Source organism: Ensifer sp. CCNWLY38 (assembly GCF_037120565.1).
In the GTDB taxonomy this organism is placed as follows: domain Bacteria; phylum Pseudomonadota; class Alphaproteobacteria; order Rhizobiales; family Rhizobiaceae; genus Ensifer; species Ensifer adhaerens_H.
Genome location: NZ_JBBBBO010000020.1, coordinates 1 through 57,671, shown reverse-complemented (window position 1 = coordinate 57,671; position 57,671 = coordinate 1). Strand labels below are relative to the sequence as shown.

Here is a 57,671-nt window from a genome sequence, read left to right as displayed (position 1 = left end):
AGCGTCTTGTCGAAGAGGCGCTTGAGACCGGTGCGGACTCCGTCGTCGTCGCAATGCAGACGGTCGGCTTCACGCCTTTCCAGAAGGCGACGGCCTACGCCCAGAACTCCAAGCTCGGTAATGGCGGCGCCAAGCATCGGCTCGGCGCCACGAGCCACTGGGCCGATCACGGCCACCATGCGCTGATGCGAATCTCCGCCTTTCAGGCAATCGGCGGCTATGACGAAATCTTCAGCCACAACGAAGATGCGGAGTTCGACTACCGCTTCCGTCAAGCGGGCTATCGCATCTGGATGACCGACCGGACGAGCATGGTCTACTATCCGCGCGCCAAGGTCGGCCCGCTCTTTCGCCAATACTTCGCCTATGGACGGGGGCGCGCACGCAATGTCCTGAAGCACCGCGCCTGGCCGAACCTGCGGCAGCTTCTGCCGCTCGCCGTGGCACCTGTCGCCATTGGCGCTCTGCTCGCCGTCATCAACTGGCTCGCGGTCGTGCCGGTGGCGCTCTGGGCCGCCGCCTGCATCGGCTACGGCATGTGGATGGCACTTGGACAGAGGAACCCCTACGGCCCGCTTGCAGCCCTTTCGGCCATGGTGATGCATTTCGCCTGGTCGGCCGGCTTCTGGCGCGAGCTTCTTACCGCGCGAAACCGAAAGGTGGCGCCATGACCGATCTCGCCAGAAAACGGATCGATATTGCGGTCTGCACCTTCCGCCGTCCGGAACTTGCAGAAACGCTGCATTCGCTGGCGCTCATCACGGTGCCCGCCGATGTCGACATTCGCGTCATCGTCGCAGACAACGACACGGCGCCGAGTGCCGAGGCGCTGGTCAACCAGATGCGCCCGACCATGCCCTTCGAGATCCTCTACGTGCATTGCCCGGCGTCGAACATCTCGATCGCCCGCAATGCCTGTCTCGACAACAGCGCCGGTCACTATCTCGCTTTCGTCGATGACGACGAGACCGTATCGAGGACGTGGCTCCTGCAATTGCTCGACACGGCCGCTACGACCGGGGCCGATGTCGTGCTCGGCCCGGTTCGCGCCGAATACGCGTTGTCCGCGCCGAACTGGATGCGCCGCGGCGACTTTCATTCGACCCGCCCCGTATGGGTCGATGGCGAAATCCGCACGGGCTACACCTGCAACGTGCTGCTCGATCTGACGCGGCCGGTCCTTTTCGACAGACGGTTCAACTTGGCCCTCGGGCGGACCGGTGGTGAGGACACGGAGTTTTTCCGCCATATGCATGCGGCCGGCGGACGTCTCGCCTATGCCCCGGATGCATTGGTCTTCGAACCGGTTCCGGAAAAGCGCGCGCGCCTTGCCTGGCTCGCCAAGCGCCGCTTCCGCTCCGGCCAGACCCACGGGCGCCTGTTAAGCGAACCGGGCCAACCCGGCAGGCAGGTGGTGGAAATCGCCCGAGCGATGGCCAAATCCGGCTATTGCGCTGCAGCGAGCCTGCTTCTTCTCGGATCGCCGGTCGCCCGTTCGCGCTACGCCCTGCGCGCCATCATGCATGCGGGTGTCGTCAGTGGGCTTCTCGGCGTACGTGAACTCCAGCAGTATGGGGCCGCGACCGCCGGATGACGCTCCCAGCACCAGACGTCAGTTTTGTCGTCGCGGCCTATAATGCCGCCGACACGATCCGCCGCGCCATTGAGAGCGCGCTCGCACAGGAAGAGGTCGATCTGGAAGTGATCATCGTCGACGATTGCTCCACCGACGACACCTGTGCCGTGGTCGAAGAGATCGCTGATCCCCGCGTGCGGCTCTTGCGGCTTGCGAAAAACCGTGGGCCTGGCGGAGCGCGCAATGCCGGGCTTGAAGCGGCACGCGGCAACTGGATCGCCATTCTCGATGCGGACGACACGATCAGCCCCCGGCGGCTCTCCCGCATGATCGCGCTGGCGTCGACGGCGAGCGCCCAGATTGCCGTCGACAACATCGACGTCGCGAACCTCGACGGGCGCGTCGAGCGCATGTTTCCCGAAGCCTTGCTCGAACACCACCGGATGTTGACGCTTGCAGCCTTCATTCAATCCAATGTGCTTTTCCGCTCGACCTATAATTTTGGCTATATGAAGCCGATTTTCGAGCGCCGCTTCCTGAACGAGCATGGCCTTCGCTTCAATGAGTCCATCCGGATCGGTGAAGACTACATCCTGCTCGCATCTGCGCTCGCCCATGGCGGACGCTGCATCGTCGATCCCTCGGCCGGCTATTGCTACCACATTCGCGAGGGCTCGATCTCCCGGGTGCTTGAACTTCGCCATATCGACGCGATGATCGCAGCCGACAAGGATTTCCTCGCAAACCACTCGATCGATGCCGAAGCGATGACAATGCAGCGTCGCCGCGACAGGAGCCTGCGCGAGGCGCATGCCTTCCTGCGCCTCGTCGATCATCTGAAATCCAGATCGTTGGTTGGGGCCGCCCAGGTGGCCTTGTCCGACCCCCGAGCGCTTCGGCACCTCAGAATGCCGATCGCCGTGCGGCTGCGCCGTTTGCTTGCGCCGCTCGCACGATTGAAGTCCGCCACACCGACGGTGGCGGCTGAACGATCCACCTCGGGCAATAGCCCTCACGTACGTAAAGGATAAAGCCATGGACCGTATCAGGACCGTCAGGAAAGCTGTGATCCCGGTCGCCGGCAATGGAACGCGGTTCCTCCCCGCGACAAAGGCGATACCCAAGGAGATGCTGACGATCGTCGACCGTCCGGTCGTGCAATATGCGGTCGATGAAGCCCGCCAGGCGGGCATCGAGCACATCGTTTTCGTTACCAGCCGCAACAAGCAGGCAATCGAGGACCACTTCGACGACACGCCGGAGCTCATCTCGTCGCTGACCCGTTCCGGCAAGAACGCCCAGGTTTCGGAACTGGAAGAGATGCTGCCGCGTGCCGGCTCGGTCAGCTTTACGCGGCAGCAGGCGCCGCTCGGCCTTGGCCATGCCGTCTGGTGCGCGCGCGACGTGATCGGCGACGAGCCTTTCGCGCTGCTCCTGCCGGATATGCTGTGTCACGGGGCGCGCGGCTGCATGGCCGGCCTTGTCGATCTCTATCGCCAGACCGGCGGCAACGTCGTCGGGGTCGAGCAATGCGCCCCGGAAGATGCGTCGAAATATGGCATCGTCGGCAAGGGTGACACCGTTCCCCACGGTTTCGAAGTCACGAAAATGGTCGAAAAGCCGCGTGCCGGCGAAGCACCGTCGAATTTTTACCTGAACGGCCGCTACATCCTTCAGCCCGAGATCTTCGACATTCTCGCGCACCAACAACGGGGTGCCGGCAACGAAATCCAGCTGACCGACGGGATGCTGAAACTCTCGCAAAATCAAGCGTTTCACGCCCATCCCTATGAGGGGCGCACCTTCGACTGCGGTTCCAAGGAAGGCTTCATCGCCGCCAATGTCGCCTTCGCGCTCGCGCGCTCTGACCTCGGCGACATGGTCTATGCCGCGGTCAAGGACATGGTTCTGTCTCATGAAGGCCGCATCCGCGCGGCATAAGGCCGGTTTGGCGCCTCTTATCGAGGCGCCAGCCTTCGGACCAAAAGGGAAACGGACAGAGCGACCCAATGAACCAAAGAAGTCTCCCCTTCAATAGCGTTGTGCCGAGGGAAATGGAGGAACCCGATAGGTTCATCGACCTTGACCGGCTCTTCTCGGTCATCGTTCGCCGCGCCAGGCTGGTCGGCGCGTTCGTCGTGCTGTTCATGGCACTTGGCGCGGTCTATCTCGTTTTCTCGACGTCGTTCTATACGTCGATGACGCAGATCCTGCTCGACGAGAACCTCTCGAAATACGCCGAGGAGCAGGCGACGCCACAGAACAGCCAGCTGCTCGACACCCAGATGGCAAGCGCCGTCGAGATCCTGAAGTCTGGCGAGCTCGCCTTGCGGGTCGTCGACAAGATGAAACTCGACGACAACGACACGGTCCTCAATCCGCCACGCTCGCCCTTCGGCGCCGTCAAGGACTGGCTGAGATCCGTGACCGGCGTCTTTTCGTTTGGATCCGATATTTCCGAAGAGGCGGCCCGCAATGGCCGACGTCAGAAGGCGGCCGCGCTCATCCAGCAGGGGCTGGCCGTCGAGCGCGTAAACCGAAGCTCCGTTATTGCGCTTGCTTACCGTTCCAGCGATCCGCAGCTCGCCGCCGCTATCGTGCGCGGCTATGCGGATGCTTATCTCAACGATCAATTAAACGCCAATTTCGATGCGACGGAGCGCGCCTCCGTCTGGCTGCAGGAACGTCTTGCCGACCTCAGGCAACGCTCGCAGGTGGCCTCGCTCGAGGTCGAGAAATTCCGCAGCGAGAACGGCCTGACGCTTGCTCGCGGCGAACTGATGTCCGAACAGCAACTGTCAGATCTCAACAGCCAGCTCATCATCGCTCAAGCCGACACGGCAAGCGCGTCCGCACGGTTCAAGCAGTTCCAGGCGATCGTCGACCAAGGGCCTGAAACTGCGGTCAAGAACGCGACGATTTCCGCCAAGGAGGGCGACAATTCCGTCATCCGCGAGCTGCGTACCCGTTACCTGGCCGTCAGCAAACGCGAACAGGAAGTGACGCAAAGCTTCAGCGCCGACCATCCCCAGGCAGTATCGCTGCGCAAGGAAAAGTCCGATGTCGGCCGGCAGATATTCCAGGAACTGGAGCAACTCACCGCAAGTTACCGCAACGAATATGAGGTCGCCCGCTCGCGCGAGGCTTCGCTCAGGGAAAACATCGAAGGCACAACGGGCCGCAACTCGGATGCGAACCTTTCGCTCGTGCATCTGCGCGAACTCGAGCAGAAGTCGGCAGCGTTGAAGACCCTCTACGAGACCTACCTGAACCGCTATGAGCAGGCCTCGCAGCAGCGCTCCTTCCCGATCGCCAAGGCCCGAGTGATTTCCACGGCTGGTGTTCCAACCTCGCCTTCAAGTCCGAAGAAGACCTTGGTTCTGGCACTTTCGGCGGTGCTCGGCATGATGGCAGGCGGTGCGTTCGCAGCTTTCCAGGAGTTCCGCGAGCGGACCTTCCGGCTCGAAAGCGACGTGCGTTCAATCCTCGGGCACAGGTCTTTCGGCTATGTTCCGCTGATCGGCCCGCGTCAACTGACCACGACCGACCGGGTTCGCGCGCGGTTGATGAAGGGCAAGACGCCCCAGCCGACGACACAGGCCGCAGAGCCGATGCCGTTTGAACGGGTCAGTCGCATCGTGCTCGACGCGCCGCGATCGTCTTTCGCCGAGACCTTCCGCAACGCCAAGCTCGCCTGTGACCGGATGTTGCACGGCAACGGTTCGCGGGTGATCGGCATCGTTTCTGCCGTTCCGGACGAGGGCAAGTCGATCATCGCGGCGAACTTTGCCGCCCTGCTTGCGGCGAGCGGCAAGAAAACGTTGTTGATCGACGCCGACATCCGCAAGCCGGGGCTGAGCAAGATGATCAATCCGCCGCCAAAGACCGGCCTCGTCGAGGCGCTGATCGGCGAATCTTCCTGGCCCGCCGGCATCAAGATCGACCAGAAGACAAAACTGGCAATCTTCCCGGTTGGCGGGGAAGCCGGGGCAAAGAGCGAGCCCTATGACAGCCACGAGCTGCTCGCCTCCAAGGCGATGGCCGACCTTATCGACAATGCCCGCAAATCGTTCGACTACGTGATTGTCGATCTTGCAGCACTCGCCCCGGTGGTCGATGGCAAGGCGTTTTCGCCGCTCGCCGATGGCTTCATCTACGTTGCAGAGTGGGGCCGTACGCCGTCGCGTCTGGTGCGTGATCTGCTCAATTCCGAACCGCAGATCAACGGCAAGATCCTTGGCGTGATCCTCAACAAGACGGACATGAACGAACTGGCGAAGTACAGCGACTTCGGGGGCGCTGAGCACTATCGCCATCGTTTCGAGAAGTACTACGTCGAGAACGCCGGGACCTACCGCAAGACTGAGGCTGCCTGATCGGGTTCCCTTAGCGTCGAGACACGAAGCCTCGGATCGGAAACGGTCCGAGGCTTCTCACTGTGGGTGGTCGCAGGCTAACAGGGTTGAGAATGCCATCCACTGTCGAGCGAAAGCCCAGAAAAGATGATTGCAGCGCCAGCGGAAGGCTATTCGGCCGACGGGTGTGGTAGCGAGGGCGATCCCAGCAACCTCAACCGTGCAAGATGGGCGAAGACGTGGATGCAAGCAATCTAGGATCACGCACACGTTTCACGAAAGCGATTACGCCTACGCTCAGTTGAATAACGTTTGAGGCGAATTATGATTCCAGACGAAATTACCGCGGCGGCGTGGACCATTTCAGCCAGACATCTCGCACGCGGACAACGCGACCCTACGATGATGGTTGCCGAGGCGATTGCGTTGGAGCGGCAACGCTGTTTGGCCATTGCCACCGAATGCTGCGGAGAAAACAGCGGCGTGGCCAGAGAAATACGAAACGCCGGTAGTTAGGTGACGTGTTTCAACCTACTCCGTTGTAGGTGGCCGGCGCCAACTGATGGTGCTTGCCGTACTCACGCGTTGATGATGCCTGCGGCGATCGCGAGAAGTGCGCTATCAACGGCTGGTACCATCCGCGGAGCTCAATCCCTCCAGAAGAGCGGGGTCAGGATGACCAGCACCGTCAGGATTTCGAGACGGCCAAACAGCATCATCACCGACAGAAGGTATAGGGCTGGCTCCGACAAGGTCGAGAAGTTACCAGCCGGTCCGATGATCGGCCCGAGCCCGGCGCCGACATTGGAGAGCGCTGTGGCAACGGCGGAGGCAGCAGTGACGAGATCATAGCCCATCGCGCCCATCGCCAGGCTGCCGAACGCCCAGATGAACATATAGGCGGTAAAGAACATGAAGACCGTGCGCTGGACATCGATATCGACGAGGCCCTTGCCGTAGCGCACCGTGTGGACCGCATTCGGATAGATCAGCTTGAAGAGGCCCGCCCGAATGGAATTGAAAATGATGATGAAACGGTAGGCCTTCATGCCACCGGCCGTCGAGCCGGAGCAACCGCCCATGAAGGTGGCGGCGAAGGCGAGCGCCACGATGAACTCTCCCCACAGCATGTAATCGTCGCTGGCAAAGCCGGTCGTCGACAGGATTGACGAGACCGTGAAGAACCCATGCGCAAGCGCATCGCTCGCTGTGACGCCATTGGCAAGGCGCTGATAAAGACTTGCGGCAAGCGCAAGTATGGTCAGATAGGACAGGAAGACGATGATCTGCGGATCCTTCAGCGTATCGAGCCGACCACGAACGATGAAGAGAATGAGCACCGAAAAAGGCAGGCTGCTCAAGGTCATGAAGAACGTGGCGACCCAGAGGATCGGCAGGCTCTTGAAGTAGCCGAGCGAGGCGTCGTGGGTGGCGAAGCCTCCGGTCGCGATCGTCGACATCGCATGGTTCAGCGCGTCGAAGCGGTTCATGCCGAGATAGGAATAGATAATCGCGCAGGTGACCGTCAGCACCACGTAGATGAGGATGAAGGCACGGGTAAAGGTGACGATCCTGGCGAAGGGCTTCTCGGTCGTATCCGAGGATTCCATCTTGAAGAAGGACATGCCGCCGACACGCAAGTAAGGCATGACGAAGAGCCCGAGCGCAACGATCCCGATGCCACCCAGCCAATGCAGCAGCGAACGCCAGAGCAGAATGCCCGGGGGAGCGAAATCGAGACCGATAATGACCGTCGACCCAGTCGTGGTGATGCCTGAGACGGATTCGAACAGGGCCTTGGCGAAATCGAGTTTAAGCGATGAGAACCAGAAAGGCACCGCACCGACGAGCGAGATGACGAGCCAGAGCAAGTTGACGACGAGGAAGCCCATCTTGCGGCTGAAGGGCGGAGGGCCGCCCTGCGTCGCGACCATCGTCAGGAGTGAGATGCCCCCGGTGATGAAGGCCGACACGGCAAAGATCTGCCAATCCGGATGCCCATAGAACAGGTCCACCGCCGCCGGAAGAAGCATCGTGAGCGACAGGTAGAAGGCTGCCTTCGCGGCGATGTTGATCGCGGACTGGTAGAGAGATGCATGCAATGGTCGACGGCCCCAGCGCAGTTGTCCGAAAGCCCGAATCGGCTGTTGGGATCGACCGCCATTCAATCTGAAAGTCACGCGATTCGCACCCGCCGCTGCCGGCAAGTCCATCGGACGCAGGCCGAGAGCCCGCTTCCTATCTCACATTCGGCGCGTTTCATCACTGACGGCGGGACGAGCAGCCGCGGCAAACGCCGATAGGCTGCGGTTTCCACAGCCGTTCTGCGGCATTTTGCCCATTCAACTCTAACTCACGAAAAGATCAGGCCTTTCGGGCGCGACAAGTCATCACCTTGACTTATTTCAGCGTGTAAAGCCTGCTGCATCCATTCCACATGCAACCTTGAGCACAACCGATGACACCCGCCCGTTTCACCCAATGCCTTCTCGTTCTTCGTTGGACGCCGATCAATCTGGCGAGCGCCCTGCATTGCAACCTTGCGTGGATCGAGGCGATGGAGACCGGCGAAGAAAAGGTTCCTGACGAGCTCGCGACCTGGCTGGAGACGCTGGCACGCACCCACGAGGAACTCGGCATCCCCGTCACCTATCGCGGCAAGGGCTTGGAGCCCGCATCGAGCCGCGCTGCGCGCCGTTGACTGACGCAGCCGGGCGCTGATCCAAGCGGAACTTCTCGCCGGGTGGGTCAATTGTCACCCGGGGCGATTGCCAAGGCACCGGCAGGGCTGAGCGTACCACAGCGCCAGAGCCGGTAAGATTGCTGCGTATCCCAGTCATAGTAGTAGGCCGCATCCAGTCGCTTCGCCTTCGCGAAGTCGGAAAAGACAGCGCGCATGGCGGCCATCGCGCCCTCGCGCTGGCTGTCGTCGATAGGACACGTGCGGGCCGTGTTGGCGATCCCCCACTCCGTCACCCAGCACGGCCGGCCGCTCTCCGATGGCTCGCAAAAATCGAGCAGCTTGGAGACGACGGATTTGATCGCTTTCGGATCCTTGCGGGCGGGGTAGATGTGGATACCGTAGGCATCGACCAACTGGTCCATTCCCCGGTCTCGGAGAAGTTCTATCACCTCAGCCGGATCGAGCCGCTCCATGCCTTGCCGGTCCGCTTCCTTGGCACCCATGTCGGAGAGCCCGGCAGAGACAATGGCGGCACCGCTGCTCTTGGCGCTTTTGCGCACCTCGTCCCGGGTTATCTTTAACACCTCGATGTAGCGGTTGAGGCCCGCTTCGAAAGCTGCGCGATCCTTGAGATCGGAGAGGGTTCGCGGCGTCTGCTGACCGGGTTTCGGATAGACGGCAAGGTCGCCGTTGTAGCCGGCAAGGTTGATCTCGTTTCCAGGCTCCACCGCGTCGAGGCGAACACCGAGAGCGTCCAGGCGCGTGAGCGCTTCGCGAAGGCCAAGGCGATATCGATCGAGGTCCAGCTCGGACAGGCGGTTGATGTCCCAGATGCGCCCCTGGCCACTGCGGGGCCGCACCGCATCCGCATAGTAGCTTTTATTCGCAAGCTGAATTTCGAGCAGGATACGCAATCCGAGCCGGCTGGCCATGCCGACCGCGTCGATGCTCTTTTCGACCGGCCGAGACAGGGAGAGCCGCACATGTGTAGCGCCGCTATCGGCGATCTCCTTGAGCACGCGCTCCTGCTCGGCGCGGTCGAGCCAGGCGAGATTGAGCCGATTGACCCCGTAGCGCGCAAAAGCGGCGTCCTCGGCCAACGCCGGCGGAGCGCCAACGATCGCCGCCAGGGAAAGCTGGGCTGCAAGGAGCAGCGCCGATGGCGCTGCTCTCGTCAAGAGGCGATTAGATCCCAACCTGTTTGAGCGCACTTTGGAAGTTCGCCTCGCAAGCCGAATACCGCTCGGTGACGGCCTGTGCATCGATCTTGGACAGGAAGTTGGCGAGATGGGCGCGCTTGTCGCTTTCGCGGTTCCACACGCCCGCCTCGATATAGGGGAAGCCGATGAATTCGAGCATCTCCCGCATGCGGTCGTCGACGGCGATCATGAGCGACGGCGTACCCGCCTGCATGCCGATGACGCAGCCATGGAACCGCCGGCCGATGCAGAGATCTCTCGACGACGACCAGGCGCGCCACTGGTTGGTGTCGAAAAACACCATGAGCTCGTTCTCTCTCTGCCACTTCTCCTGATGCTTGTACTCGGTCTTGCCGGTGATGCGTCCGCTCGACCGGTCGTAGACCGGGGCGTTGTCGTCGACCGGAAGCGTAAGGTTATAGGCAACCACCTCGTCCTGGATGACGTAGCTTGCGACGCTATCGGGCTTCAGCAGCGCATGGGCATCGACGATCGTGTCGGCGACGCTGCCGAGATAACCACCGAGCGCGAGCTTCTGGGCCGATGCCAGGTCCGCATTGGCAAGAGACGTCAGCGAACGTCGCATCTCGTTCGGCGCGAAGAAGAGCGAAGGGCAGCCGGTCGGCTTGACGAACTTCATGCCCTCGGCCCTGAGGAACTCCGCGGTGAAATAGCCCCGGGTCAGGAAGAAGCTCTCCTTCTGCTTCAGCACCTCGAGGAACCGTAATGTGCCGGCCGGCAGGTTCTCCTTCAGCCCCTCCCGCTTCTGGATGCCGATGCCCATCACCAGCACGGGCATCTTCAGTTTCTCGAAGACATCGGCTTCGAGATCGGCTGAATATCCCGGACGCAACAGGTTCGCCGAGGCGAACACGCACATGTCGAATTCCTTGTTCAGGGCATCATAGACATCGTTGGCGCCGCGGCTGTTGACCAGATGCCAGAAGGGCACGTAGGTCACGTCGTGTCCGCGCAAGGCGTACGCTGCGCCCTCGCCGATCAGGTAGTTACCGGTGTTGGCGATCTTTTTGACCTGATCGATCAGTTCCTTCTTGCTTCGGATATCGTCGAAGTAAGGCTTGTGAAGGACCGTCGCACCGGAAACACGCGAGACGGTACGCTGGAGATATGAGGGGATTCCGGTGAGCAGGATACGCATCGATACACCTGAGTTATGGGCTGACCCACAGTTGACGTGGAGCGGGATGAGGAAACGTGTGCGCAGTCTTCCTCATCCCGCCCGAACATTATGAAATCGATCGCATTCGTGCCTCGGGCAGAACGCACCCGAGGCGTCAGCGATTTATTGGCCGATGCCGATTTCGCGCAGCGCCGTGCGGAAATTGCGTTCGCGATCGGAGTAGCGGTCGACGAGTTCGGATACGTTCAGCCCGGCCAGATGGCTGGCGACGAATTCCGCGCGGTTTTCGGCTTTTTCGAGTTCCTGCACCTCGACCGACGGCAGGCCGGTAAAGCCCAGCATTTCGCGCATCCGGTCGTCAACTGCCACCATCAGGCTCGGCACACCCGCCTGCATGGCGATGATCGAGCCGTGGAACCGCCGGCCGAAGTTGAAGTCCATATGCGAGGCCCAGGCGCGCCACTGATTGGTATCGAAGAAGGTGCGCAAGTCGAACGGCACCTTCAGACGATCCGTACCCGGATAGGCGATATCGCCGAGCATCTTTCCGGAGCAGGAGTCAAAAACTCTGCCATCGGCATCCGGCTCGACCTTCATGTCGAAGTGCAGGAACTCATCCTGGATAACATATTGCGGCTTGGCTCCCTCGGGGTTCAGCGCGATGGCATCGACGATGCAATCGTGATTGGCGCCGAGATAACCCGAAAAGATCGTCTTTGCCTGGCCGATCTTGACGCTTGGCAGCTTCTTCATCGATGCGCGCATGTTGTTCGGCGCGAAGTAGACCGAGGGGCAGCCGGTCGGTCGAACGTATTTGAAGCCCTGGTCCTTCAGATAGCCAGCCGTCTCATAGCCGCGGGTCAGGAAATAGTGTTCGCGGTCCTTGAGCACGTCGAGCAGCCGCTTCGTTCCTTCCGGCAGGCCGGTTTCCAGATCCTTGCGGTTCTGATGGCCGATGCCGAGCATGACGATCGGCATCTTGAGCTTGCTCAGCACATCGGCTTCGGCATCCGCCGACAGTCCCTTGCGCAGGAGATTTGCGCAGGTGAAGACGCAGATGTCGAAGTTGTTGTTGAACTCGTCGAAGCCGCTGCCGTTCTTGTGGGCGTTGTAAAGATGCCAGAACGGGATTTGCTTGGCATGCGGCGCAATGGCGCGCAGAGCTCCCTCACCGATCAGATAGTTGCCGGTGTTGCTGATGTTGCGAAGCTCCTGAAGAAACTCGTCCTTCGATTCGGGCTGTTTCTGCCGTTCCGAATAGGAAACCGACAGGCCATTCGCGCCATTGGCGAGGCGCGTGTAATGGCCAGGAATGCCCGTCAGGAGGATTCTTGGACGCATGCGTAAGTCCCTTCTAGTTAAAAAGTCGCCCGGCGCGCTCAAACTGCTGCTGCAACGCCGGTATTGGATGTCTCACGCGCACGGATAACCTTGGCGCGCGAAAGAGATGAATTGTTCACGGAACCGTCACACCAGCCAAGGAACTCCGCGAAAGAGTTTGGCCAGGCACGGCGCGCCGCCGTTCTGAGGCAGCCTTCCATGATGGGCGCGAGCAGGTTGCGGTCATGAGCAACCTCGGTGATCGCCTTCACCATGTCTCGCACCACTTGCGGATCGGAGGGAGCGTCGATCAGGATGCCGTCCTCACGATCAACGATCAGCTCGTCCACTGCGCCGACGGCAGTCGCGATCGGGACGCAGCCAAGCTGCTGCGCTTCAGCGATCATCAAGGGCGCACCTTCCCAGCGCGACGGCATGACCAGCACGTCGGCCCAGCCGAGCGCCTTGATCAGATCCCGGCTGGCAAAGACGGGCGGGCGCACATCGACGCCAAGCTCCTTGAGGCGGTCCGTCCAGGAGAAGCTGGCGTCGGCCAGGATCTCGCCGCCGATCGCCCGAGCGTCGAACGGCACATGTGCCGCGCGCAGCTCCGAAATCGTCGCGGCGAGCCGGTCGATGCCCTTCTGCTGGTCGAGGCGGCCCATGTAGAGAAGCCTCAACCGATCGTCCTTGCGTTCGATCCGCCGTACCTGCAGCACCTCCGCAAGCACCTTGGGCGGGACTGAGAAGCTCGCACCGTTCGGAACCGCGAAGATCTTCTCAAGCGGTACGCCGAAGCTGTGCAGATAGAATTTGAGCTGTTCCGAGCAGGTCAGGAAGGCGTCGTAGCAATGCTCGTGCGCGATCGCTGCGAAAGGCTGGCCGGCCGGGCGCTTGAACGGCGTGTTGTCGACGACATGCAGATAGCAGGCCGTGCGCGTGCCTTCGGAACGCAATCGGGCGATCAGCGGGTGCACCGCCATGACGTGGTTGTTGATGACGAGATCGAAGCCCGAAAGCTGGCCCTTCAACGCGCCCCAGTCGACCTCATGATGTTCGGCGATGAAGTCGTGTCCCAGGAACGAGCCGGAGCCGCCCCAGGCCGGAATGCCCTGATCCCAGAAATGAACGTAATCGAAGCTTGCATCGAATTCGTCGATCACGTCCATTCGGCTGGTGCCAAGCACGAACAGGTGCGTCTCATAGCCGGCGGCGCGCAATTCGCGGGACGCAGCGTAGATCACCTTCTCGGCGCCACCGAAGGAGGCGTTCGGCACGAGCAGCGCGGCCGTTTTCTTTCCGGCCTCGCTGTGTCCGAGCGGCAGCACCGGCGAACCGCCGATTTCCGTGCGCAAGGCTTTATGCAGATCGGAATAGGGCATGAGCCTCGGCGGGCGCCAGGTCCAGCGGCGTCCGGCGGTGCGGCGCAGCGGGCTCGTGGCGATCGCGTTGACGCAGTTGATCATCACCTGTTGCGGTGTGATGAGCGTCCGGCGGGGCAGAGCTCTCGGGAACGGGAACCGCACATTGAGGACCGCCGATGTCGGCCAGACCTGCTGGCTGCCGATCGAGGCGAACCAGTCGAGCGCGTTGTTGCGGATGACATCGCGCAAAAGCGCCGTCGAAATAAAGATGAGATCCGGCTGGCCGAGGTGCTCGGATCCGGCATCGAGGAACGTCGGCTCGATCTTGCGCTGCGTGGCGTCGTTGCCGAGGTGGACGAACACGACATTCGCCTTCTCGCTCAGCCGCTCCAGGTGGCAAAGCACGTTCGGCAACATGCGCGAGCGCAAGAGGAGATCGATCGTCGCCCCGCTGCCGGCCATCACGAATGGCGGAAAGTGCACGTTGTCCGGCTCGCCGGTATTTGCCCAGAAGGCCGGGATGATATCGTCGAGACGCAGCCGCTTCGGCTGCTTGGTCGGGTCGGTGAAGAACGAGATCGCCGCGTCTTCGGTGCGTGCGAAGAGATAGCGGGGGCACTCCTCGTGTTCAAAGTCGACCAGCATCGGCCGCTGGAACAGGGCTCTGTGGCGCTTCCTGAGGAAGCTTACGGACGTCGCACGGTCGCGGTTGGCTTCCTTGAACCGGCTTTCCGCCCGCAGGCGGTATTCGAAGGTCGTCTCGTGGCAAGGCGTGCCGACGAAACCGTGTTCCACGCAGGAAAGCCAGAATTCCCAATCCTCGAAACCGTTCTGACGGTCGTCGTTGAAACGAACGCCCTCCCGGAAGACATCGATGGAGATCATCGAGCCCGTGTCGCAGATGTTGTCGGTGATGCAGTGAACGAGCCTGGAATAGTGGTTGCCGTAGTGCGCCCGCCAGCTCACCGAGAAGGTGTCGATGTTGGTGTAGACCCAGCCCGCGCCGCTCTCACGCAGTTGGCGGTAAAGGGTTTCGATCGTGCCCGGCAGAACGCGATTGTCGGCGTCGAGAAAATAGACGGCCTTCGCTTCAGACAGGTTTTCGAGCACATAGTCGATGGCGCGGTTGCGCGCGCCGCCCGGCCCCGCATTGCGGCCGAAGACCACGTGGATGTCGGGATAAGCAGCAGAGAACAGCAGCAATTGATCGAAGGTTTCGTGCCGTGGGTCACCATCGACCGAGACGACAATGGCGATCCGGCAATCTGAAAGCGCCGAAGCCAATGCGGACTCGATTGCCTCGAGTGCTAGCGCCGCGTGCCCGTAGAGCGGCATGGCAATCGCGATCAGGTCGCGTGGATCGCTATTGCTTGACATGAGACGCACCACCCGACTGCTTTACCATCCGGAAGCCCGACACCTTGAGCCAGGAAAAGTCGACGGAGTCGGTGACCGCACGGCTGAGGATCATCAGATCCATGGGATGGCGCACCGGCTCGTCCAATTGGAAATTGATATTGATCGGCTGCTGGTTCGTGACCTCGCGCCAGCCACTGAAAAAGGCCGAAGGCTTGACCGAGCCCTTGCGGGCGAGTTCGGCAACTTCCGAACGCGCGTTCGAAGTCGCTGGCGCGAGCAGGAAGCTGACGGCAGCGGGCGCCCCCTTCGGATGATCGACGATGGCGCTTGCGGAGAATGAAATGGTTCCGGGCTCGACCGCCCGACCGATGGCGCCGGCCGACACGCCGCTCGGCAGCGGGTGGCAGACCACTGCGTGTTCGTGCTCGAGGTAGCGCACGGTCTGGAACTCCGGAACCACCGGCGTGACCGACACGTCGACGATCTGACTCAAGAGATCCACCGACAGCCGGTAATCCTCGATGAAGTGACCGTCGAGCAGCGCCGTTGGCGCGATCATGTTGGGCATGCGTGTCGGCTTGACGCCGGGAAGGCCCGTATAGATGCGGAACGCGAGCGGACGCAGATCGAGGTCGGCGTGACGCGTTTCGGAGCGTGCGGTGTAATGCTCGCTGGCAATGGGGTAACCGAGCGAAAGACCGATGGTTTCCGAGCCCGTCGTTGACACCCTCAACCGCAACGTTCTTGCGCCGCCTCCGCATGTGCGCGGCAAGGCGAAGAAGTTCCACGTAGGCACCAGCTGTGAAAACGGCACGGACCATTCGGCCACGCCTTCGCCGCTTTCGACATAACTCAGGACGACGACCAGTTCGCCACCGTCTCTCGGAACGGAATTGAAATGAAGCGCGATGCCTGCAACGCCGTGGCTTGAAACCGGCAGGAGTTGCTCGACGAAAGCATTGGCAATTAGATGGCCGATGCCTTCGTCCTTGGGATCGACATAGGGATCGTGCGCAAAGACCTCGGTGACCGGCTCCCAATTGCGCGCCTGGAAGGCGTCTTCGAGCGCACGATAATTTTCGAGCAGCGTTTCGCGCTCCCGGCGCAACAGCGCGAGCTCCGAAGTGATCGCACTCGAAAACCGCGCAAGACGCCCGACACCACCATCGACCAGCGCCTGAATGATTACGGCACTTTCTGCCGCCGTGTGCGCACTCAGCCGCTTGACCGGGAATTCCGGTACGGTGCCAAGCGCACGCAAGGACACGAGCCGTTCCGCAAGGTCCTCCTCCCCCTCTTTTGAGAAGGCAAGCCCGATCAGCGGGAATACGTTTTCGAGAGTGGTTTGGGCCCGATCGCCCTTGGGAAGGAAATGAACCAGGTGCTCGATGCCGCTACCTTCGACACTCGCCCTGTCATGATCAGATGCCACCACCAGCTTTCGCTTCGCTTGCGAATACCTCACGCCAGAAGACATCAACTCTTGCACGCGCCACCTTCAAATATGAACAAGTTCCCTCTGAAGTTGAATTCGCCGAAACGAAATACATCGGCGAATTCAAGCTCATACGAAAAGCATATCAAGGTTATTTGCACTGCACAATAAGTGATATTTGTGTTTTTCGTGAAATAATACTTCAGATTTTGAAGTATTATTTGGATGAAACCAGTGCGATATTAGAGGTAGAAGCACTGTTTGTTGCCTTGTCCAGCAACATCATCTGCCGCGCGATGCAATCACCCAGCCGGAACCGCTGCTCGATCGTCCGGCGCGCGGCCGCACGCATGTCCGTATACTTTTCCGGATGACGCAACGCTTCGGAGAGAGCGCCCGCGAGCGCGTCCGTATCAAAGAATGGCACAAGCACGCCGTTGCGACCGGAACTCACGACTTCCTGCATCGGGGCGGTATCCGACCCGATGACGAGTGCGCCGCAGGCCATGGCCTCCAGCACCGACCAGGAAAGCACGAAGGGATAGGTCAGGTAGATATGCGCCGCCGAGATCTGGAAGAGCTGTCGCAACACGGCATGCGGCACGACGCCCGGAAACAGGAACCTGTCCGCCGGCACATCCAGGGACTGAAGCAGGTGATCCCTCCAGGAGCCTCCGCCTGGCGGCGGAGCGCCGTAGCTGACGCCATCACCCCCGACGAACACGAAGAGCGCATTGGGATGTTCCCGCGCGACTTTCGCCGCCGCCGCAAGCGCCTGTGGAAAGCCGCGATAGGGCTCAAGATCGCGGGCGACGAAAGTGACGATCGGCGGATCGCCGGCCTTCAGCACCCGCCCATCGGGAAGCTTGAGTGAGGCCGACGCATCCGGACGGAAGACGCGCGTATCGACGCCCTCATGGCAAACGGCGATGCGTCCGCGGTGCTCCGTCGGATAGAGGCTCCTTTGCCAATGGGTCGGACTGATGCCGCCATCGATTGCCTCCAGCGACAGAAGCTGCGCCATGTTGCGCAGACGCAGCCGCTTTCGCGTGTCCGAATCGGGTTGGTCGTCAGGGGCAAAACCGATGTCCGCCCCTTCTGCGCGATAGAAGAATTCGCAATAGCCGAGCGCTGGAACGTTCGGCAGCACGTCCTTGACGAACATCATGCTGCCCCAGCCCGTGTGCCCGACAATGACATCGGGCACCTGGCCCTGCTTCGCCATCGCCTCGAAGGTCTCTGCGACCCGGTGACCTATGCGGACGTGATGGTCTGGGACGCCCAAATGCCTTGCCATTTGCGCATTGGCCTGCGGTCCCGGCTCCGTCCTGTGGCGGACGACCCGCGTGGACGGAATCCGTTGATCGACGGCTTCCGTCACGAGGGTTACTTCATTTCCCGTCTGCGCCAAATGGGCCGCGAGAGCGGCGAATTGGCAGAAGCCGCGCCGGTGTACAAATGCTACGTGCATGTTCCTAGCCTTTTACCGATGAAAGGACAGCGTTCGCGCCGCGGCTCAGATGCCGTAGCGCGTCGCATTCCCCCAAACCAGCTCAAGCCGGTGTAGCGTTTGAAATGCGGTTTCGAGATTGCGCCGGTCCTGCTCGCCGTGGCTGAGCACCCGTTCATAGGCACCGGCAGCTTTCCTGAGCGAATCGCAGAGCAGCCTGCCCTTTTCCGAAAGCCGAATGCGAGCCGAGCGCCGGTCGCGCTGCGATGCAGCCCGGTCGATATATTCCCCATCGCCCAGTTGCTTCAGATAGTAGGACACATTGGAACCGACATAATGGCCGCGATCCAAAAGCTCGGCCACGGACACCTCGGCATCGCCGATCGCGAGCAGGACCATGGCTTGCGCCGGGCCAATGTCGTCGACGCCAAGCTTTGTCAATTCGGCGCGCAACAGGCCGGTAAACCGCCTGCTGGCTCGCTCCATCATCCGCGCCAGCTCGAAATACGAGACCACGGAGGCTTCGCTCTCCTGGCCAATATCTTCGTGTTCAGCGGCACCACCAACTGCGTCATCCCCGGGGCGGATGGCAACAGCGCCGCCGAAATCTGCGAACGGATAGAGAATCTTTTGATTCATCCCTCTCTCCAACTAAGCATTACTACGATATTCAAAAATTACTTCAAATTTTGAAGCAATTTTTCGCCCCCTTTACTCCCCCCGAATATGATTATCTTGAGCATTCCACCATTATTGTGTCACACTTATCACGGCAACACTGTGATTTAAGTGATAACAAACAAAATAGCTTCCTCAAGACCCCAACGAACTTATCCAGAAATTCGCCACGCGTGACAGCAAACGAGGCAATATGATTAGCAAGAACCAAATTGGGCCAAAGACGGCGCAAAATGGAGCAAACGATCCACGGCTGCTTATTTTGAAGGCACGCCGCGTGTTCGTTTTGGCACTTATTTATGCAGCGCTGCTGAGCGCTTGCATCGGCATCTTGCAGCTCTCCACGCCGCTTTACATGATGCAGGTCCACGACCGCGTCCTGAACAGCCAGAGCATGGACACGCTTACCATGCTGACGATTCTGGTGATCGGCGCGCTCATTGTCTATGGCGTGCTCGAATACATCCGGGCGCTGACGTTCCAGGCGATGGGAAGCTCGGTCGTGCGCTGGCTGAACCTGCCAGTGCTGACCGCGGCAGTGCAGGCGGCGGCCGATCAAGGGCTGACTCGCGCGACCCAGTCGCTACGAGACCTGGCTGAGTTGCGCAGCTTTCTCACGACCTCCGCCGTCAGTGCACCGCTCGATGCCGCTTGGTCACCAATCTTCCTCGGCGTGCTCTTCGCGCTGCACCCGATGTTCGGCCTTCTTGGCGCCATTTCCATTGCCCTGCTCGTGTGTTGTGGATTGCTGACTGATTTGCTGACTCGCCGGCTGATGAAAGAGGCCAATCAAGCCAATATCGAGGCCGTCTCGAAAATTGGTGCGAGCTTGCGCCATGCCGAGGCCATCGAGGCGATGGGAATGCTCCCCGCACTCGCCCGCCGCTGGCGTGCGGCGCAGATGCATGCGTTGGATGCGCTTGAAGTCAGCGGCAGCCGAAGCAAGGCGATGGCCTCCATCACTCGCACGATACGCTTCATGATCCAGTCGGCGGCGCTTGCTACCGGCGCGATCCTCGTGATGAAGCAGGAGATCTCTCCCGGCGCGATGATGGCGACAACGATTCTGGTTGGCCGCCTTCTCGCCCCATTTGATTCGATGATCGAGAACTGGCGCCAATGGGTGCTGGCCATCGCCAGTTGGCGACGGATCGAGGCGGCACTCAAGGAAGATCTCGCCGTGCGCCAGACGATGCCGCAGCCGCGCACGCAAGGCGATCTCGTCGTCGACAAGCTGGTCTATGCCGCTCCCGGTCTCGATGTGCCGATCATCAAGGGCATCGGATTTTCGCTTTCGCCGGGCGAGGTGCTCGGCATCGTCGGGCCGTCGGCTGCGGGAAAGTCGACGCTTGCCCGCCTTCTTGTCGGCATTTTGAAGCCGACCACCGGCGGCGTCTTCCTCGACGGCAACAACGTTTATCTCTGGGAGCGCGCTTCGTTCGGGCAGATGACCGGCTACCTGCCGCAATCGGTCTCGCTGCTCGAGGGTACCATCCGCGATAACATTTCGCGCATGGAGGAAGGTGAGCCTCAAAAGGTGCTCGACGCCGCCCGCCTTGCCGACGTGCACGACATGATCGGCCGGTTGCCACTCGGCTACGACACGCCCGTCGGTGATGGCCATTTGACGCTTTCCGGTGGCCAGCGGCAACGCATCGCGCTTGCCCGCTGCCTCTATGACCGCCCCCGCCTGATCGTCCTCGACGAGCCAAACGCCAACCTCGACGCGATCGGCGAGCGGGCACTGATCCGTGCGATCGAGCGCGCCCGCAACGACGGCGCGATCGTCATCATGATCGCCCACCGGCCAACCATCATGCAGGCGGCAGACAAGTTGCTCGTCCTCGAAAACGGCCGAATCACCCAGTTCGGACCGCGCACCGACGTGGTCGCATCCATGACCCCGGGCGAACCGAGACGGGAAGGCGTTTCCGCATGACAAGAAAACCCAATCTACCGATCGCGCGGGATGCAAAGAACGCGGTGACAACGCGTGGCGGGGAGAACCTGCCTGCCATCGTCGACCGGCCTCATCCGCTGCATGGGCTGGACTCCGATGCCGAAGGCAGCGCCTCCGCCCCGCTGCGCGGCGTGGTCCTTGCCGGTCTCACGACCATCCTCGTCGCCTTTGGCGGCTTTTTCGGCTGGGCCTTCTCGACGGAGCTCAGCAGCGCCTCGGTCGCAAGCGGCACGATCGTGGTCGATTCGAAACGCAAGACCGTCAGCCACTTCGAGGGGGGCATTCTCAAGCGCCTGCTCGTCCAGGAGGGGGATCGTGTTGCGGCCGGGCAACCACTCGTCAAGCTCGAGGATACCCGCGCCCGCTCCGACCTGCAGGCGCTGCAAAGCCGTCGCCTCGGTCTGATTGCGAAGCTTGCCCGCCTGAGGGCGGAACAGTCGGATTCACAAGAAATCACGTTCCCCGATGATCTGAAGGGCGCGCCGGATCCGGCAGCCGATGATGCGGTGAAAGCCGAAACGAACTTTTTCGAGCGCCGGCGCGAAGCAAAAGCCGGTCGCCTTGATGTTCAGGGCAAGACCATCGAAGAATTTTCGGAGAAAGCCAAATCGCTCACCGAGCAGATCCGCGCGACCGATCGGCAGGTCGAGCTGATTACAGAACAGCGGACTGCGATCGCCACTCTCGTCGCGAAGGAGTTCGCGCAGCGCTCCAAACTTATCGAGATCGACGCCAAGCTCAGCGAGCTTGCAGCGACCCGCGGGGAGCTCGCCGGTAACAAGGCGCAGGCAGAAAAGGCCGAGGCCGGTGCGGAATTGGGCCTGACGGGTATCGAGAATGAGTTTCAATCGGAGATCGCCGGTGAAATCACCACGGCCCGCCTTGAGCTTTCCGATGTCGAAGAACGATTGGTGTCCGCCAAGGATGTCCTAAACCGACTGGATATCCGCTCACCACAGGCCGGCACCGTCACCAACATTCAGTTGCGCACAGCAGGCAGCGCCGTCTCGGCGGGGCAACCGCTTCTCGATATCGTGCCCGAGGACGAGCCACTGCTCGTAGAAATGCATGTCGGCACCCGTGACATCGACAGCATCGAAATCGGCTCAAAGACGCAGATCAGGCTGACGGCCTACAACCAACGCACGCACCTGCCACTTGACGGCGAGATCAACTATGTGGCGGCGGACCAGTCGGTCGATGAGAAATCGAATGTCTCCTACTACGTGGCGCGTGCCCGCATTGCGGCTTCGTCGCTCAGTGCCAACCCCGACATTCGCCTCTATCCCGGCATGCCTGCCGAGGTCCTGATCGTCCACAAGCCACGCTCGGCGATTGACTACATGGTCTCACCGATTGCGGACAGCCTTAACCGCGCCTTCCGCGAAGACTGAATTAGAACTTAACCACCATACGGAGCCGGCGAAATTCAATTTCGCCGGCAATTTATTTCTAAATTTGAATTGAATTCCAAGTAATAACAAAGATACTTACCCCTTATATCCTAGGGATAATCATCAAAACGACACACAATATACATCTGAGGTAGCAGATAACAGCACAGTACATCTGTATTTATTTTGTTTTTGCTGTTGCCATATGTTTTTTTGCAGTGCAATGTCCCGGCGCTCATCCAAGGTTTGAGGCCAGAGATGGGCGTAAGCAACAACTAAGAGGAGTAGCATATGGCCACGTTGGAAGGCGGCGCGTATGATGACGCCCTTTTTGGCTCACGCTTCGACGACTTCATCCACGCTCGCGCTGGAGATGACTTCGTGAACGGAGGCAATGGCGACGACACCATCTTCGGTGACGAAGGTGATGATCTGCTGTTCGGCGGCAACGGAAACGATGCCCTGTTTGGCGGCTGGGGCGACGACCTCATCCATGGCGACAACGGGAACGACGTCCTGTTTGGCGGCCAGGGTGATGACTTGCTTTACGGCGACAAGGGGAATGATATCCTCATTGGCGGCGGCGGCAGCGACCTGCTCATGGGCGGCAAGGGTAGCGACATCCTGTTCGGTGGCGCAGACAATGACGTCATCAACGGTGGTGCCGGCGACGATGTCATGAGCGGTGGCGCTGGCAGCGATGTCTTCGTCTTCGACGGCGGTGGCGGCAACGACGTCATCCTCGACTTCACGCCCGGCGAAGACCTGCTGCAGATTTCGAAGGACATCAACGGCCTCGACATCTCTTCTCCGGAAGATCTGGCATCGCGCGTCACCCAGGTTGGCGGCAACGTCGTGATCGACTTCGGCCATGGCGACACGCTGACGCTTGTCAATGCCGATGCCGACGACATCCAGGCAAACCCGAACCACTACTTCACGATCCATTGAGATTGACCGGCGCGCCCCACTTCCTCCCGGTGGGGCGCCCTCCCTTTTCGTCCTTCAGGAGTAGCGCGTGACGGCAGACGACCGTATCAGAAGCCTCAGCCACGAGTTCGCAAGTGCTGTGGCATTCAGGCTCAGCCTTGATGTTGCTGTGCTGATCTGGGACGCACCCGCAGACCTGCCGACGAAAACCAAATACGCGCTTTCTGCATCGCGATCCCTCGTTCCTCTTGTCAGCATGACTCTCCCGCGCGCCGACGGCGGGCAACGCGTCTTCTGGGCAATGCGGCCCGGAAACGAGCGCGAGCTTGCTGAAATCGCCGTCGATCACGATGTCCTTCAGACCGTCGTCCTCGAACCGGCTGGACGGCTTCCGTTCCTCGATATGGCGGCGCAGTTCGCCAGCCTCATGCCGGAGGGGCGCTTCAAGTTTCTCAACACCCTGCTCACCGTCTGGCGGAGCGCATTCCGGCTTTCCCGCGACGAGTTTTTTACCGGTCTGGTCGACGACGCAATCCATGCCCTGAACCTTGGCCAGCGCCCCGTGACGATCGCGTGCCGGCTTGCCCATGGCCGATACCTTGCGGAAACGACCGTCAGCGCCGAGTTTGGCGAGATCAGTGCGATCTATGCGCTGAGCGCCGACGCGGTCCTGCCGTTGCCGCAGCAGTTTGCCATCACCGGTCGGGCGGAGCGCGGCTGGCGCCGTTGCCACTTCGTGCTCGAAACGCCACGCGCGCCGCAGGCGCTCTCTCTCATGATCATGGGCAAGCGTGGCGTTGCCATCCGCGAGGTCACCCATCGCGGCTCGCGCTACCCGAGCATCCAGGAATGGTGGCCCGAACACGGCGCCGCTCCGAGCCTCAGGGAATTCGTCGTCCGTTGCCTCTCTGCGATCCCTGAAAGCGGGACGGCGCTCGCAACCGACCTGCAGCTTCGTTCGCCCTTGCCGGCACGCCAGGCCGGAAAATCCCCACTCCACCCCGGTGCAGAGATCGATCTGGCGCTCGCGCTCCCCGATGGGCTACTGGTCGGCGGCTGGACCCGTGACCCGTCCGGCGTGCTTGCGGGCATTGACTATCTTCAGGAAGACGGCACCGCCCTGCCGCTTGACGGCAACTGGTACGAATTTCCCGGCTGGGCCCGTGGCGCGGAAGAAGGCTCGAAGACTGATGTGACAGGCTTCGTCAGCTGGTTGCCGATGCGCGAACCGCTCGGCGCTCTTCTGCAGCCCCGTTTCCAGATGCGGCTTGCCTCCGGCGCCGTCAAACCGCTCGTGCCGAAGCCGCAGCCCTTCGATCCCGCGACACAACGCAACCGCATTTTGCGGGCCGTTCCGCCACAGCACGCCATCGATGCGGCGTTCCGCACGATCCTCGCGCCCGCGCTTAAGGACGTGGAGCAAAGACTGGGAAAGACGATCAGGGTCGATCAGACGAAGGACTTCGGTCCTATGCTGGAGGCGCCTCTGGTCTCTATCGTCGTACCGCTCTACCGCGTTCTCGACTTCCTGCGCTTCCAGCTCTCGGGCCTCGCCACCGACCCCTTTGTCGCCGCCAACGCCGAGATCATCTATGTGCTGGATTCTCCTGAAATCCACGACGAGACTGAGCACCTGCTCGGCGGCTTTCACCTGCTGCACGGGCTTTCGATGAAGCTCGTGGTGATGAACCGCAACGGTGGCTATGCCCGTGCATGCAATGCAGGCGCGCGCTATGCCCGCGGTTCCGTCGTCGTCATGCTCAACTCGGATGTCGTGCCCTGCGGGCCGGGGTGGCTGGAGACGCTTGCACTCCCCGTGCTCAGAGAGAAGTCGGTCGGCGCGATCGGCCCGAAGCTTCTCTTCGAGGACGGTTCACTGCAACATGCGGGTCTCTACTTCGCCCGCAACAAGCAGGACATCTGGCTGAACCATCATTTCTACAAGGGCATGCCCGGCGCCTACGCGCCCGCGCAAAAAGCGCGCGTCGTGCCTGGCGTCACCGGTGCCTGCCAGGTGATGCGCCGGGAAGTATGGGAACTCGTCGGCGGCTATGCCGAGGACTTCGTGATCGGCGACTACGAAGACAGCGATCTCTGCCTCAAGATCAGGCAGGCCGGCTTCGACATCGTCTATGAGCCAGCTGCCTGCCTTTACCATCTGGAGCGGCGGTCGATCAGCCGCAGCCAGGATTACACGCGCGGTGTTGCGAGCCAGTACAATGCATGGCTGCACACCGAACGCTGGAACGACGACATCAGCGCGCTGATGCCAGCCTATCTCGGCGCCGAAGAGGCGGCAGCGCCGAGCGGTCACAAGACTGCCGCCAGGAGCGCCGCATGAACCAACCCGCACTTCGCCACGCAGATAGCCTGCAAACGGCCTGGCAGCCGAACGAGGACCGCATCGACGGGATGCTTCAAACGGTTCTCAACAATCGTTTCCTGCCACAGCCCGACAGCAACAGCGTGTTCGTCGGAGACGGCAACTACCGGGCGGTTGGCGCCGAGTTTCTCGGCCATTTCATCCGCATGGGCGGATTGCAGCCGGAAAGCAGCGTGCTCGACATCGGTAGCGGCATCGGCCGGATGGCAGTTCCGCTCACACAGTATCTCGACGCCGATCGCGCCCGCTACGTCGGCGTCGATCCGGTCGAAGGCGGTGTCGCCTGGTGCCGCAAGTCCGTGACGCCCGCCTACCCAAACTTCACTTTCGAGCATGTGGACATTGCCCATGAGCTCTACAATCCCATGGGCAAGATCAACGGCAAGGCGCTGAAGCTCCCCTATCCGGATCAAACGTTCGATTTCGCGATCATGACGTCGATCGTCACGCATCTCCCGCCAGATGAAGTGCTTGTCTATTTCAGCGAGATCAGCCGGATGCTGAAGCCCGGTGGCCGGCTTTTCGTGACGGCGTTCGTGGTCGATCGCGTGGCGGCGAAGAATGAAAACGGCAGGCGGGATCCGCGCCTTGGCTTCAATCGCAGCGGCGATGGTCCCTGCTGGTTCGTGCCGGGCCTACCGCCCCTTGCCGCTGTCGGTTTCGATGACGGCTTTCTCGATCGGGCGCTCGAACGGGCGGGCTTTTCAACCATCCTGAAATCACTCGGCCATTGGCGCGGGCAGGATGCCGGTCACTACCAGGATGTCTTCGTTGCCGAACGCCGGGGTGCAAACGGATGAAGAAGCGAATTCTGGTTGCGGCGCACAATCATCCGGCGCTCCATCCGGGCGGTACAGAGATTTTCGCGCACGACCTCTTCCGCGCCTATCAGCGCGCCGGCCATGAGGTACTCTTCCTTGGCGCTACCAACCAGACCCATCGGCAGGTGCGCCCAGGCACGAGCTTTCAGGCGATTGGCTCTGAGGGCGACGAGGTGCTGTTGTGGTCCGGTCATTTCGACCGTTTCTTCATGAGCCAGATCGACCTCTATGGCGTCGTTCCTGATCTGACTGAGCTCTTGCGCGATTTTCAGCCGGACGTGGTCCACATTCATCACCTGCTGCTGCTCGGCGCCGAGTTTCCGCACATCGTACGCCGAACCTTGCCCGAGTGTCGCATCGTCATGACGCTGCACGACTACTATCCGCTTTGCCACCATGACGGGCTGATGGTGCGAACCAGCGGCAAGGAGCTTTGCCACAAGTCGACGCCCGACCGCTGTCACGCCTGTTTCAAGGATATTCCGCTCGACCGCTTCGTGCTTCGCGAGCAGCATCTTAAAGCCCTGCTGCGCACGGTGGATCGCTTCGTATCGCCGAGCCAATTCCTGAGACAACGATACATCGACTGGGGCCTCGACGGGGAACAGATCGATGTCATCGCCAATGGCTTGCCACGACGAGACGTTCCGGCGCGGAAGGACCGACAGGAAAACGACCGGCCGATCTTTGGTTATTTCGGCAACCTCAATCCCTGGAAGGGCACCACCGTCCTGCTCGAGGCCGCGCGACAACTGATCGACGAGGGCCTGCGCTTCGAGCTCAGGGTACATGGCGGCGCGCCGTTCCAAAGCGATAGTTTCAAGGATGAGATCGCCCGCCTGTTCAAGAAGACCGCCCCCACCGTCCAGCAGCGCGGAGCCTACCGCCGCGACGACATTGCCGAACTCATAGCTGCGGTCGATTGCACCATCGTGCCGTCGATCTGGTGGGAGAATGCGCCGCTCGTCATTGGCGAGGCGCAATCCCAGCGCAAGCCCGTGATCGCGAGCAATATCGGCGGCATGGCCGAAATGGTTCAGGACGGCGTGAGCGGCCTGACCGTTACGCCCAACGACCCGCGGGCGCTTGCCGCCGCCATGCGCAGCATCGCTGAAAACCCGGATCTCAGGCGTCGCCTTTCGGCGAACGCCCGCAAACCTGATGATATCGACGCCACTGCCCGCCGCTATCTCACGCTCATCGACACGATAGAGCCGGCACGAACCGCCGCGGCCTAGAGGAAACACCATGTCTGTAGCAGCCGATAAGCCGGATGTCGCACCGGAACAAAACAATGCAAAACCCCTCAAGGGTCGGGTGGACGCGATCGACCAGGGCCGCGTTTTCGGCTGGGCATTCGACCCAGAGACGCCGGAGAAACGGCTCGCCATTCGCGTGCTCCTGGATGGCAAGGTGATCGCCGAGGCACTCGCCGACCGCAACCGATCCGATCTCAAGCGAAACGGGATCGGCGACGGCAACCACGCATTCGAAATCGCATTGCCTGACATGGCCAGTGCCCGTACCGGCGAACTGGTTGTCATGGCCTCGACGGAAAAAGGTGGAGACCTGCCGCTTCGCGTTCCGAAGCCCGACGAACAGGCTGCCGAGGCCCTGATCGCCGCTCCGCTGGCAAAAGTGCTCGACAAGCTTGATGTGCTGATGGCGGCACAGCGTCAACTCCAGGTCTCGCAACGCTCGGCCATCCGGCAAAAAGTCGATGACGGCGAGGAAGGCGAAGCGGCCGGACTTGCAGCAGTCAGTGACGACGTCGCGAGCCTGCGCACAGAAATCACCCAACGATTGACCGATCTCGATGTGCACCTGATGCGTCTCGATGGGGTTGTGGCGGGCATGGAAAAGAGCCTCAATGCCTTGAAGCAACGCTCGAACGGAGACTTGAAGCCGGCATTTCTGCTTCTTTTTGTACTTGCGGGCTTTACCGCAGGTGCGATCCTGACGCTTCTCCTGCGGACCTGAGGGGCGCCTCATGCCCAATCAGGAGCTTTCCCTTTCGCCGAGCCCGGCACCGCTTGCCCGGGTCATGCGCAGCGGACGGGTCGTGGTGTGCCCAATCGACGAGGCGCTGCTGCTGGTGATCGGCGCTGGCGGCCCGTTGGCCGATCAGCTGCCGGTAGAGATCGACGAAGACCCCGAGTCCCAGGCGATCGCCTCCATTATCGGCTGGCGGCTTTCCGCGCCACAGGCATCCGCCACCCATGGTTTCGCCGCGCTTATCCCTGTCGACCGCACCCGTGGCATGCCGGCAACGCTGCGCTTCGGAAAAGAAGGCGGCAAGCGCTACATCGTTGCGCCCCGCACCGTGTCGACAGGTGAGGTCGCCGCGATGCTGAAGGAGCTCGCCGGCGCGCAGGTCGTACACGTGCTTGGCCGCCTGGTGGACGTGTTGATGAAGCCGCCGCTCGATCCGCGGAAGCTGACGGCAATCACGGCCTTGCTCAAGGCGGGAACGGCGAAGGACGGCTACATCGAGCTGCTCGGTGAAAGCCACGATGATGCGATCGCACTCAAGGGCTGGGCGCATGATATTGCGGCCGGCGTTAGCCGGATCATCATCCGGGGCGAAAACACATCGGACGCCGAGTGCAGCATCGCGGTTTTCCCACGCAACGACGCACCGGAAGATGCGGTCGGCTTTCTAGGCCTCCTGTCGGCAGATGATCTGCCGCGGGCGCGTGACATCCAGGGCATTTTCTATCGCGGGCGTGGCGCCTGGCGCTATGCGGCGGTCCACGAGCGCAAGTTCGTTGCAGGCCCCCTTGAAACGCCGGCTCATATTCGCGCGATGCTGCTCCAAAGCCAGAGCTCGCCGCAGGTGCTGTTGCGCCTGCGCGAGGCGGCCAACGGCTTTGACGGTACAGAAACGATCTCAAGTCTCCCCGTTCCGGTCCGGCTCGGTGTCGACGCACTCTATCAGGGCGATGAAGGTGCCTTCCTGATCTCGGGCTGGATGCTTGATCCGGACGCTCATGTGCAAAGCGTTCGGCTGCGTCGGGGGCGCACCGAAGCGCGTCTTGATGGCGCCTGGACCCGCACCGAGCGGCTGGACGTGGAAGATGCCTTCGTGGACCGGCCGGAATTCAAGGGCGCGATATCCGGACATCGCCGGTCGCACGGTTTCATCGCTTTCGCGGATGGCCTCGTCGGCGATCCGGCAGCACCCCTTCACCTCGAAATCACCCTTCGCGATTCTCGCCGCGCCTATATGCCGCTTCACCCGACACGGCTGTCGGCAAGGCATTCGGCGCTGCGGCTGCTCAACGCGATCGATCCGACCAGTTGGGCCTTGCCCGATATCGTCGATCGACAGATCGTTCCGTTCATCACTGCGGCTCGCACTGATGCTCCGACCATCGAGACCGTCATAGACATTGGCCGCTTCGGTGAGGCTGTGGGGGCAGCAATCCTTGTCGCCGTGGGAGAGGCCGAGGAGGATTTTGCCGCCCTGTTGGGGCTTCTGGCGCTCGATCCGCATACGCGGCAGGCCCCGATCGTGCTCGTCCTGCAATCGGAGCAGTTTCGCCGGAGCGCCACCCGTATCCGGCGACTTGCGGAATTCTATCGCTTGCCGCTGCGCCTTTTGTCCGTCGAAGGTTCAGGCGATGCCAGCGACCTGGCCCGGACTGCGGCGCAGGCCATCGACAATGAAACCGTCATCCTGCTGTCTGCGTCTCTGACGCCCGCCAATCCCGGTTGGTACCAGACGCTTGTTGCGAACTATGAGACCAGGAGCGGAAGCATCATTTCGCCGACCCTTGCCTATGAGGATCATTCGATCCGTTGGGCCGGCAGTTCGTCACTCGATCGCGCGGATCATCTGCAGTCGAGCCGGTATGCCGGTTATCCGGTCGGCGCTGTGAACCGCCTGAAGCTGACGCGGGTTGCGACCGCGTCGCTCGAATGCTGCATCATGCCCCGCAACGCGCTTCTCGACGATACCGGCCCTTCGCCGGCCTATCTCGGTGCGTCTCTCAATGGGCTGGATCTTGCCTTGAGGCTGAGCCGCAGGGGCTACGAATCCTATTGGCTGCCCGCCTTACAGATGCTCGGGTCGGATGAGGCGTCCGGCGCCGTATCGGCAGCGACGGCCAGATACGTGGAGCGTGTCGATCAGACGCTGTTTCGTGGCCGCTGGATGCAGACCGTCGAGCCAGACACCACGACCCACAATGAGGTTTCGGCATGAGTGACAAACTCCGCGTGCTGGTCGTCTCGCACGGCCACCCGACCCATTCATTGGGCGGCGCCGAGATCGCCTCCCATGGCTTGCACAAGGCATTGAACGGCCTGCCGGGGATTGAATCGATCTACCTCGCCCGCGTCGGCAATCCCGTGCCGCGCCACGGCGCGTCGGCGCTGATGAGCCTTCGCCTGGCGATGGACGAGGTGCTCTACCATGCCGAGGACTTTGATCATTTCTTCCTGTCCAACGGCGATACCGACGCGATCCGTCGCGACCTCTTGCGCTTTGTGGGAGACATCAAGCCGGACATCGTCCACTTCCACCATATCATCGGCTTCGGACTGGAAGCGCTCTATGCGGTGCGCGACGCTCTGCCGAAAGCGCGCATCGTCGTGACCTTCCACGAGTACCTGCCGATCTGTCACAACCACGGACAAATGGTGAAGCGGCCCTCGGGCCAGCTTTGCAATGGCGCATCGCCGATCAGTTGCCACACGTGTTTCCCCGAAATTCCGGTATCACGCTTCGTACGGCGTGAGCAGTTCGTGCGGGGCATGCTGAACCTTGCCGACGCCTTCATCGCCCCAAGTGCTTTTCTCGCCAATCGCTATGTCGAGTGGGGCATCGCTGCCGAGAAGATATTCGTGATCGAAAACGGCATCGTCCTGGGTGAAAAGACGCCGGCGCGTGAATTGCCGGCGCCGACGGCACGTCGCAATCGTTTTGCCTATTTCGGGCAGATGACCCCGTTCAAGGGCGTTCACGTGCTGATCGACGCTGTATCGCGCGTGCCCGACGAGATCTGGGGTGACGATTCCACCTTGATGATCTTCGGCGGAAACCTCGAGCGTCAGCCGACCGAGTATCAGGACCGCGTGGCGAAACTGATCGAAGATGCCGGCCGGCGCGTCCGCTTTTACGGCTCCTACCAAAACCAGGACATGCCAAGGCTGATGCGCTCGGTCGACTGGGTGGTGATGCCTTCGGTCTGGTGGGAGAATTCTCCGATCGTCATCCAGGAAGCCCTGCACCATGGCAGGCCGATCATATGCTCCGACATCGGCGGCATGGCCGAGAAGGTTCGCGACCGCCTCGACGGCTATCATTTCCGTGCCGGCAGCGCGCAAGACCTTGCGGATCGGCTTATCGACGTGCTGAGCACGCCACGGTCATGGGACAACCTCAGGGCAACCCTCAGGCGCCCGATGAGCCATGTCGACTGCGGCCGCGAACATGTCGCGCTCTATCGGAAATTGCTCAAGGAGGAGCAGCCGGTTCACCCGAGCGCCGCTGTGGCCTGAATCGAAAAGCGCGCAGCCCCCGTCGTTCATCCTGCGATTGCAAGCGACGAACTTCCCGCCTCGAAGGTCATTCCATTGCTTATTGCGCAATGGAATGACCTGGTTCGTGAAGGTGAACTTGAACGGTGGAACCGGCACAAGGCTCGGGAATCGGATTAGTTGCCTCTCGGACTCCACCACTGATGGAAGTGATGAACCGGTCCCCGCCCCTGCCCGATTTTGAGCGCTGCTGCGGCAACAAGCGCCTCATGCAGATAGGTCTTGGCAGCGATAACCGCGTCTTCAAGTGTCTGCCGGTGGGCAATACCGGCAGCGATTGCGGCAGACAGCGTGCAGCCGGTGCCATGATCGTTCCTCGTTTCAACCCGCGGGCGCGACAGGCGCAAGGCGGTGTCCCCGTTGAAGAGGATGTCAACCGCTTCGTCGCCCTTGGCATGCCCGCCTTTCATCAGCACGGCGCGCGCACCAAACTTCAGGAGCATCTCCGCCTGGCGGGCCATTTCTGTCTCATTCTCGGCAACGCTGCGCCCCGTCATCAGTGCCGCTTCGGGCAGGTTCGGCGTCAGGATGAGCGCAAACGGCAGCAGTTCCTCCTTGAGCGTCGAGATCGCATCCGGACGCAACAATACGTCCCCCGAAGTGGCGACCATCACCGGATCGATGACTGCCAAATGCCCGTATCGCTTCAGGCCGGACGCGATCGCCGCAATGATCTCCTGGCGGGACACCATTCCGACCTTCGCAGCGCCAACGGCGAGATCCGAAAACACGGCGTCGATCTGAGCTAGAACGACGCCCGGAGAGATATCCTCAACGGCCGTAACACCTCTGGTGTTTTGCGCGGTGATGGCGGTAATCACGCTGGCACCATAGACGCCGAGCGCCGAAAATGTCTTCAGATCCGCCTGGATGCCGGCCCCCCCACCGGAATCCGAACCAGCAATAGTAACGGCGATGGAGGTCATGCCTGGCTCCGCTGAAATGTGGAAGCGGGTCCAAATATAGCAAACGCGCTCTCAAGCCACCGGCTCAAGCACGCGCAAACTGAGGTGGGTCTTCCATGCAACCTCGAAGAATCCGACCGATTGAGCCGATGGGTCGGTCGTCCCGCCCCCCGGGGTTCTTCGTCGCTACATTCTAAACGGCGTATTGGCACCAACGATCTCCCGAAAATCAAAATCACGGAGATCCAGATGAACGGCGAAGACGCGGGGGTGCCAGAGAGGCCCTTGCCGTTCCTACGCCGGTATGATCCGGATCAGGTTCAAGGGTCTGGCTCACCGCCATCTCAGCACCGTCAGGTGCGCCCCTCGGCAGGCATGAATGCTATGGGAGCGTGGGAGGGGATGTCAATTGCTTGAGTTCAGCAGGCGCGTATGTAAGCCGGTTCGATGCGGGCGAAGGAGGCCCTTAAAGGATACAAACAGAAAAAGGCCCCTTTTGCCTCAAGAGCATAAGGAGCCTTCCGTCTGAGCGTTCGACTTCACAGACGCTGGTAGACTAGCCACGTCAAGGCCGTTAAGGCAAGGGGGGGTTGGAACGCGAGCCTATGCAATCCCGGAGTGATTTGGTCGGCAGCACTACCGATTCACTCAGTGGCGGCGGGCCTTCCACGCATAACGATAGATGTTAGGCGCCTCATCGCATCAATATCATCGCAATGCTTTGAGAATTGCACTTGCTCGGTCCAAGGCCGCTTCCGCTGCACGCAGTTCGAGTGTGACAGACAGAATATCGCGGTGTGCCATTGCGAGCGCAACCTGCAACACTTCATCAGAGTGTCTGGCCAGCAGAACGAGGTGCCATCCGTCGGGGCCGCGATCGCCGGCTAGCCAATACTTTGCCGTTCGGCCACTCGCGCCTGTCCAGCGCATGATCGTCTTTATCGCACGGCCTCCCCCACCCAATTCGCGACGCAGTGCCGCCGCAACGGCGGCAAAGTAATCGTCTCTAGCGGCGCGCGCTGATACTGGAACCATTGTGCCCGTATTCAGATCCATACTGCCCACCTCCCCAGTCTATACTCCGGCATTCTGACCTCAATTCACACGTGATATACCGGCACGTCATGGTTATCGGTTGGACTGAGAACGACGACGAACAACCACCCTCGGACGAGCAACCCAAGGCTCGCGCGGCGATCTACGTTCGGATGTCGACCGAGCATCAGAAGTACTCGACCGACAACCAGATCGCCGCCATCGAGCGCTATGCCGCTAAGCGTCGCTTCGAAATCGCGTGGACACACGCCGACGAAGGAAAAAGCGCCAGATATCTTGGCAGAGTTCCAAAAGATCTCGGAGCTTCGGAAGGCAGCTTAGGAAACCGGTCCTTGCATGTTGCTGGGAAATTTCTGACCGCAATGTTCTATTTAGCTGTCCGCTTAGTGCACTGGTTCTCTCCCTTGATGCAAGCTATCTCCGCCGCCGAGCATTCGGCAACGCCGTTGACGACCGCGCAATGCGAGCACTGATCGGTGAACTCCAGGCAATCCGGATTGGCCTTGATGAAGTCCTGCAGACTAACACTCTCAGTCTGTCGCGGCGCAGGAACGATATCTGCAACGGGCATATCCGCCGCGTAAGCGCTCGCCATTCCCGCCATGGCAATCGCGAGGCAAACCCCATCACGGAAGCTGAAATGGCTCATCCATTTGGTCCTCCTAAAGGCAAATCCGGACGCGGCGCGAAACGACTCTCCGTCGGGAACTGCGCAATTTCTGAGAGTGCCGTCACAACAACCGTTGAGCAAGCGATCTTCCGGCGCTGCCCTCACCCCAGCTCGTTGCGGATCGCCCGCATGAACACCCGTGCGCCCATGCCGATCAGCCCGTCAGGAAAATCATAGTCCGGATTGTGCAGCCGCGCGTGGTTCTCGCCGGCGCCAAGGAAGAACATCGCCGCGGGCGCCACCCGCCCGAAGAGCCCGAAATCCTCCGACCCCTTCATCGGCAACACGCCCTCGCCGTGATCGTGGCTGACGCCCTCCTCGTCCATGGCGCGTTCCAGCGCGATGACTGCCGCTTCCGCATTGCTGCATTGGTGGAACACGTCTTCGTAGCCGATCGTAACCTTCAGCCCCGCAGCCTCCGTCTCCTTGGCAACCAGCGCCTCGGCGCGGGCCACGAGATCGGCCATGCGTTCGTCGGTCAGCGTCCGCAGCGTCGCCCAGATCTCGGCATAGCCGGGGCTGATGCCGAAGGCCGCCTCGCCGAGGCGGGCATGCGTCACCGTCACCAGCGTATAATCCTCGTCGAGCGGCCCGTTATTGCCAAGCGCCGTCAGGCCCGAAAGCAGCGCGGCAACAGCAAAGGTCGGCGCAATGCCGTCCTCCGGCGTCGAGGCATGCGCCGTCTTGCCGAAAAGCGCAATCCGCATGCCACGCGAGGCGCAATTGACCGGCCCGGTACGCAGCGCCACATGGCCAAAGCTTAATCCCGGAAAATTGTGCAGCGAGAAAACCAGGTCCGGCTTGATCTCTGGAAATTTCGGATCGGCGAGCACGGCCGCCGCACCTGCGCCGTTCTCCTCCGCCGGTTGGAACATCAAGAGCGCGCGGCCCTTCATCGGCCGCTCGCGCCCCAATCCCTTGGCGAGCGCCATCAGGATTGTCATGTGCCCGTCATGGCCGCAGAGATGCCCCTTGCCCGTAATCTCCGAGCGATGTCCGACCTCCGAAATCTCCTCGATCGGCAGCCCGTCCAGCTCGGCCCGCACCATCACCGTGGGACCAGGCTCGCGACCTTCATAGATCGCCGCCACCCCATGCCCGCCAAGACCTGTCATCACCACATCCGGCTTCGTATCAGCCAACGCCGCAACGATCGTTTCCGCCGTCTCCCGCTCCTCGCCTGAGACCTCCGGTCGCCGGTGCAGTTCGCGCCGAAACGCCACGAGCGCCTGAAGTTCACGGTCAATCAGAAACATTATGGTACTCCACAAAAAACTCCGCGCTCTCGCCACAGCCCCGCGTCATGAAGCTGAATCACGGCTCTCTCCATCAGCCTGGACGCGTCCGAAGCCTCACGTTACACCACCTCAACACTTCAATGGAAAGCCTAAAGCGGCGAGCGATACCAACCATATGATCGCGAACCGATTTGATGCCACGGAACTCATTGATCCTTTAGCACGACCAGCGACGGACCGACCGCGCTATTGAGAATAGAGACGCGATAGCCAGTTGCCCTTTCCGGCCCTGCCTGTGAGAAACGCCATATCCGTTCACCACGCGCGTTTCGTCATCTGGGCGACAACCCTTGGCTCCTGGTTTGGCGTAGAGACGCTGCTTGCTTCAACGAAAGGGTCAATCGCTCATGGGCAGCAACTTGTTGTATTGTCCGCAAGAGATTCCAGGCCGCCCGCAAATCTTCCCTTTGGACCGCGGCCATCCCAGCTGCAACCTCGTTGAAAACCGCTCCATTGGCGTCCCTCGCCGCGCTTGCGAGAAAAGTGCGCTCACCAAACCTCTCGGTCACGGCCTTCGAGAACCATTCAAGCTCGGCCCTCACCTTGCTGTCGGCATGCACAACTTGGAGAACACTTTGCACATCCTTGCGGCCAATCGCGTCTCGTGCCTCCGTCAGAACCTGCCTCGCCTGTGGTGAAAGCGCCGGGATGTCAATCGCGAGCTTCGTTCGCAGTTTCTGCTCCTCCGCTCGGTATTTCTCCTCTGCTTGGTGGCGAAGCCGGATGTAGAGCGCGAGGTTCCGTGAAAGTGCGGGCACGTTCGCAAGCGCGCGCTCGCGGTCCTGTTTGTCAGTTCGCCAAGCAAGCACTCCACTCTTTCCATTGATGGCACCAAACGTCTCGGGACTACGTGCAATCTTGGCAAGAGTTGCGCCGGCCACGTCTTCGTTCTTGAGCATGGCCTCGACATCAATCGCATTGAAGGCCATCTGCGGATCAGCGTAGACGAGCCGAAGACGCAAGCCCACGTCCTCCCATTGGTGTTTCAGACTCGCATCGGCCGAAAGCCTCTCCTCAATTGTCTCCACAAGGGTCTTAGGGAAGGTCTTGATTCCCGCTAGCATTGGAAGTTTGTTCTCGGTTGCGCCGGATTGCTTCATTTGCGCGACTGCGGTGGTGAGCGGGAAGAGTTGGCCAATCGTCATCAACCTCTGAACAAGGTCCCTAAGCCGCTGCTTCTGTCGGACAGTCCATTCGAGACGATCACGAACGAGCGTGCGTGCCACTGCCATCAAGTGCAAACCTCGAACCTCGGCAAAACGCAAGGCATGCCGGTAGAGGGAACGATCTGTGTAGTCGAGCGTCGATTCCTTTGCATTTGCGCGAGACAATACTGAAACCAGCCCACCGACATGTTCGAATGAGCGTCGCCCGTAGTAGATCGCTAGCTCTTCGCGGTGTCGCGTCATACCGACATAAGCGAGATGTCGATCGAGTGAGAGGGAAGCTAGTAACTTCACATTATCGACCGTGGTACCCTGGCTTTTGTGTATCGTGGTAGCGTAACCAAGGTCTACGTTGGGGTATGTTCGGCTCTCCACGGTCACAGGGCGGCAATGGCCGCGATCACCAACCTCCACTACGATCCGATTAAGGCGAGCTTCGAGCACACGACCGATCATTCCGTTCTTGACGTTTAGCATTCCGTCGTTTTTCAAGAAGATAATTTGGTCGCCCGGCGCAAAGTGGCGCACTCCCTCTTGCGTAGCAAATGGAAGCCCTTTTCCAACCATACCGCGCTCGACCAGTTTAGCACGCGCCTTCTCGTTTAATGTCCGAACGTCGCGACGCAAATGCGCGAGTATCAATGCGGTCTTTGTTGGGTCGTGGTCTCTGTCCCAATCGGCGATTAGCGCTTCTACTGCTTCGGCTTTCAGTCCGGTGCTGACGATTCTGTCGTGGACTCCGTAGGCACGGACCGCGTCCCCGACTTGTCCGCGAGCGAGGGCCAGTGACGCCGTTCGCATCCAGTCTTGGCGTTGGCGGTAAATAGTATCCAGTTCAGAGTAGCCGACGCGCTCCACAATGGCGCGAAATGGTGCACCCGCCTCGATTGGCTGGAGTTGATCCGGATCGCCAACCAAAACAAGTTTCGCTCCCTCCTTGGCGACGGTCTCGATCAGGAACGCCAACTGCCGCGACGAGACCATACCCGCCTCATCAAGAACGAACACTGTCTTGTTGTTGACGGTGGCGCGTCCATTTGCCCAACGCCGCTCCCAAGAAGAAAGTGTTGCGGCGCAAATCCCCGCCTCCTTCTCCAATCCCTCTGCAGCCTTGCCGGCGAGTGCGCCCCCGACCACTTGATACCCGGCCGCCTCCCAGATTTCCCGCGCAACCTTCATCATTGTGGTCTTGCCGGCGCCGGCACGACCAACTACCGCAGTAAGTCGGCCCCCACCTGTAACATTCGCGATGGCCGCCTGTTGCTCTTTGGACAGGCGCGACACGGACATAGCACGCGTCAGCTCTTTACGGATGCCGTGGGATGATTGACGCGCCAACCAAGCAGCACGTTTGGCCATTTCGGCTTCCAGACGGATCAGTTTCCGCGTCGTGTATTTGGCTGGAAAACGAGCTCCAGTCATTAAGTCAATACGCTCGCGATCGATACGCAAGATCTCCGGAGATTGGAGGATACGTGCCATGAGTTGGGCGAACACCCTCTCATCGTCGGTATATCGATGAAGCACCTTGGCGATGTCGCGTTCGTCGAAGACACTTTTCTGGCTGGCAATGAGGTCAAGCGCTATTTCCGGCCGGCGTTGAATGCGGCGGGCATTCTGTGCGCGCCGCTCCGCTTGCAATTCAATCGACTTCGGTTTTCGCAGAACCGGTGTCTTTTCGCTCTCTATTCTCCGCTCGATTGCCTTCGTCTCAGCGCTAAAGCGGATGATTGGCGCAAGGCCGATGCCCTGCCGCTCGAATGATCTCCCATCAATCCGGAGATCGAGACCAGCAAGCGCCAAATGACGATTTTGGCAAGCGAACCAACCGTCACGAAAGGCATTGAATTCAGCAAGTCCGCCAACCCAATTTCGGTACACAATTCTGCCGTTGGAGCTGCGCCGCGGCGTACCATCGGTTGAAACCACCTTAATTTTCTTCGATCCAAAGCCTTGGACGGTGAGTGGCCGAAGCGTCATCATAAGATGTGCATGAGGATTTCCGGGAGTGTTGTGATAGACCCAATCAGCCACCATGCCGTTCCCTAGGACATGTTGCTCGACGAACTCGCGCACCAATGCAATGTTCTGATCGGTCGTAAGCTCGATTGGAAGTGCAAGTGTCACATCCTTGGCAAGCTGCGCGTCCAGTCTCTCCTCGAAATTCTCCACGTGGTTCCAGAATGCTTCCGATGCACGTGCGGCGGAGGGATCAGCCGCAATCGACCGCAACCACTCCGGCGCATCGACGGGAATGGCAAATTCCTCGTGCAAAAGATCATGCTTTTCAGAATAGTTCGCCGTACTGGCTTCGCGCTCAAAGTACATCTTCGCTCGGTGCCTGTATGCTGCGGAAAGTACGGCGCTTCGTCCTTTTCCACGACTGATCACGTTGACGTCAAAATGGGGGCTGACCATAACATTTGCTCCCGGCTCGGTGCGAATTTCCGCCGATTCCGGGTAGCGCCATACGGCCGTGTAAGGAACGGAGCATTAGGCGCATCTCCGGCCTTGCCGGGCGCTTCCCGGAAATGCCAATGAAGGTCTGTGTTCCATACCCATTGCGAAAGGGACAAAAGTGCTCCCCAATTTGCGGGGTGGGCGCTTTGGCGGCTCAACGGTCTGGCATAGGCCCAAGTATTGCGGCTGCACCCACTGAAGTTAGGCTTCACAAACCCCGCCAATCTCGCGCTGGTTCACAATCAAACGAGAATGCATGGGAAGACGTGAGAGACCGCGTTGTTAGTGACTAGTTGCCGCGCGGTTATGCGCAAGCGAGGGCGGCAAACGGAATCGTGGCCGATCTTACCTGCCCGGCCGCGCCAGCGTCCGGGCAATATCGATGATGTCGTCGCGAGACGCGGTCGGATCTTCCTTGTTCCAGGCAACTCCAAGCCCGATCTTCAGGTCGACGCCTCGGACGGGCTTGAGCTCGAAGTTGCGGTTCGGCAGATCCTTGGTCCATTCCGGCGCAAAGCCGATACCGAGCCCCGCGGAGACGAGCGACACCAGCGAGAAGCTATCGTCGCAGCTGTAGGCGATATTGCCGGTCAGACCATGGGTTTCGAACATCTCGGAGAAATAGCGCTCGCTATAGGAAAAGTTCTGGCGGGAAAAGGCGATGATTCTCTCGGAGCGAAGGTCCTCGATGTCGATCTCGCTTCGAAGCGCGAGCGGGCTCGCCTTTTCGACGGCCAGCAGATAGCGCTCATGCGCGATCGAGAAAAAGCGCAAGGAGCCGATGTTTTCGACCGGGCGGATGAAGCCGAGATTGATCTGGCCGTTTTCCAGTCCGCGGATGATGTCGCTGGTCGAGCCACTCGTTACATGAAGCGCGACATCCGGGAATTTCCGGCCGATGCGCGCAAGAAACGCGGGTAGCACGCCTATGGTCGCCGGATAGACGGTTCCGATCTTGATCGTCCGCGCTGCCTTGCCGGCAACCGAACGCGCCACCTCCATCGACAGCCCGACATCGCCGATGATCCGAACCGCCCGATCGTAGAAAACCTCCCCTGCCCGCGTCAGCTCAACCCGCCGCGTCGACCGCTCCAACAGTCGCACACCCAGCTCCTTCTCCAGCGCCTGGATGTGCGAACTCAGCGCCGGTTGGGCAATGCACATGCGCGCAGCCGCGCGATTGAAGTGCAGTTCCTCGGCAACGGCAACGAAATAGGAGAGTTGTCGTAGTTCCATGTCGACGCTCCGAAGCTCGTCAAGGGCAGGCGTAGGTGCGCAAGGCGCAATACGCCCAGCGAATCACGCTGAAACGTTGAAGGAGATATCGATGCCGTGTATCTATAACTGGCGTAATTGTTTGTCAATACCGTGTATCGAAATAAATATGAGGTCGCCGTGAATCCTGCTCAAGCCCGCGCTGCACGTGCAATACTTAAATTAGGAGTACGCGAGGTCGCTGAGCTTGCGAAGGTCACTGCTAACACTGTGAGCAGGGTCGAGCAGGACATGCCCGGACCGAGAGGACCTCAGCCGGTGACGCTAGAGGCGGTCAAGCGAGTCTACGAAGAGCGAGGGATTGTCTTCTTTGAACAGGGAGCCGCACCGAATGGCGGACCGGGCGTCAGAGTAGCGAACTCAAGGCTGTGTGACCCCAATTCCGATGCGCGAACAAGTCGTTCCAAGTGAATGGTGGAGGTTAGCCACGGGCTGACAGGCGCTTGCCCCACAGTACCTCCAGCGAAACTTCACGTTGACTCCGACCAGCCAAGGCAATAGTCGGAGCTATAAAATTGAGGGCAACATATGAGCGGCGAAAAGGGTTTTGGGGCAAGAAAGACTTCGGTCGACCAGAACCACAGGTGTGAGCATCCAGGCTGTACGAAACTGGGTGGCTTCGGCTTCGCCACAAGCTGGGCCGCCCCGAACTGGTTCTGCCTAGAACATTTGCCGGAGAATTCACCACTACCGAGACATGCCTAAACCACCTGGGCGGATGTCTTGTTTTCAACAAGCGCCCACGCGTTCATTAAGACATTCGTTATGATATGGTGAGATCGCGAAGTGAAGTAACCGAGGGCTGCTTCACTGGTATGTGATATATGCAGGCAAGGCCGACCGAAATGCCCTGCCCCTACCACCAAACCTCACACCACTTTGCGTGGGTGGGGCGGGACCCAAGTCCGAGACATCGGAAACCGATTCAAAAGCCGCCTTAGTGCGCAATTTCTCGCGGTGTTGGCAGTCTTCAGCCAATACCGCGAATTGCCACTCCTTGACTAACTCTTACAGACCACCGGGCGAGCGCTTCCGGCTCAACAGCAAGTGCGTAAGGCGTGAGACACGCGCCACTCGACTCCACTAGCAATTGAATCTAAAACAAAGGAACACTGACAAAGCGAATCGTTGGTATTTGCGAGATTGACATGAGTGACAATGAAATGGTCGTTAAGTCCGGGCGGCGACTGCCTATGGGCGCGGAATTGTGGGACATAAGAGATGATGGAGTGCCAGTTCTCTATGTCGACCTAGTGACCGAGGCGAGACACCATAACACGGTTGTATATCTCGGACTTGGGCAAGCGATTTCTGATAATGGTAACCAGCCGGTTGCTCAAATCGCGGCAAGATTGCGCCTCGATATAGGCACGGCACAGATGCTTCACAAGCAACTAGGTGACATAATAAAGGAAGCGCTGTGCACAACTGCGGCCGAACAGATGGAACCGACCGAGCCGAGCCAAGACAATTTAATTCGATGGATTCGGACTGCTTCGCTCAAAAGCTCAGGGACATCAACTGCATCCTAACAAGTCTCTAGTTGGCTTAATGTGCGAGCGATCATCGAGCAGGAAACGAGTGGCTTGGGGATGGATCGTTTGACGCCGCTGGGGCGACCGGCTTTACTTCCTTGCGTGTTGCATTGCGGCCCGAAGTCGGTCGCCCCCTCATCGTTCCTTGTTGCGGCCACACCAGGCTCGCGCAATCGTTTGCCTCACACGCCAAGCCACCGTCAACCGCATCGCATTAGCTTCGTTTGACAGCCGCTCAACCTCGGTCGTGAGGCATCTGAGATCTTTCAATGTGGTCTCGAGACGTTCGTTCAGCGCCTGCCTTTCCGCTTGGCAAGCTTGCATTTCTTTCCTCTCCGTCGCTAAAAGCTCTTCCGCTAAAGCGGCACGGGTTTTCGTAGTGGCGATCTCCGTGCGCGCGGATGAAAGCTCAGATTGCACTGTTGTAAACTCTTCACTGGCAGCCTGCAGTGCTGGGCGCAAAATTTGCAAATCATCCCATGCTAGCCGAACGGTAAGATCGCGCGCTGCCTGCCGAATCCCGCGAGTCCATTCTTCTGGATTGGCGTTGAGGAGATCGGAGTACAATTGCTGCTCGGATTTGCCCGGAGGGATGTGCACCCGCAATTCTGCGGGCCACCAATCAGCGGAGTCGGCAATATCAAGCAGAGTGGCAAATTCGGCCATCCCCGAGTTTCGCGAACGCTTCCATCGAGCGGAAAAATGCAACAACGTGGGCTGGCGACAATGAGAGACACCTGCTTGGCGGTTTTCGCGTATTATACGTTGCCATAACCGCCAATCCGCCGCACGTGGTAAGTCCTCGCGCCAAGCGTCCAACGACGGCAAGCTGTCAGCTCGATAAAGGAAGCAGCTCGCCGGTATCGTGTTTGTCCGCTCCATGAAGTGAAAGAGCTCGTCCGCCATTTCAAGATTGGTCATGAAAGGAGCTGTTATCCCGTCTGCCGAAACCCATAAGGCCTGACTATGAGCGATCGCAGCACCGCCTCGGAGACAATCGAGCAACAATTGAAAGTGATCCCGCAGAAGGATGTCATCATCCGCGGCGAAGCCTATTAATCTGCCCCGCGCCTCGCGGAGTGCAATGTTTCTGTTCGCATATCCATAATGCGGCGCCTTTGGTAGATCAAAAAAGCGGATTCGATCATCTTTAAAGCCGCTAATCACATCCGCGGTGCTGGCGGGACATCCGTCTCCAACGACAAGAAGTTCGAAGTCATCGACGGTTTGCTTCAGTACCGACTCTATCGCGAAACCGATAACATCGACGCGTGTATGCGTGGGCATCAAAATAGATATTAGGGGCCGGCTCACCATCCAATGGCGCCTTCGAAGCTGTATGGGATCAGGTCCGTATCCAGCGGGAGCCGATACTTGTCGGGATTCGAATGATCATACTGAATTGTTGGAAAATTCACCACCACAGCGTCCGATGTGCCAATACTGCGGTCAGCATGCCAAACAAACTTTGGAACGTTTACGAGCCGCGGCCGACTCCCCGACAAGTAGACCTTACAGATTTTTCCACAAGTATTCGACTCAGGCCTTGGATCGTACAGCACGAGCTCTAATTCGCCGCTCAAAACGAAGTAGCGGTCCTCATGTTGCTTGTGGAGACCCCATCCCTTGACCATCCCAGGCCGCACTGTAAAGACGTATGAAAACACAATTGGATCGGGATGCCACCCCCAACGAGGGTCAAATAATTCGGTTACGCTCCCTCGGTCGTCGTCATGACGAATACTCTCGTAGAACGACATCCCGTCCAAAAGCGGCGTCATGCTCCCCCTTTTCTCGTCGACGGTACGTTGGTCCCGCACCGCCGCCTGCAATGTCTTCTGAAGATAATCCGCCGTGTCAGTTCCAAGTTGATCGCTCATTGATTTGTTCTTTCGACCCAATAAGATTTTTTGCCACGAATGTGGTGCCGACCTAGCTGACGCTCGGCCCCAACCCCGGGAGAGGCGGATCGTAAACGAGTTGTGTTTTATGCCAAGTGTAGCGTGCCACGTTGACCCCCAAAATTCTACGCTCACAATGGCACCCTTTTATAGTGCTGCCAGTCGTAGCAACGATCCGCAATAACGCCGGATGTCGGCAATCCGTCGAGCAGGCCAGGTGCTTGGCCTTGTCAGAGGCCTGTCCTTGTGTGAGAGCGAGACGGACCGGCAACCCACGTTCGTCGATCACCACATGGATCTTGCTGGTCAGTCCTCCACGAGAGCGGCCGATAGCGTGATCCGAGCATTTTTTCCCCCGGCAGCGTGCTGATGGGCACGGACGGTGGCAGAGCCAATCAACTGCATCGACTAAGGTGAAATCGCCGCGAGAGCCTCGAAGACCCAAAGCCACACGCCCGCCTAGGCATCGATTGTAGCGATTGCAGGCCGTCATGTACGGGCGTACGTTCCGGAGGGTCGCGCCACGGTGGCCTGAGCACCGTAAAAGATCGCGTTCAAAATCCGCCGATCATCCGTTCGGGCCACGCCCCGCGGCTTGTTGGGAAGCAACGGGGCAATCAGCGCCCATGCCCGATCTTTAAGATCAAACCGTGCCATTCAAACTCCTGTGCAGGACTTTGAATCACGCACCGCCCGCAATGGGAATCCCATTTATGAGTACAGAACCTAGTGCGAGGGCGCGCACTTTCGACTCCACCAAGCCTTATGCCCTATTGCCGAAGAAAGACCCGTGGCTGCAAACTCCGCTGCATCTCACCGCCTGTTGAAAGGCCATTCGGCATCGGGCAGGCTCAACGAAGCGCCTAATTGGTGAACAAGCCCCAGAAAACCAACCATACCTTCCTCTAGAATTTGAGAGATGTGTTGTTCTCGTTCTGACCGATCAATCCGACGAGTGTTTTCCAGGCCAGACACCACCGTTGGTTAACGGAGAGAAGCCTACCATCATTCAAGAGAGCTTTTGACAGCCGGCGGGGTTGCTCGAAGCCCCGGTATCCACCCACCCAATAATTTTGCGGGGGGGAGTGGAGGATGTGGTCCTGCCGGCGGTAAACTATCGTATGCTTGCCAAGGCTGGTGTTTGTTGGGATGGATATGAAAAATCTAACGATAATAATTTTGTATTGGATTGCTTTGCTACTGGCGAGCCTCCCATTCAATCCGCCAAGAGCAGCGTTTGCCGAAAGGCTCATGAGCGTATGGGATCGAGCAGACGGTGCTGACCCAATAGAGCTGATTGCTGATCCGAAATTTGCTGCAGGGATCGCGGCAATACCAGCATGCAACGCGCCCGATCGTGACCCGGCGTGCGCAAATGGTAATCGCTATGAACTCAAGACGCCATTTCGCCCGGATACTGCCGACATAAAACCAGTCTGGGAGGCCGCTCAGTGGGGCAGCCGAAGCAATATTACAGCCACGGGTCAGTTTTTCGGGGATGGCTACGGATGGGAAAACTCTGACAAGAGGATCGTTGTATTCCCTGAAGGGCGCGTGGAACTAGCCGTAGATGGGCAGCACGAATTAGATGGTAACTACAAAAGTGACCGATCCTCGCTACCCAATTTGATCCTACAACAAACCATCACAGCTCCGGGCGCCTATGCGAGGGACACACCCTCCCTCGCAAATATGCAGAATCTCATCTTCAACCTAGACTTCCGGAAGATACACGATGACCGAAACATCAAGTCTGGCTACGACAGAGACCGGCATGCGATAATATTCCCAGTGAATTTTTCGATTCAGAACCTTAACCAACGCACGCCCGGATATGGGGAATATGTGTGGCTATCGATTAGCACTTATGACGATCGCTATTTTGTACAGACACAGGAGCGTGATCGAACACAGATTGATCTCGGAACAAAGAGGCTAATCTACCATATACCTTCTTTGAATTTGTCGCGCGCGAGCACTCATCGAGGAGAATGGGTCCGTTTCCATGGCGATATCCTCCCTTTCGCCAAGCGAGCTGTGGAGATGGCATACGAAAAAGGCATGATCCAATCCCGCCATCTCTCTGATTACAAAATCGGCGGTATGAACATCGGATATGAACTGACTGGATTGAACACTGCAACCTTTCAGTTCAGAGGGTTAAGTGTCAAAGCATCAGCCCGCTAACGAGCACCGATTTCCCATAATCAGCGAAACACATCGCCATTGTTACCACCGGTGACTTTTTCACTGAATTTGAGCTTTCGTTTCTAGTAATTCTTGATGCAATTCACGGTAGAAGCAACACACACCAGATCTGGAACAGGGAACGTGATACAATCAACGACCTTGGACTATTTGCGAGACAGAACCGACAAAATCCCCGGCTGGATGTTACCATATGCAGGGCGGGTCACGGCAGAATTGCTGACCAGCCAAACTGAAACGTCTTTAACTGGATCAATGTTGGAGATTGGCGTCTATGGGGGGGAAATACCTGTCGATCTTGTATGATGATGCCCTGACGTGCAATGGGATATTCCGATCGTCTATGATAACCTACATCCACAAGGGATTATTGCCATCGACGACTTTCTCAACGAATGTCTTGGGGTGGTCGAGACGGTGGGACGCTTCCTTGAGCGAAAGCCAAACCTGGCACCCTTCCTGTTCACGTCGAATAAGCTCTTCCTTTGCCCGTTGCGCGCGGTCGACACGCACAAGGGAGTTTTAGTTTCATTCGCGCGTCGCGCACCAGAGCTCGGAAGTCACGCGAACTTCATCTCAGCCCACGACACAAATCCATTGTGGAGTTCTAGCGAATTCTATGGGCATCGACTACTCGTGATGTCGTGACCGTGCCGTAATTGAAGAGAACCGGCGGTCCAAAGGTGTTTCGTTCTAAGTGCCAGCTTGTTGCGCACGATCAGTTGACCGTGGTCTTTATCGAGATTTCGGTAGGTTTTACTTACGATCAAATTTCCCCAAATCAGCTTCCAGATTGCCAATCTCCCCCACAAAAACCTTGGACGTCGCTTGCAGTTTGAAGCCCAGTCAGTGACAAGGGCAAAGCGTCAGGCTTTGTTCGACGCGGCGGAGACGGGGGTATTACGAGTGTCTGTATCCATCTTGGTTCGACTAATTAGAAGCACATTTGGCCCACTTCAGCGGCGCCAGAGTCAGATCGAAAAAAGAGTCGAGCATCTAAAGAACTTTATAAACTACAAGCCCTCTATCGGCCGCCCCCCTTTCGAGAGCGTGGACCTGAAACACCTTCGGATTACTTGGATTATCCCCGATTTTTTGCCTGGTGCAGGCGGGCACATGACCATCTTCCGCGTTGCGAGCCACCTCGAACGCTTCGGTCACAATGTTCGCTTTCTCATTCAGAATCCGTCAGTTCATGCTACACCGAATGCAGCTCTTGAGACGATTAATAAATATTTTCAACCATTTAGCGGTGAAGTCAGGTTCTTTAAAAATGAGACGCCAGACGTTGAAGGAGACGCGCTAATAGCCACAGATCGGTATACCTGCTATCCTGTGAATGCTATGTCGCGCTTTGTCCGCAAGTTTTACTTTGTTCAGGACTATGAGCCAGCATTCTATCCTGCTGGAGCCGAATCCCTCTTAACAGAGGCGACATACCATTTTGATTTTGACTGCCTCTGCGCCGGAGATTGGCTACACAATCGCATGTCAAACGAGTTCAAGCGCTGGTCAATGTCATGGCCACTCGCATACGATGAGGACGTGTACAACCTAGGCGACAAGGAGCACCGCCGAAGCCAGAACCGGATCGCACTTTACGCGCGTTACGTAACTCCTCGTCGGGCAGTGGAACTCGCATTCATGGCTCTAGAAATATTGAATGCCCGAGGCGTAGACTTCGAGGTAGACTTTTTCGGCTGGCAATTAGGAAAGCTCAACGTTGGCTTTCCATATCGCGACCTTGGGATCTTGAGTGGCACGGAACTGGCATCCGTCTACAGAGAGTCAGCTCTCGGCGTCGTTTTCTCGGCCACCAACCATTCGTTGGTTAATAAGGAAATGATGGCATGCGGCCTCCCGGTCATCGACCTCGACCTTGAGACGGTGCGATCAATTTTCCCGTCGAGTGCGATCGCATTTGCCAAACCCACACCCGAGGGCATTGCCGATACGATTGAGTATTTACTTAATCATGCTGAAGAACGTGAGCGCCTTCGGGCTGGCGGGCTCTCCTTTGTTGACGAGCTTTCGTGGGAAAAATCATCTAGAAAAATCGAAGCGGCGATCCAAACGCGAGTTAAACTCGCATCAGAAGGAGCGCTCTAGTGCCACGGCATCATTGTACCGTCATCATACCTACCAAAAATGCCATTTACTCACTGCCAAGGGTGATGGACAAAGTCCTTAACCAGAAAACGCCTTGGTCATATGAAGTAATCGCGATTGACTCTGGCTCAAGCGATGGTACGCGGCAGTTTCTTCGCGAATTGAATCGCGTGCGTCTCATTGAGATTCGGCCGGAAGATTTCGGTCACGGCCGAACCCGAAACCTGGGTGTTGCAGCCGCCGACTCGGAGTTTGTTGCATTCTTGACGCACGACGCTACACCGAAAGATGAATACTGGCTTTCAAATCTTGTTGCCACAGCGGAGAAAGACACTCGTATCGCGGGTGTGTTCGGTCGTCATGTAGCTTACGAGTCAGCGTCGGCATTTACAAAGTACGATCTTGACCTCCATTTCCAGAATTTCATGGAGTACCCCCTTATCGTATACCGCGATATGGACATTCACCGCTACTTAACTGATCTTGCGTGGCGTCAATTCTTGCACTTTTACTCTGACAACAACTCTCTAATGCGTAAATCTATTTGGGAAAGAATCCCTTATCCAGACGTCGACTTCGCTGAAGATCAACTCTGGGCCCGCGAGATTATCGAGGCGGGCTTCCACAAGGCATATGCGCCCGACGCTGTAGTGTACCACTCACACGAGTACACCCCATTAGATCAACTGAGGCGGGCATTTGATGAATCGTTAAATTTCTCCAAGCACTTTGGGTACCGGTTATCTCCACGCGCGGTTCCCGCCGTCGCAGCAGCAGCGAAGTACGCGGTGAGCGCCTTTGTGCAAGGTCTTGATGATCGCTATGGTCCGGTGGGCTATCGAGAGAGATCGGCCAGGGCTGCTCAACAGGTGGCGACGGTGGTTGGCCATTATCTGGGCGCAAACCACGAAAAATTCCCGGCCTTTGTAAGGGACCGCCTGTCGCTAGATCGGAAACTATTTAAGGCCTGATGTGTTAATGTGCCAAACTGACACAAAATTATTGAATCCCAACACCACGCGAGATACTAATCATAGAGATGCCATTGCTCTCACGCCAGTCCGCATATATGGACTTAAGTCGTACTAACAGCGATGCACCGTAACCTCAGCGTAACTCAATGAACTTCTGCGTCCACCAAGACACGGGAACCGAGATTCATGGCTATCTCGTTCCGGACGGGTTTGCGACAAAACCCAAGGTACGCGTCCGGATCAATGACGGTGCTGGAACAGCAGACATCGAATGCTGGTTATATGTTGACGGGGCTTTCAAACAAGGGCTGCATGAAACCGGCAATGTAGCATTTGTCCTCACCGAAGAAAATGTCGCCGGGATCAGCACAGCCAACAAGGTTGAGTTATCAGATCCCGAAACCGGCCTGGTATTCTACCGTCGCGCACAACCAGGCCAATACATACCTAAGAAGGTTTTCCGGCTTGAAACCTCGTACGTGCCTCACAGCGAATTAGATCTTTGCCTCAAGCCCCATTTCCAGTTCTTCGAACACCGCGCCGAACACTATGGGTTTGAAACGGTCCGGCAAATGCTGGAAATTATTCATCAGCCATCCGTATACGTCTCTGGACGAGTTCTTTTGAAGAATTACTTGGTTTACATAGACTACAATATCGAAATAACGATAGCTGCTCTTCGAGATCCATTCTACGAATTAGCATTGCGCCTTTTTGTCTTTAGTAGATATAAACAACATCAATTCAATTTCGTTCCCCCTCGAGACCAGACTATATTTAAGCCTGTGATGGATTTCTTCAACGGACTCGAGGTCCATGATGAGGCGGCAGTTCGTCGAGCGATCCGGCACGCCCCTAAAGACACGCTGAATATCCTTTCCTCGCCCTTCACTCAACAACTCGTCGCAGCCAATCCTTCGGAGCCTGCACGTCTTGAGTCGGTATCAACCGCACTTGATGCATTGTCACAATTCACATTGTTCGATGCGGGGAACAGTGATACTAGCTTCCCGGAAAACATCGAAGAATTGCTCGGCTTGCCGCACGGTTCTGTCCAGATGAAGCGCCAGCTTGAGCCAGTGCATCAGCTCGCGGATATCCTCAGGGAGATCGGCACGGTCGAACACCTACTTGAGGCTGATTTGGTTCTGTATCACTTCATCCAGAAGGCTCAACGGCGCTCGATCCTCGGTCCCTGATTTCACTTCGCAATCCATACGTGGTATAGGCCCGCAGGGCGTTATGACGCAGCGAAAATGAGAAGATCAAATGTTTCAAAACAATCTGAAAAGCCTCGTAAAAAAGAACAGCCTTCTTTGGGGCAAGGAGGTCGCGGAGGACTACCACAAAGCCGCCGAACGCGACATGGAAATGCATTGGAATGGTTATGTGGAGCCGGCACTCGCACGGCACGCGATTGATTACTCCGAGGTTGTTGACTTCGCGTGCGGCTATGGTCGCAACACGGACTTCTTGCTTCGGCGTGCTGGTCGAGTATCGATGGTCGACGTGAACAAGCACAACATCGAGTATTGCAGAGCAAAGTACCAAAACAATCAGAGAGTAGAAGTAAGAGCATGTAACGGATACGATTTGGGTGACATAGGTGAAGCGTCTTGCACTTTTTTCTACACTTTTGATAGCATGGTACATTTTCCACTGAGGATTGTCGAAGCATATTTGCCGGAGTTCTTCCGTGTTTTAAAACCGGGCGGATACGCATTGGTACACCACTCGAATTACACCAAGGCCGGTCCAAATGCTGATTTCAAGAAGAATCCCCATTGGCGAAACTACATGTCTGCAGAGATATTTGCTGGCCTTGCAAAAGCGGCCGGCTTCGTAGTGGCTGAGCAAACTGTGCATCCTTGGGGCGTCCCAAATCTCGATTGTGTGACAATTCTTTTAAAGCCACACCTTGAGACCGCCGCTAATTGACGGGCGTATACGAGCCGGAACGAACAACTACCTTGTCGTGTCGCTACCCAAGTCAGGCGTGCGGACAATCTAGTTGCGGCGCAACTTCCGGAATGATGCGCCAGGTTTTAGAACAGAGAAAAAATCTAGGAACGCAAATGCCGCCCACGCGATTTTTGCGTGACAGTCGTGGCAGGAGGAGCATGTTGATTTGCTACCTAAGAAGTGTAGACGGCGTGGAGCTCCCTTCGTTGCCGTGTTTCGTTTGATCTGTACTCGACCTGGGCGGCGATAAAAGGCCAGTATGTAGCAGCGAATGCTGCCGCTACTCGACGTTCTTGAAACGGACCACCCGACGGGTCGCCAAAGTAACGTCAAAGTGCGTCGCTAGTAGGCCACACTGAACTGGTTTTTTGATCGCCAGCGCGCGATTGCGACAGGGACTACAAATGAGTTTACAGATCAGTTACGACAACGTCGCAGCGAAAAAAGAGGCCTCAGACCGACAACGAACAGAACGTGGGCTAAGCACGAAGTGGCGTCACCTCGCCGGTAAGGCGTTTAATGTTCTTTTCACAAAGCGTAACTCTCTCTTTGCGTTTGTAGTTATACCCAGCGTTGTCTCTGCATTTTATTATTTTATGGTCGCAAGCAGCCAGTACATCACAGAGATCCGAATGGTGGTTCGCACGATAGGTGTAAGTGAACGCTTCGATTCGTCCGAAAAAAGAAGTGGGCGCTCGATAATAGGCGGAGATTCACTTACTCAAGACGCGTATATCGTCGCGAATTACCTTAGATCCCCTCAGATCGTGCGATTACTCGAGGCGAAGTTAGATCTTCGAGACTTTTATTCGAAGAGCGATATCGACCCACTCTCACGACTGCGACCGGAAGCCTCATTTGAAGACCTGCATAAATATTGGAACCGCCACGTAGACACCTACGTGGATGGCCCATCAGGAATCATCGTTCTCACGGTCCGCGCGTTTTCACCCGAAGACGCGGCATTGATATCAGGCGCCGCTCTCGCAGCATCGAATGAAATGATCGACAAGATTTCGGAAAAGGCAAAAAGTGATCTTGTCAGCCGCGCTGAAGCAGATGTGCTTGGCCGCCTGGAACAGTATCGCGTCACATTGGACGAGCTGCGAGAGTTCCAAAATCAGACCGGTATCCTTGATCCCTTATCTGCGGCAAAAATGGAATTCGCGATTATCGCGAAGTTAACCGCGGAAAAGCTTAAGCTTGAGGTCGATCTTAAGTCCCTTGAGTCCGCGGATGCCTCCAACACTCCGCGAGGCCGTCAAATTCGCCGCTCGATCCAAGCGCTCGATGATCAGATCAAATTGCGTCAGAATTCCATCGCAGGAACAGATACTTCTGTAGAACACCAGCTATCAAATAGCCTAACCGAGTTCTCTCGCCTGGAGACGAAAAAATTAGTCTCGGAAACTCTGTACAAATCGACGGTTAGAAACCTAGATACGGCTAGGTCAACGGCGCTCAAGCGAACAACTTTTATATCTGTATTTTCAGACTCAATGAGACCTGAAGACTCGACGTACCCGGATCGCCTCTCTGAATGGATTATACTTACCGCCGGCCTGTTTACTCTCTGGATGACGGCGACGTTGATCTGGATGTCGATAGAGGATCATAGAGTCTAAAATGATCAGTCTAGAAAGCGTAACAAAATACTACAAGACCGCTGCGCACCGACGATACATTCTCCGGAACCAGTCCATTGAACTCACATCTGGGCGCTCCTATGGATTGCTCGGCGTCAACGGCGCCGGGAAATCGACGACAATGCGGCTGATCTCCGGCGCAGAACTCCCAAATCAAGGGCGAATTCACCGCAAAGTTAGGGTCTCCTGGCCACTGGGTTTTGCAAACGGGCTAAACACGCAATTGAGTGGAAAGGAAAACCTGAAGTTCGTAGCGCGCGCCTACGGAGAAGATTTTCATCGGGTATTCCGGTTTGTGGCTGACTTTGCGGAGATTGGAGCATACCTCAACGAACCGATCAGGACGTACTCGTCGGGAATGATGGCTCGCTTCGCCTTCGGCCTTTCTATGGCAATTGAGTTCGATTGCTACTTGGTAGATGAGATTACAGCGGTAGGTGACTCAAATTTTCAGAAGCGCTGCCGGGATGCCTTCAAGGAACGGCGCTTGAAATCGGATGTAATCATGATCTCTCACGACATGACCACGATCAAGGACTACTGCGATGTGGTAATCGTTTTGATCGATGGCCAGATGGTACAATTTGACAGTGTAGAGCAAGGAATTGCGACATACATGCGCCTTAATCGCTAGTTTTATCGCGCGTGTTCTCGAAAGACGATCAAATGGATGATAACCAACTGACGCCCGCGGCACGTATGCCGCTACTCGTGCGTAGCCAGCGGATGGCAGCGGCCCTCAGTTCGTACGCGCGTGTTCTAACTCTTGAGAACCGCAGTCGTCGCAATTTGTATCGTTTAGCGGGCCTAGCACCGCGCGCACGAGACCGGGCTTTTTCGATACTCTTCGCACTTTGCACAATTGTGGCATTGGTAATACCAGTGTCAGCGACCGCGATTTACTATGCATTCATTGCCAGCCCAGGCTTCGCCTCCGAGGTTCGCTTCGTCGTCCGTTCCTCTGCTCCGCTGCTTTCACGGGATCGATATGCGGGCAGCGACGTCGAACCGAAAGAAAAGATAGTCCAGGACACGGCCGTCCTCCTTAACTATATCGGTAGCCCCGCAATTATCCAGGATCTAGATAAGTCGCTTTCTTTACGTAGGATATTTGGCCGGTCCGATATCGACTTCGTCTCAAGATTACCTAACGATGCGACCCAAGACGAATTACTTGAATATTGGAAGAAACACTATACGGCGTCGGTCAATCCAAAAAGCGGTATCGTAGAGTTAGAGGTAAAAGCATATACTTCAAAAGAGGCCCACCTTCTTGTCGGCGCAGTTCTCCGTTTGGCCGAAGCGCAAATAAATAATCTAAGCTCAGGAATGTGGGATGATTTGCTGATCTCTACTCAAAGAGATGTTGATAGCGCGACGACCGAGGTGAGCGCGCTGCGGTCAAAGATTAAGGAAGAGCAGAATAGAACGGGCGTGTTCGATATTGATCTTTCCGCCGAAAGTATAACATCCGTATTAACGGGTTTGGAAGCTAGTATCGCTGATCTTAGAAGCCGCCGCGCGGCATTGGTAAAGAGCGTTAGGGTTGACACTCCGCAAGTTGCCGAGATGGATAGAAGACTTGCCGGTCTGGAGGAGCAGGCGAGAGGCCTTAGAGATCGGGCCGCGGGCTCTATGAATGATCCCAGCGACAGCCTTGCGACATATTCTGGCGTCTTTGACAGTCTAAAACTTGATCTGAAGATGGCTGAGGGCCGCTTGGAGTCGGCGATAAGTGACCTTGAGAAGATCAAACTCGTTAAATCACTCCAATTGGTCTACATTGACAACTTCACAGAGCCTACCGTCCCTGACGAGGCAAAGTATCCAAAAGTTGTGCTTGGGATGTTCCTGAATCTCTTATGCTTCGTTGGGGTGTGGGGGGTAGCAAGTGGTCTTCTTCTCTTAGCGCGAAAGAAACTGGACTGATAATTGATATGACACTTTAATGTAGATGGAGGCTTGATTAGCAGGATGGATTTGCTGGCTACCGCCCCACCCGATCGGCCGCAAGCGTCTGTGAGGTATGCACTTCAACAGAAGATCAATGTGATGCATGCAGTCGTTTTGAGAGATATCCGCAGCCGATTTTTCAACCACGGCCTCGGTTTTCTCATTGTTCCGTTGTTCCCAGTCACTCACATTGTCGTGCTGCTGATCGTTTATAGCGTCATGGGAAGGGACACCGCCTTCGGCGATGATCTACGACTATTCTTCGCAACAGGGCTCATGCCAGCGCTAACCTTTACCTATTTGTCACGTTTCATGTCGATTTCGATCGTAGCGAATAAATCTATGATGGCTTTTCCTGTAGTACGGCTCTTGGATATCGTGCTCGCGCGAGCGTTTCTTGAGTTTATGGGTATTATTATCGCTCTCGGTATAATGTTCACATTTCTAGTTTCTTTGGGGTCGGATCCGCTACCAACTCAACCGTCTGAGGCGCTTCTGGCTTATGTAGTCACAGTTGTTTTGGCACTGGGCTTCGGGATCGTAGCGAGTGTAATTTCGGCGATTGTGCCCATGTTTTCCATGATATACGCACTATCGATGGTGGGGTTCTATCTGTCATCCGGTGCGCCCATCTACTTGCAAGCTTTCCCGGAAGAACTCGTCTACGTTTGCTCCTGGAATCCGTTATTTCATAGTGTAGAGTGGATTAGATCGGCCTATTATCTCGGGTACCCTGGTCAATTTCTGGACAAGACATACCTCTGCGCTTGGGCGCTTGGTAGCGTCGCTATCGGGCTGCTGTTAGAGCGTCTGTTGCGACCTTATATGCTCAATAACTGAGGCCAGATTCCTTATGATCTCGGCTGGCGCGCGGTCGCCGAAGAAGTGGCTGATTTCCCGTGGAGATGTGCCCAGGGTTGATGGCCGCCTCAGTGAGGTAAGGAGTAGTCCAATAGCTTAAGCAATCTTCTCGCATTCGCGGCAGGAGAACTTCGTAAGCGACAAGCTGGGGCCATTCAGGCGTCGTGGTTCCACGGCATGAGGGCGTGGATTTCGCTGCTGGGCCATCCATTTGCGAGGCGCTCAAGTGCCTGGGTAAGCCAGGCTTGCGGATCGACGGCATTCATCTTTGCCGTTTGCAGGAGCGTCGCGATGGTCGCCCACTTGTCGATACCGGATCAATACTCCCCAGAAGTGCCGTTTGAATCTTCCCCAGTTTAGCGATGCCGCCGGTCTTCCGGGGCGCGCCCCGGAAGACCGGCGGCACGCCATCACCGATACTACTCTCGATGGTCGAGAGGGGACTGGTGGTGATCAAACTCGGGGAGATAGTCATGATCTTAGATTTACACCGGCAGGGCTTGTCGGTGTCTGCGATCGCCAGGCAGACCGGCGTCGATCGAAAGACAATCCGCAAATATATCGAGCGTGGCCTTGAGGCACCGGCCTATGGACCAAGGAAGCCTCGGGCGACGGTCATTGATCCGTTCACTGCGTATTTGCGTGAACGGGTTGCAGCCTATCCCGGCCTTAGCGGACGGCGGCTCCTGCGAGAGCTGAAGGAACGCGGATACGCCGGCGGCTACACTGCTGTTACGGACTTTCTCAGAGACGTCCGCCCGACCTCCGAACACGGGTTTGAAGTTCGGTTCGAAACAGCTCCCGGCGAACAGGCCCAGGTGGATTTCGCCCAATTCCATGTTGTCTTCACCGATGAGCCGGCAACCCCCAGGATCGTCTGGTTGTTTTCTATGGTGCTGGGCCATAGCCGTCTCATCTGGGCGCGCTTTGTTATGCATCAGGATCTGCCAACGGTGCTGCGATGCCACGTGGCAGCGTTCGATGCGATCGGCGGCGTTCCGCGCGAGATCCTTTACGACCGAATGAAGACTGCGGTCATCGGCGAAGGCGAAACGGGCGGCATTGTTTATAACCGCGCTCTGCTCGATCTCGCTCGCCATTACGGCTTTCACCCAAAGGCCTGCAAACCATATCGCGCCAAAACGAAGGGAAAGGTCGAGCGGCCATTCCGCTATATTCGCGAAGACTTCTTCCTGGCGCGCTCGTTTCGCAACCTTGATGATCTCAACGCCCAACTCCGGTATTGGCTTGATACGGTTGCCAATCCGCGTGTGCACGCCACAACGCAGCGGGTCGTCATGGAAGCCTTCGTTGAAGAGCGCTTTCATCTGCGTCCCTTGCCTCTGGCTCCGTTCCGATCGGTTTTGCGGCTTGAGCGCAGGATATCTCGAGAGGGCATGGTGAGCGTCGGTGGAAACGCCTACAGCGTGCCCGATGCCACCAGGCGGCGGCTCGTCGAAGTTCACACCTTGGCGAATGAGGTCCGAATCTTCGAAGATGGTGCGCTGATTGCTGTGCATCCGGTATTGGAAGGACGCCATCAGCGCCGTGTCGAACCAGGACACAGAACCCATCGCTCAGCGCCGCGATCGCGACCACACGTCAACAACGACGAGATCATTCTTCATGGATCCGGAGACAGGGTCACACAGCGGCCGCTTGCCTTCTACGATGCCGTCGCCAGAGCTATGGCACAGGAGAACCGCCCATGAGCGCCGCTCTCGATGCTGTGCCGTCGATGATCGACCGCATTCGCCATGACCTTGTTGGCTTGAAGATGCCACGTGCTCTTGAAGCGCTCGATCATATTGTCCGCCGCCTGGAGCATGGCGAACTCTCGGCACTCGAAGCAATTGATATTCTCCTTTCCGAAGAACTGACCCTGCGCGAGAACAGCCGCATAAAAACGGCACTGCGAATGGGTCGCCTGGCAACCATCAAAACACTCGCCGGCTTCGATTTCTCCTTCTAGCCCTCCCTCGATCGAGATCGGATCTTCACGCTTGCGCAACTGGGTTTCATCGTAAGCGGTGACGTGAGGCCGTTACTTCCTGAAGTTCCAGGGCATCAATGCGTCGATATCACTCGCTGGCCAACCGG

General features: G+C 58.2%; 43 protein-coding genes, 3 pseudogenes and 1 riboswitch (1 of these 47 running past the window's edge). Of the genes and pseudogenes, 28 read left to right on the top strand and 18 right to left on the bottom strand.

Features of this window, described 5'->3' with window-relative positions:
• The 5 genes from V7S54_RS30675 to V7S54_RS30655 form a co-directional block, all read left to right on the top strand.
• A protein-coding gene (locus tag V7S54_RS30675; RefSeq protein ID WP_065372863.1) for a glycosyltransferase family 2 protein crosses the window boundary here: on the top strand, positions 1 to 671 show its 3' portion. The gene continues 328 nt to the left of window position 1, outside the view; only the last 671 of its 999 coding nucleotides appear in the window; its start codon lies off the left edge, out of view; its stop codon occupies positions 669 to 671.
• Positions 668 to 1,594, top strand: coding sequence for a glycosyltransferase (locus V7S54_RS30670; protein WP_336409713.1), 927 nt, complete (start codon positions 668 to 670; stop codon positions 1,592 to 1,594). The genes V7S54_RS30675 and V7S54_RS30670 overlap by 4 nt, the downstream gene beginning before the upstream one ends.
• Positions 1,591 to 2,607, top strand: a complete 1,017-nt coding sequence (locus V7S54_RS30665; RefSeq protein ID WP_336409714.1) for a glycosyltransferase family 2 protein — start codon at positions 1,591 to 1,593, stop codon at positions 2,605 to 2,607. The genes V7S54_RS30670 and V7S54_RS30665 overlap by 4 nt, the downstream gene beginning before the upstream one ends.
• Positions 2,608 to 2,611: 4 nt before the next feature.
• A complete protein-coding gene (locus V7S54_RS30660; protein WP_336409715.1) occupies positions 2,612 to 3,517 on the top strand; it encodes a UTP--glucose-1-phosphate uridylyltransferase in 906 nt (301 codons plus the stop codon).
• Between the two features lie 68 nt (positions 3,518 to 3,585).
• On the top strand, positions 3,586 to 5,952 hold the full coding sequence (locus V7S54_RS30655) for a polysaccharide biosynthesis tyrosine autokinase (RefSeq protein ID WP_336409716.1): 2,367 nt from the start codon (positions 3,586 to 3,588) through the stop codon (positions 5,950 to 5,952).
• Between the two features lie 626 nt (positions 5,953 to 6,578).
• On the opposite strand, the gene V7S54_RS30650 is transcribed toward V7S54_RS30655, so the two are convergent.
• The gene (locus tag V7S54_RS30650; protein WP_336409717.1) at positions 6,579 to 8,033 is read right to left on the bottom strand and encodes a TrkH family potassium uptake protein; all 1,455 of its coding nucleotides are present in this window, start codon (positions 8,031 to 8,033) and stop codon (positions 6,579 to 6,581) included.
• A 356-nt stretch (positions 8,034 to 8,389) separates the two neighbouring features.
• Here V7S54_RS30650 and V7S54_RS30645 point away from each other — a divergent pair, with 356 nt between their 5' ends.
• Positions 8,390 to 8,632, top strand: a complete 243-nt coding sequence (locus tag V7S54_RS30645) for a hypothetical protein (protein ID WP_110879219.1) — start codon at positions 8,390 to 8,392, stop codon at positions 8,630 to 8,632.
• Between the two features lie 47 nt (positions 8,633 to 8,679).
• On the opposite strand, the gene V7S54_RS30640 is transcribed toward V7S54_RS30645, so the two are convergent.
• From V7S54_RS30640 to V7S54_RS30610, 7 genes are all read right to left on the bottom strand, one after another.
• Positions 8,680 to 9,768: a glycoside hydrolase gene (locus tag V7S54_RS30640; RefSeq protein ID WP_336409750.1), complete on the bottom strand. Its 1,089-nt coding sequence runs from the start codon at positions 9,766 to 9,768 to the stop codon at positions 8,680 to 8,682.
• A 31-nt stretch (positions 9,769 to 9,799) separates the two neighbouring features.
• The gene (locus V7S54_RS30635; protein ID WP_058329273.1) at positions 9,800 to 10,972 is read right to left on the bottom strand and encodes a polysaccharide pyruvyl transferase family protein; all 1,173 of its coding nucleotides are present in this window, start codon (positions 10,970 to 10,972) and stop codon (positions 9,800 to 9,802) included.
• Positions 10,973 to 11,116: 144 nt separating this feature from the next.
• Positions 11,117 to 12,295, bottom strand: coding sequence for a polysaccharide pyruvyl transferase family protein (locus V7S54_RS30630; RefSeq protein WP_336409718.1), 1,179 nt, complete (start codon positions 12,293 to 12,295; stop codon positions 11,117 to 11,119).
• Positions 12,296 to 12,333: 38 nt separating this feature from the next.
• Positions 12,334 to 15,015, bottom strand: coding sequence for a glycosyltransferase (locus V7S54_RS30625; RefSeq protein ID WP_336409719.1), 2,682 nt, complete (start codon positions 15,013 to 15,015; stop codon positions 12,334 to 12,336).
• Complete coding sequence (locus tag V7S54_RS30620; RefSeq protein WP_336409720.1) at positions 15,002 to 16,474, bottom strand: DUF6212 domain-containing protein; 1,473 nt, start codon at positions 16,472 to 16,474, stop codon at positions 15,002 to 15,004. Before V7S54_RS30620 ends, V7S54_RS30625 begins: the two co-directional genes overlap by 14 nt.
• 175 nt (positions 16,475 to 16,649) lie before the next feature.
• Complete coding sequence (locus V7S54_RS30615; RefSeq protein ID WP_336409721.1) at positions 16,650 to 17,903, bottom strand: glycosyltransferase family 4 protein; 1,254 nt, start codon at positions 17,901 to 17,903, stop codon at positions 16,650 to 16,652.
• Between the two features lie 45 nt (positions 17,904 to 17,948).
• Positions 17,949 to 18,521 carry a MarR family transcriptional regulator gene (locus V7S54_RS30610; protein WP_065372874.1) on the bottom strand — a complete coding sequence of 191 codons (573 nt, stop codon included), beginning with the start codon at positions 18,519 to 18,521 and terminating at the stop codon, positions 17,949 to 17,951.
• Between the two features lie 232 nt (positions 18,522 to 18,753).
• Between V7S54_RS30610 and V7S54_RS30605 the strand changes: the two genes are divergently transcribed.
• The 9 genes from V7S54_RS30605 (at position 18,754) to V7S54_RS30565 (ending at position 31,553) form a co-directional block, all read left to right on the top strand.
• Entirely contained in the window at positions 18,754 to 20,499 is a 1,746-nt protein-coding gene (locus V7S54_RS30605; RefSeq protein WP_336409722.1) for a type I secretion system permease/ATPase, read from the top strand.
• A complete protein-coding gene (locus V7S54_RS30600) occupies positions 20,496 to 21,914 on the top strand; it encodes an HlyD family type I secretion periplasmic adaptor subunit (protein WP_336409723.1) in 1,419 nt (472 codons plus the stop codon). Before V7S54_RS30605 ends, V7S54_RS30600 begins: the two co-directional genes overlap by 4 nt.
• A 291-nt stretch (positions 21,915 to 22,205) precedes the next feature.
• Positions 22,206 to 22,865 (top strand): calcium-binding protein, encoded by a 660-nt coding sequence (locus V7S54_RS30595; protein WP_065372876.1) that lies wholly within the window; start codon positions 22,206 to 22,208, stop codon positions 22,863 to 22,865.
• Between the two features lie 67 nt (positions 22,866 to 22,932).
• Complete coding sequence (locus V7S54_RS30590; protein ID WP_336409724.1) at positions 22,933 to 25,185, top strand: glycosyltransferase family 2 protein; 2,253 nt, start codon at positions 22,933 to 22,935, stop codon at positions 25,183 to 25,185.
• The gene (locus V7S54_RS30585; protein WP_336409725.1) at positions 25,182 to 26,027 is read left to right on the top strand and encodes a class I SAM-dependent methyltransferase; all 846 of its coding nucleotides are present in this window, start codon (positions 25,182 to 25,184) and stop codon (positions 26,025 to 26,027) included. The genes V7S54_RS30590 and V7S54_RS30585 overlap by 4 nt, the downstream gene beginning before the upstream one ends.
• A complete protein-coding gene (locus tag V7S54_RS30580) occupies positions 26,024 to 27,286 on the top strand; it encodes a glycosyltransferase family 4 protein (RefSeq protein ID WP_336409726.1) in 1,263 nt (420 codons plus the stop codon). The genes V7S54_RS30585 and V7S54_RS30580 overlap by 4 nt, the downstream gene beginning before the upstream one ends.
• A gap of 10 nt (positions 27,287 to 27,296) precedes the next feature.
• A complete protein-coding gene (locus V7S54_RS30575) occupies positions 27,297 to 28,028 on the top strand; it encodes a hypothetical protein (protein WP_336409727.1) in 732 nt (243 codons plus the stop codon).
• Between the two features lie 10 nt (positions 28,029 to 28,038).
• Positions 28,039 to 30,255: a hypothetical protein gene (locus tag V7S54_RS30570; protein ID WP_336409728.1), complete on the top strand. Its 2,217-nt coding sequence runs from the start codon at positions 28,039 to 28,041 to the stop codon at positions 30,253 to 30,255.
• Positions 30,252 to 31,553 carry a glycosyltransferase family 4 protein gene (locus V7S54_RS30565; RefSeq protein ID WP_336409729.1) on the top strand — a complete coding sequence of 434 codons (1,302 nt, stop codon included), beginning with the start codon at positions 30,252 to 30,254 and terminating at the stop codon, positions 31,551 to 31,553. Before V7S54_RS30570 ends, V7S54_RS30565 begins: the two co-directional genes overlap by 4 nt.
• Before the next feature lie 155 nt (positions 31,554 to 31,708).
• Here the strand turns inward: V7S54_RS30565 and thiD are convergent, their stop codons facing one another.
• Positions 31,709 to 32,518 carry a bifunctional hydroxymethylpyrimidine kinase/phosphomethylpyrimidine kinase gene (thiD, locus tag V7S54_RS30560; protein ID WP_336409730.1) on the bottom strand — a complete coding sequence of 270 codons (810 nt, stop codon included), beginning with the start codon at positions 32,516 to 32,518 and terminating at the stop codon, positions 31,709 to 31,711.
• A 253-nt stretch (positions 32,519 to 32,771) separates the two neighbouring features.
• Positions 32,772 to 32,874: riboswitch (TPP riboswitch) on the bottom strand.
• Positions 32,875 to 33,205: 331 nt separating this feature from the next.
• Entirely contained in the window at positions 33,206 to 33,553 is a 348-nt protein-coding gene (locus V7S54_RS30555) for a hypothetical protein (protein ID WP_336409731.1), read from the bottom strand.
• 68 nt (positions 33,554 to 33,621) lie between these two features.
• On the opposite strand from V7S54_RS30555, the gene V7S54_RS30550 reads away from it, so the two are divergent.
• Complete coding sequence (locus V7S54_RS30550; RefSeq protein ID WP_336409732.1) at positions 33,622 to 34,026, top strand: recombinase family protein; 405 nt, start codon at positions 33,622 to 33,624, stop codon at positions 34,024 to 34,026.
• A 298-nt stretch (positions 34,027 to 34,324) separates the two neighbouring features.
• Here the strand turns inward: V7S54_RS30550 and V7S54_RS30545 are convergent, their stop codons facing one another.
• The 3 genes from V7S54_RS30545 to V7S54_RS30535 form a co-directional block, all read right to left on the bottom strand.
• Positions 34,325 to 35,479, bottom strand: coding sequence for an amidohydrolase (locus tag V7S54_RS30545; protein ID WP_336409733.1), 1,155 nt, complete (start codon positions 35,477 to 35,479; stop codon positions 34,325 to 34,327).
• Positions 35,480 to 35,793: 314 nt separating this feature from the next.
• Positions 35,794 to 39,105 carry a Ti-type conjugative transfer relaxase TraA gene (gene traA / locus V7S54_RS30540; protein WP_336409734.1) on the bottom strand — a complete coding sequence of 1,104 codons (3,312 nt, stop codon included), beginning with the start codon at positions 39,103 to 39,105 and terminating at the stop codon, positions 35,794 to 35,796.
• Between the two features lie 387 nt (positions 39,106 to 39,492).
• Positions 39,493 to 40,383 (bottom strand): LysR family transcriptional regulator, encoded by an 891-nt coding sequence (locus V7S54_RS30535; protein WP_336409735.1) that lies wholly within the window; start codon positions 40,381 to 40,383, stop codon positions 39,493 to 39,495.
• A gap of 1,187 nt (positions 40,384 to 41,570) precedes the next feature.
• Here V7S54_RS30535 and V7S54_RS30530 point away from each other — a divergent pair.
• The gene (locus V7S54_RS30530; protein ID WP_336409736.1) at positions 41,571 to 41,954 is read left to right on the top strand and encodes a hypothetical protein; all 384 of its coding nucleotides are present in this window, start codon (positions 41,571 to 41,573) and stop codon (positions 41,952 to 41,954) included.
• A gap of 138 nt (positions 41,955 to 42,092) precedes the next feature.
• On the opposite strand, the gene V7S54_RS30525 is transcribed toward V7S54_RS30530, so the two are convergent.
• The 4 genes and pseudogenes from V7S54_RS30525 to V7S54_RS33365 form a co-directional block, all read right to left on the bottom strand.
• Positions 42,093 to 43,274, bottom strand: a complete 1,182-nt coding sequence (locus tag V7S54_RS30525; protein WP_336409737.1) for a glycosyltransferase — start codon at positions 43,272 to 43,274, stop codon at positions 42,093 to 42,095.
• A complete protein-coding gene (locus V7S54_RS30520) occupies positions 43,268 to 43,837 on the bottom strand; it encodes a polysaccharide biosynthesis C-terminal domain-containing protein (protein ID WP_336409738.1) in 570 nt (189 codons plus the stop codon). The genes V7S54_RS30525 and V7S54_RS30520 overlap by 7 nt, the downstream gene beginning before the upstream one ends.
• Before the next feature lie 250 nt (positions 43,838 to 44,087).
• Positions 44,088 to 44,198, bottom strand: a pseudogene (locus V7S54_RS30515) (IS5/IS1182 family transposase); the annotation flags it as partial.
• A gap of 149 nt (positions 44,199 to 44,347) precedes the next feature.
• Positions 44,348 to 44,515: a transposase gene (locus tag V7S54_RS33365; protein WP_442892634.1), complete on the bottom strand. Its 168-nt coding sequence runs from the start codon at positions 44,513 to 44,515 to the stop codon at positions 44,348 to 44,350.
• Between the two features lie 594 nt (positions 44,516 to 45,109).
• Between V7S54_RS33365 and V7S54_RS30510 the strand changes: the two genes are divergently transcribed.
• The 9 genes from V7S54_RS30510 (at position 45,110) to V7S54_RS30470 (ending at position 55,550) form a co-directional block, all read left to right on the top strand.
• Positions 45,110 to 46,045, top strand: coding sequence for a hypothetical protein (locus tag V7S54_RS30510; protein ID WP_336409739.1), 936 nt, complete (start codon positions 45,110 to 45,112; stop codon positions 46,043 to 46,045).
• Positions 46,046 to 47,182: 1,137 nt separating this feature from the next.
• On the top strand, positions 47,183 to 48,175 hold the full coding sequence (locus tag V7S54_RS30505) for a rhamnosyltransferase WsaF family glycosyltransferase (RefSeq protein ID WP_336409740.1): 993 nt from the start codon (positions 47,183 to 47,185) through the stop codon (positions 48,173 to 48,175).
• Complete coding sequence (locus V7S54_RS30500) at positions 48,175 to 49,146, top strand: glycosyltransferase family 2 protein (RefSeq protein WP_336409741.1); 972 nt, start codon at positions 48,175 to 48,177, stop codon at positions 49,144 to 49,146. Before V7S54_RS30505 ends, V7S54_RS30500 begins: the two co-directional genes overlap by 1 nt.
• A gap of 149 nt (positions 49,147 to 49,295) precedes the next feature.
• A complete protein-coding gene (locus V7S54_RS30495; protein WP_336409742.1) occupies positions 49,296 to 50,348 on the top strand; it encodes a hypothetical protein in 1,053 nt (350 codons plus the stop codon).
• A 70-nt stretch (positions 50,349 to 50,418) separates the two neighbouring features.
• A complete protein-coding gene (locus tag V7S54_RS30490; RefSeq protein WP_336409743.1) occupies positions 50,419 to 51,087 on the top strand; it encodes a class I SAM-dependent methyltransferase in 669 nt (222 codons plus the stop codon).
• A 428-nt stretch (positions 51,088 to 51,515) separates the two neighbouring features.
• The gene (locus tag V7S54_RS30485) at positions 51,516 to 52,736 is read left to right on the top strand and encodes a hypothetical protein (RefSeq protein ID WP_336409744.1); all 1,221 of its coding nucleotides are present in this window, start codon (positions 51,516 to 51,518) and stop codon (positions 52,734 to 52,736) included.
• A gap of 1 nt (position 52,737) precedes the next feature.
• Entirely contained in the window at positions 52,738 to 53,391 is a 654-nt protein-coding gene (locus V7S54_RS30480) for an ABC transporter ATP-binding protein (protein WP_336409745.1), read from the top strand.
• Between the two features lie 248 nt (positions 53,392 to 53,639).
• Complete coding sequence (locus V7S54_RS30475) at positions 53,640 to 54,686, top strand: hypothetical protein (RefSeq protein ID WP_336409746.1); 1,047 nt, start codon at positions 53,640 to 53,642, stop codon at positions 54,684 to 54,686.
• 123 nt (positions 54,687 to 54,809) lie between these two features.
• Positions 54,810 to 55,550, top strand: coding sequence for an ABC transporter permease (locus V7S54_RS30470; RefSeq protein WP_336409747.1), 741 nt, complete (start codon positions 54,810 to 54,812; stop codon positions 55,548 to 55,550).
• A 176-nt stretch (positions 55,551 to 55,726) separates the two neighbouring features.
• Here V7S54_RS30470 and V7S54_RS30465 read toward each other — a convergent pair.
• Positions 55,727 to 55,873 (bottom strand): annotated as a pseudogene (locus V7S54_RS30465) (transposase domain-containing protein); the annotation flags it as partial.
• Positions 55,874 to 56,020: 147 nt separating this feature from the next.
• Between V7S54_RS30465 and istA the strand changes: the two are divergent.
• Both istA and V7S54_RS30455 read left to right on the top strand, forming a co-directional pair.
• Positions 56,021 to 57,283 (top strand): IS21 family transposase, encoded by a 1,263-nt coding sequence (gene istA / locus V7S54_RS30460; protein ID WP_268088872.1) that lies wholly within the window; start codon positions 56,021 to 56,023, stop codon positions 57,281 to 57,283.
• Positions 57,280 to 57,540: pseudogene (locus tag V7S54_RS30455) on the top strand (ATP-binding protein); the annotation flags it as partial. The gene istA and the pseudogene V7S54_RS30455, both read left to right, overlap by 4 nt.
• Between the last annotated feature and the right edge of the window lie 131 nt (positions 57,541 to 57,671).

Excerpts from the sequence above, each read along its gene's own strand:
- V7S54_RS30670 (WP_336409713.1), top strand. The coding sequence starts at position 668 with ATGACCGATCTCGCCAGAAAACGGATCGATATTGCGGTCTGCACCTTC.
- V7S54_RS30665 (WP_336409714.1), top strand. The coding sequence starts at position 1,591 with ATGACGCTCCCAGCACCAGACGTCAGTTTTGTCGTCGCGGCCTATAAT.
- V7S54_RS30660 (WP_336409715.1), top strand. The coding sequence starts at position 2,612 with ATGGACCGTATCAGGACCGTCAGGAAAGCTGTGATCCCGGTCGCCGGC.
- V7S54_RS30655 (WP_336409716.1), top strand. The coding sequence starts at position 3,586 with ATGAACCAAAGAAGTCTCCCCTTCAATAGCGTTGTGCCGAGGGAAATG.
- V7S54_RS30645 (WP_110879219.1), top strand. The coding sequence starts at position 8,390 with ATGACACCCGCCCGTTTCACCCAATGCCTTCTCGTTCTTCGTTGGACG.
- V7S54_RS30635 (WP_058329273.1), bottom strand. The coding sequence starts at position 10,972 with ATGCGTATCCTGCTCACCGGAATCCCCTCATATCTCCAGCGTACCGTC.
- V7S54_RS30630 (WP_336409718.1), bottom strand. The coding sequence starts at position 12,295 with ATGCGTCCAAGAATCCTCCTGACGGGCATTCCTGGCCATTACACGCGC.
- V7S54_RS30625 (WP_336409719.1), bottom strand. The coding sequence starts at position 15,015 with ATGTCAAGCAATAGCGATCCACGCGACCTGATCGCGATTGCCATGCCG.
- V7S54_RS30620 (WP_336409720.1), bottom strand. The coding sequence starts at position 16,474 with ATGTCTTCTGGCGTGAGGTATTCGCAAGCGAAGCGAAAGCTGGTGGTG.
- V7S54_RS30615 (WP_336409721.1), bottom strand. The coding sequence starts at position 17,903 with ATGCACGTAGCATTTGTACACCGGCGCGGCTTCTGCCAATTCGCCGCT.
- V7S54_RS30610 (WP_065372874.1), bottom strand. The coding sequence starts at position 18,521 with ATGAATCAAAAGATTCTCTATCCGTTCGCAGATTTCGGCGGCGCTGTT.
- V7S54_RS30605 (WP_336409722.1), top strand. The coding sequence starts at position 18,754 with ATGATTAGCAAGAACCAAATTGGGCCAAAGACGGCGCAAAATGGAGCA.
- V7S54_RS30600 (WP_336409723.1), top strand. The coding sequence starts at position 20,496 with ATGACAAGAAAACCCAATCTACCGATCGCGCGGGATGCAAAGAACGCG.
- V7S54_RS30595 (WP_065372876.1), top strand. The coding sequence starts at position 22,206 with ATGGCCACGTTGGAAGGCGGCGCGTATGATGACGCCCTTTTTGGCTCA.
- V7S54_RS30585 (WP_336409725.1), top strand. The coding sequence starts at position 25,182 with ATGAACCAACCCGCACTTCGCCACGCAGATAGCCTGCAAACGGCCTGG.
- V7S54_RS30580 (WP_336409726.1), top strand. The coding sequence starts at position 26,024 with ATGAAGAAGCGAATTCTGGTTGCGGCGCACAATCATCCGGCGCTCCAT.
- V7S54_RS30575 (WP_336409727.1), top strand. The coding sequence starts at position 27,297 with ATGTCTGTAGCAGCCGATAAGCCGGATGTCGCACCGGAACAAAACAAT.
- V7S54_RS30570 (WP_336409728.1), top strand. The coding sequence starts at position 28,039 with ATGCCCAATCAGGAGCTTTCCCTTTCGCCGAGCCCGGCACCGCTTGCC.
- V7S54_RS30565 (WP_336409729.1), top strand. The coding sequence starts at position 30,252 with ATGAGTGACAAACTCCGCGTGCTGGTCGTCTCGCACGGCCACCCGACC.
- thiD (WP_336409730.1), bottom strand. The coding sequence starts at position 32,518 with ATGACCTCCATCGCCGTTACTATTGCTGGTTCGGATTCCGGTGGGGGG.
- V7S54_RS30555 (WP_336409731.1), bottom strand. The coding sequence starts at position 33,553 with ATGGATCTGAATACGGGCACAATGGTTCCAGTATCAGCGCGCGCCGCT.
- V7S54_RS30550 (WP_336409732.1), top strand. The coding sequence starts at position 33,622 with ATGGTTATCGGTTGGACTGAGAACGACGACGAACAACCACCCTCGGAC.
- V7S54_RS30545 (WP_336409733.1), bottom strand. The coding sequence starts at position 35,479 with ATGTTTCTGATTGACCGTGAACTTCAGGCGCTCGTGGCGTTTCGGCGC.
- traA (WP_336409734.1), bottom strand. The coding sequence starts at position 39,105 with ATGGTCAGCCCCCATTTTGACGTCAACGTGATCAGTCGTGGAAAAGGA.
- V7S54_RS30535 (WP_336409735.1), bottom strand. The coding sequence starts at position 40,383 with ATGGAACTACGACAACTCTCCTATTTCGTTGCCGTTGCCGAGGAACTG.
- V7S54_RS30530 (WP_336409736.1), top strand. The coding sequence starts at position 41,571 with ATGAGTGACAATGAAATGGTCGTTAAGTCCGGGCGGCGACTGCCTATG.
- V7S54_RS30525 (WP_336409737.1), bottom strand. The coding sequence starts at position 43,274 with ATGGTGAGCCGGCCCCTAATATCTATTTTGATGCCCACGCATACACGC.
- V7S54_RS30520 (WP_336409738.1), bottom strand. The coding sequence starts at position 43,837 with ATGAGCGATCAACTTGGAACTGACACGGCGGATTATCTTCAGAAGACA.
- V7S54_RS33365 (WP_442892634.1), bottom strand. The coding sequence starts at position 44,515 with ATGGCACGGTTTGATCTTAAAGATCGGGCATGGGCGCTGATTGCCCCG.
- V7S54_RS30510 (WP_336409739.1), top strand. The coding sequence starts at position 45,110 with ATGAGCGTATGGGATCGAGCAGACGGTGCTGACCCAATAGAGCTGATT.
- V7S54_RS30505 (WP_336409740.1), top strand. The coding sequence starts at position 47,183 with ATGACCATCTTCCGCGTTGCGAGCCACCTCGAACGCTTCGGTCACAAT.
- V7S54_RS30495 (WP_336409742.1), top strand. The coding sequence starts at position 49,296 with ATGAACTTCTGCGTCCACCAAGACACGGGAACCGAGATTCATGGCTAT.
- V7S54_RS30490 (WP_336409743.1), top strand. The coding sequence starts at position 50,419 with ATGTTTCAAAACAATCTGAAAAGCCTCGTAAAAAAGAACAGCCTTCTT.
- V7S54_RS30485 (WP_336409744.1), top strand. The coding sequence starts at position 51,516 with ATGAGTTTACAGATCAGTTACGACAACGTCGCAGCGAAAAAAGAGGCC.
- V7S54_RS30480 (WP_336409745.1), top strand. The coding sequence starts at position 52,738 with ATGATCAGTCTAGAAAGCGTAACAAAATACTACAAGACCGCTGCGCAC.
- V7S54_RS30470 (WP_336409747.1), top strand. The coding sequence starts at position 54,810 with ATGCATGCAGTCGTTTTGAGAGATATCCGCAGCCGATTTTTCAACCAC.